The sequence below is a fragment of the Acidobacteriota bacterium genome (assembly GCA_009691245.1).
Classification (GTDB): domain Bacteria; phylum Acidobacteriota; class Terriglobia; order 2-12-FULL-54-10; family 2-12-FULL-54-10; genus SHUM01.
On record SHUM01000020.1, the window covers coordinates 1 to 54723 of the forward strand.

Annotated in this window: 47 protein-coding genes; 26 read left to right on the forward strand and 21 right to left on the reverse strand. The window is 60.0% G+C overall.

Annotated features, from left to right (window positions below):
* Nucleotides 1-61: 61 nt before the first annotated feature.
* Genes EXQ56_06610 through EXQ56_06620 form a run of 3 tightly spaced genes read right to left on the reverse strand, consistent with a single transcriptional unit; the run spans nucleotide 62 to nucleotide 3583 of the window.
* Nucleotides 62-826, reverse strand: coding sequence for a DUF1775 domain-containing protein (locus EXQ56_06610; GenBank protein ID MSO20125.1), 765 nt, complete (start codon nucleotides 824-826; stop codon nucleotides 62-64).
* A gap of 40 nt (nucleotides 827-866) precedes the next feature.
* A complete protein-coding gene (locus EXQ56_06615; protein MSO20126.1) occupies nucleotides 867-2627 on the reverse strand; it encodes a hypothetical protein in 1761 nt (586 codons plus the stop codon).
* A 53-nt stretch (nucleotides 2628-2680) separates the two neighbouring features.
* The gene (locus EXQ56_06620) at nucleotides 2681-3583 is read right to left on the reverse strand and encodes a hypothetical protein (protein MSO20127.1); all 903 of its coding nucleotides are present in this window, start codon (nucleotides 3581-3583) and stop codon (nucleotides 2681-2683) included.
* Between the two features lie 363 nt (nucleotides 3584-3946).
* On the opposite strand from EXQ56_06620, the gene EXQ56_06625 reads away from it, so the two are divergent.
* Nucleotides 3947-4231, forward strand: coding sequence for a hypothetical protein (locus EXQ56_06625; protein ID MSO20128.1), 285 nt, complete (start codon nucleotides 3947-3949; stop codon nucleotides 4229-4231).
* A 484-nt stretch (nucleotides 4232-4715) separates the two neighbouring features.
* Here EXQ56_06625 and EXQ56_06630 read toward each other — a convergent pair whose 3' ends face one another.
* The 3 genes from EXQ56_06630 to EXQ56_06640 form a co-directional block, all read right to left on the reverse strand.
* Nucleotides 4716-5612, reverse strand: a complete 897-nt coding sequence (locus EXQ56_06630) for an acyl-CoA desaturase (GenBank protein MSO20129.1) — start codon at nucleotides 5610-5612, stop codon at nucleotides 4716-4718.
* A 114-nt stretch (nucleotides 5613-5726) separates the two neighbouring features.
* On the reverse strand, nucleotides 5727-6839 hold the full coding sequence (locus tag EXQ56_06635; protein MSO20130.1) for a hydroxyneurosporene methyltransferase: 1113 nt from the start codon (nucleotides 6837-6839) through the stop codon (nucleotides 5727-5729).
* Nucleotides 6840-6951: 112 nt separating this feature from the next.
* Nucleotides 6952-7395, reverse strand: coding sequence for a Dabb family protein (locus tag EXQ56_06640; protein MSO20131.1), 444 nt, complete (start codon nucleotides 7393-7395; stop codon nucleotides 6952-6954).
* 185 nt (nucleotides 7396-7580) lie between these two features.
* Here EXQ56_06640 and EXQ56_06645 point away from each other — a divergent pair, with 185 nt between their 5' ends.
* Both EXQ56_06645 and EXQ56_06650 read left to right on the forward strand, forming a co-directional pair.
* Entirely contained in the window at nucleotides 7581-8936 is a 1356-nt protein-coding gene (locus tag EXQ56_06645) for a hypothetical protein (GenBank protein MSO20132.1), read from the forward strand.
* A 33-nt stretch (nucleotides 8937-8969) separates the two neighbouring features.
* On the forward strand, nucleotides 8970-9740 hold the full coding sequence (locus EXQ56_06650; GenBank protein ID MSO20133.1) for a hypothetical protein: 771 nt from the start codon (nucleotides 8970-8972) through the stop codon (nucleotides 9738-9740).
* A 179-nt stretch (nucleotides 9741-9919) separates the two neighbouring features.
* Here EXQ56_06650 and EXQ56_06655 read toward each other — a convergent pair whose 3' ends face one another.
* Nucleotides 9920-10270 carry a metal-binding protein SmbP gene (locus EXQ56_06655; protein ID MSO20134.1) on the reverse strand — a complete coding sequence of 117 codons (351 nt, stop codon included), beginning with the start codon at nucleotides 10268-10270 and terminating at the stop codon, nucleotides 9920-9922.
* Nucleotides 10271-10520: 250 nt separating this feature from the next.
* On the opposite strand from EXQ56_06655, the gene EXQ56_06660 reads away from it, so the two are divergent.
* Both EXQ56_06660 and EXQ56_06665 read left to right on the forward strand, forming a co-directional pair.
* The gene (locus tag EXQ56_06660; GenBank protein MSO20135.1) at nucleotides 10521-10787 is read left to right on the forward strand and encodes a redoxin domain-containing protein; all 267 of its coding nucleotides are present in this window, start codon (nucleotides 10521-10523) and stop codon (nucleotides 10785-10787) included.
* Nucleotides 10788-11099, forward strand: a complete 312-nt coding sequence (locus tag EXQ56_06665; protein MSO20136.1) for a redoxin domain-containing protein — start codon at nucleotides 10788-10790, stop codon at nucleotides 11097-11099.
* A gap of 112 nt (nucleotides 11100-11211) precedes the next feature.
* Here EXQ56_06665 and EXQ56_06670 read toward each other — a convergent pair whose 3' ends face one another.
* Nucleotides 11212-13167, reverse strand: coding sequence for a M61 family peptidase (locus tag EXQ56_06670; protein ID MSO20137.1), 1956 nt, complete (start codon nucleotides 13165-13167; stop codon nucleotides 11212-11214).
* A gap of 295 nt (nucleotides 13168-13462) precedes the next feature.
* On the opposite strand from EXQ56_06670, the gene EXQ56_06675 reads away from it, so the two are divergent.
* From EXQ56_06675 to EXQ56_06685, 3 genes are all read left to right on the forward strand, one after another.
* A complete protein-coding gene (locus EXQ56_06675) occupies nucleotides 13463-14860 on the forward strand; it encodes a sigma-54-dependent Fis family transcriptional regulator (protein MSO20138.1) in 1398 nt (465 codons plus the stop codon).
* A 57-nt stretch (nucleotides 14861-14917) separates the two neighbouring features.
* Nucleotides 14918-16510 (forward strand): HAMP domain-containing histidine kinase, encoded by a 1593-nt coding sequence (locus EXQ56_06680; protein ID MSO20139.1) that lies wholly within the window; start codon nucleotides 14918-14920, stop codon nucleotides 16508-16510.
* 126 nt (nucleotides 16511-16636) lie between these two features.
* Nucleotides 16637-17359 carry a hypothetical protein gene (locus tag EXQ56_06685; protein ID MSO20140.1) on the forward strand — a complete coding sequence of 241 codons (723 nt, stop codon included), beginning with the start codon at nucleotides 16637-16639 and terminating at the stop codon, nucleotides 17357-17359.
* A gap of 473 nt (nucleotides 17360-17832) precedes the next feature.
* Here the strand turns inward: EXQ56_06685 and EXQ56_06690 are convergent, their stop codons facing one another.
* From EXQ56_06690 to secA, 8 genes are all read right to left on the reverse strand, one after another.
* Nucleotides 17833-18798 (reverse strand): hypothetical protein, encoded by a 966-nt coding sequence (locus EXQ56_06690; GenBank protein MSO20141.1) that lies wholly within the window; start codon nucleotides 18796-18798, stop codon nucleotides 17833-17835.
* A 72-nt stretch (nucleotides 18799-18870) separates the two neighbouring features.
* On the reverse strand, nucleotides 18871-19623 hold the full coding sequence (locus tag EXQ56_06695) for an OmpA family protein (GenBank protein ID MSO20142.1): 753 nt from the start codon (nucleotides 19621-19623) through the stop codon (nucleotides 18871-18873).
* 302 nt (nucleotides 19624-19925) lie between these two features.
* Nucleotides 19926-20795 carry a CPBP family intramembrane metalloprotease gene (locus tag EXQ56_06700; protein ID MSO20143.1) on the reverse strand — a complete coding sequence of 290 codons (870 nt, stop codon included), beginning with the start codon at nucleotides 20793-20795 and terminating at the stop codon, nucleotides 19926-19928.
* A gap of 146 nt (nucleotides 20796-20941) precedes the next feature.
* Entirely contained in the window at nucleotides 20942-21382 is a 441-nt protein-coding gene (locus EXQ56_06705; protein ID MSO20144.1) for a hypothetical protein, read from the reverse strand.
* A 124-nt stretch (nucleotides 21383-21506) separates the two neighbouring features.
* Nucleotides 21507-22604 carry a GHMP kinase gene (locus EXQ56_06710; GenBank protein MSO20145.1) on the reverse strand — a complete coding sequence of 366 codons (1098 nt, stop codon included), beginning with the start codon at nucleotides 22602-22604 and terminating at the stop codon, nucleotides 21507-21509.
* Between the two features lie 840 nt (nucleotides 22605-23444).
* The gene (locus tag EXQ56_06715) at nucleotides 23445-23657 is read right to left on the reverse strand and encodes a type II toxin-antitoxin system HicA family toxin (GenBank protein ID MSO20146.1); all 213 of its coding nucleotides are present in this window, start codon (nucleotides 23655-23657) and stop codon (nucleotides 23445-23447) included.
* Nucleotides 23650-23895, reverse strand: coding sequence for a type II toxin-antitoxin system HicB family antitoxin (locus EXQ56_06720; GenBank protein ID MSO20147.1), 246 nt, complete (start codon nucleotides 23893-23895; stop codon nucleotides 23650-23652). The genes EXQ56_06715 and EXQ56_06720 overlap by 8 nt, the downstream gene beginning before the upstream one ends.
* A 66-nt stretch (nucleotides 23896-23961) precedes the next feature.
* Nucleotides 23962-27075, reverse strand: a complete 3114-nt coding sequence (secA, locus tag EXQ56_06725) for a preprotein translocase subunit SecA (protein MSO20148.1) — start codon at nucleotides 27073-27075, stop codon at nucleotides 23962-23964.
* Nucleotides 27076-27468: 393 nt separating this feature from the next.
* Between secA and EXQ56_06730 the strand changes: the two genes are divergently transcribed.
* The gene (locus EXQ56_06730; GenBank protein MSO20149.1) at nucleotides 27469-28155 is read left to right on the forward strand and encodes a transglutaminase family protein; all 687 of its coding nucleotides are present in this window, start codon (nucleotides 27469-27471) and stop codon (nucleotides 28153-28155) included.
* Between the two features lie 56 nt (nucleotides 28156-28211).
* On the opposite strand, the gene EXQ56_06735 is transcribed toward EXQ56_06730, so the two are convergent.
* Both EXQ56_06735 and EXQ56_06740 read right to left on the reverse strand, forming a co-directional pair.
* Complete coding sequence (locus tag EXQ56_06735) at nucleotides 28212-28787, reverse strand: hypothetical protein (protein MSO20150.1); 576 nt, start codon at nucleotides 28785-28787, stop codon at nucleotides 28212-28214.
* Between the two features lie 107 nt (nucleotides 28788-28894).
* On the reverse strand, nucleotides 28895-30397 hold the full coding sequence (locus EXQ56_06740; protein MSO20151.1) for an aldehyde dehydrogenase family protein: 1503 nt from the start codon (nucleotides 30395-30397) through the stop codon (nucleotides 28895-28897).
* A gap of 133 nt (nucleotides 30398-30530) precedes the next feature.
* On the opposite strand from EXQ56_06740, the gene EXQ56_06745 reads away from it, so the two are divergent.
* Entirely contained in the window at nucleotides 30531-31250 is a 720-nt protein-coding gene (locus tag EXQ56_06745; protein MSO20152.1) for a uracil-DNA glycosylase, read from the forward strand.
* 338 nt (nucleotides 31251-31588) lie between these two features.
* On the opposite strand, the gene EXQ56_06750 is transcribed toward EXQ56_06745, so the two are convergent.
* Nucleotides 31589-33781, reverse strand: coding sequence for a dehydrogenase (locus EXQ56_06750; GenBank protein ID MSO20153.1), 2193 nt, complete (start codon nucleotides 33779-33781; stop codon nucleotides 31589-31591).
* Between the two features lie 252 nt (nucleotides 33782-34033).
* Nucleotides 34034-34645 (reverse strand): hypothetical protein, encoded by a 612-nt coding sequence (locus EXQ56_06755; GenBank protein MSO20154.1) that lies wholly within the window; start codon nucleotides 34643-34645, stop codon nucleotides 34034-34036.
* A 386-nt stretch (nucleotides 34646-35031) separates the two neighbouring features.
* On the opposite strand from EXQ56_06755, the gene EXQ56_06760 reads away from it, so the two are divergent.
* From EXQ56_06760 to EXQ56_06770, 3 genes are all read left to right on the forward strand, one after another.
* Nucleotides 35032-35955: a radical SAM protein gene (locus EXQ56_06760; protein ID MSO20155.1), complete on the forward strand. Its 924-nt coding sequence runs from the start codon at nucleotides 35032-35034 to the stop codon at nucleotides 35953-35955.
* Between the two features lie 149 nt (nucleotides 35956-36104).
* On the forward strand, nucleotides 36105-36734 hold the full coding sequence (locus EXQ56_06765; protein MSO20156.1) for a hypothetical protein: 630 nt from the start codon (nucleotides 36105-36107) through the stop codon (nucleotides 36732-36734).
* Nucleotides 36735-37095: 361 nt separating this feature from the next.
* The gene (locus EXQ56_06770) at nucleotides 37096-39438 is read left to right on the forward strand and encodes a tetratricopeptide repeat protein (protein MSO20157.1); all 2343 of its coding nucleotides are present in this window, start codon (nucleotides 37096-37098) and stop codon (nucleotides 39436-39438) included.
* A 22-nt stretch (nucleotides 39439-39460) separates the two neighbouring features.
* On the opposite strand, the gene EXQ56_06775 is transcribed toward EXQ56_06770, so the two are convergent.
* Nucleotides 39461-39946 (reverse strand): flavin reductase, encoded by a 486-nt coding sequence (locus tag EXQ56_06775; protein MSO20158.1) that lies wholly within the window; start codon nucleotides 39944-39946, stop codon nucleotides 39461-39463.
* A 131-nt stretch (nucleotides 39947-40077) separates the two neighbouring features.
* Between EXQ56_06775 and EXQ56_06780 the strand changes: the two genes are divergently transcribed.
* The 13 genes from EXQ56_06780 (at nucleotide 40078) to EXQ56_06840 (ending at nucleotide 54623) form a co-directional block, all read left to right on the forward strand.
* The gene (locus EXQ56_06780; protein ID MSO20159.1) at nucleotides 40078-40542 is read left to right on the forward strand and encodes a D-tyrosyl-tRNA(Tyr) deacylase; all 465 of its coding nucleotides are present in this window, start codon (nucleotides 40078-40080) and stop codon (nucleotides 40540-40542) included.
* A 436-nt stretch (nucleotides 40543-40978) separates the two neighbouring features.
* Entirely contained in the window at nucleotides 40979-42052 is a 1074-nt protein-coding gene (locus tag EXQ56_06785; protein ID MSO20160.1) for a sodium:proton antiporter, read from the forward strand.
* Between the two features lie 210 nt (nucleotides 42053-42262).
* Complete coding sequence (thrS, locus tag EXQ56_06790; GenBank protein MSO20161.1) at nucleotides 42263-44323, forward strand: threonine--tRNA ligase; 2061 nt, start codon at nucleotides 42263-42265, stop codon at nucleotides 44321-44323.
* Nucleotides 44324-44482: 159 nt separating this feature from the next.
* Nucleotides 44483-44998, forward strand: a complete 516-nt coding sequence (locus EXQ56_06795) for a translation initiation factor IF-3 (GenBank protein ID MSO20162.1) — start codon at nucleotides 44483-44485, stop codon at nucleotides 44996-44998.
* 57 nt (nucleotides 44999-45055) lie between these two features.
* Nucleotides 45056-45253 (forward strand): 50S ribosomal protein L35, encoded by a 198-nt coding sequence (locus tag EXQ56_06800; protein ID MSO20163.1) that lies wholly within the window; start codon nucleotides 45056-45058, stop codon nucleotides 45251-45253.
* Between the two features lie 133 nt (nucleotides 45254-45386).
* A complete protein-coding gene (locus EXQ56_06805) occupies nucleotides 45387-45746 on the forward strand; it encodes a 50S ribosomal protein L20 (protein ID MSO20164.1) in 360 nt (119 codons plus the stop codon).
* A 457-nt stretch (nucleotides 45747-46203) separates the two neighbouring features.
* Complete coding sequence (locus tag EXQ56_06810) at nucleotides 46204-47322, forward strand: phenylalanine--tRNA ligase subunit alpha (GenBank protein ID MSO20165.1); 1119 nt, start codon at nucleotides 46204-46206, stop codon at nucleotides 47320-47322.
* A gap of 191 nt (nucleotides 47323-47513) precedes the next feature.
* Nucleotides 47514-49610, forward strand: coding sequence for a phenylalanine--tRNA ligase subunit beta (gene pheT, locus EXQ56_06815; protein MSO20166.1), 2097 nt, complete (start codon nucleotides 47514-47516; stop codon nucleotides 49608-49610).
* A gap of 73 nt (nucleotides 49611-49683) precedes the next feature.
* On the forward strand, nucleotides 49684-49992 hold the full coding sequence (locus tag EXQ56_06820; protein ID MSO20167.1) for a hypothetical protein: 309 nt from the start codon (nucleotides 49684-49686) through the stop codon (nucleotides 49990-49992).
* A 56-nt stretch (nucleotides 49993-50048) separates the two neighbouring features.
* Entirely contained in the window at nucleotides 50049-50360 is a 312-nt protein-coding gene (locus EXQ56_06825; protein ID MSO20168.1) for a cell division protein ZapA, read from the forward strand.
* A gap of 308 nt (nucleotides 50361-50668) precedes the next feature.
* The gene (locus EXQ56_06830) at nucleotides 50669-51448 is read left to right on the forward strand and encodes a TIGR00282 family metallophosphoesterase (protein MSO20169.1); all 780 of its coding nucleotides are present in this window, start codon (nucleotides 50669-50671) and stop codon (nucleotides 51446-51448) included.
* Between the two features lie 138 nt (nucleotides 51449-51586).
* On the forward strand, nucleotides 51587-53899 hold the full coding sequence (locus EXQ56_06835; protein ID MSO20170.1) for an ATP-dependent DNA helicase Rep: 2313 nt from the start codon (nucleotides 51587-51589) through the stop codon (nucleotides 53897-53899).
* A gap of 193 nt (nucleotides 53900-54092) precedes the next feature.
* Nucleotides 54093-54623, forward strand: a complete 531-nt coding sequence (locus EXQ56_06840; protein MSO20171.1) for a DUF2393 domain-containing protein — start codon at nucleotides 54093-54095, stop codon at nucleotides 54621-54623.
* The last annotated feature ends 100 nt before the right edge of the window (nucleotides 54624-54723 follow it).

The window sequence follows — 54723 nt, forward strand, 5'->3', positions numbered from 1 at the left end:
GCACGTGCAACGGTCAGGGAATCGGCGAACGTGCCCCCTCCCTGGCGGTCGGGCCTCTGATCTACGCGTGCTTCGCGCGGCCGCGCCCCATCATCCAGCCAATTGCCAGCAACAGGAAACCGCCTGCGACCAATGGCCATTGGCCTTCCAGCATGGAGCGGGTTGCGGGCGCCGTAAGGGAAAGCGCGGGCGCGGGCCGCTCGGCCCCCTCCACGAGTTCAGTCCAGGCGACTTCTTTGCCGTCCTCGTAGACCTGCGTGGCGGGAAAACGAAACGTTCCGAGTTGCTTAGGCATCTGAAAACTCAGCAGAAAATTCTTAAAGCCATCGGGAGGAATACTGCCGCCAGAGAACGTCACGCGCTTGATCCACTGTTTGCGCGCCTCGTCCATCACTTGCGCTTCCTGCATCTGTTCGGGCGTCTGCGCCTGGTCGCTCGGACCTCCAGCGCCGGGTTGGGGCTGACTAGGCTCACGCTCACTACGCTCGTTCATCTCCTGCTCGTAGACCTCGCCGGGTTTGTTCTGTTTCTCAAACTTTACTTCCCAGCCCGCCGGAAATTCCACGCGGCTGAGCCTCCCGCCGGCGTTGAGAAAGGCATCCGGCACTTCCAGAGTTACTGACACCGTTCCCACGTGGCGTTCCGAGGGCACGTTTAAGTTGACGGTCGCGTAACCGCCGGGCACCAGCGGCTGCGCGGGGCGCAGGGTAACATGCGCGCGCAAGGGCGCGTGCAGGGGCGAAAGCATTCCGGCAAGCACAGCCATGCGGAGCGGGACCAAACCGTGCCGCAGGCATCGCGACGAATTGCTTAAACTGATTCTCATGAGCTCTCCTTATCCCGGATCGTCCAACTCATTTGCATCTTCATATCTCGGCGTGAAACTCAGCGACAAACGCATCGCCTTCCGCGGGCGCGACCTCCACGCTGATGGACCAACGACCGGCCATCGAAATCACCACCTCCGCCTGATAGCTGCCATCGGGCTGCGGCACGGCGGGAGCGGAGGCAAGCCCCATGTCCATGTCCAATGATTTCAAGAAGACGGTGATGCGCCGGGCATCGCTGCGCACGGTTCCCGTGCCGTCATTGAGCGCAATCCGTGCCACGTTGCGGCCCAGTTTCGCCGGGTCCAGGCGCAGGCTAATAGTATAGCCCCCCGCCTGTTGACGCAGTTCCCGCGCGCCGCCCTGAGCCGACGCCGACGCGGGCGGCATATTGGTCAGCAGCGCGACCGCGCCTAAAATCACCAGTGAACCGGCAACCTCCGCCATCAGCAACGATTCAAAGCGCGGTATCCAGCGCAGCGCGGTCGCAGGGTTCTGCCTGAACCGGGCCAACTCCGGCAGAACCCGCTTCCAGTTCACCGAGGCAACTCCCAGTGTAATCAAAACCCAAACTAACTTGGTAGTCAGAACACGGCCATAGGCGGAATCGAGGAATGACGACCAGGCGGGAACGTGCAGCCATGTATTGTAGATGCCAGTCAGAAACAATGCGGCGACGAAGATCTGAGCGACCCGCGAAAATCGACTCGCAATCTGCTCCAGCCACAACGCGGCATTCGCCTGTTCAACGTCGGCTTGACTCACGGCGATCAGCATGTGCATCAGCCCGCCGACCCAGAGCGTCGATGCGCACAGGTGTATGCCGTGCATCGCTTGAGCCAGCAAAGTCATCTCACCAGCCGCCAGCGCGTGGCCGGTGGCGGCGATGGTGATGAATATGGCGGTGGACAGCACGCCGCCAAGGAGAGCGTTCCCTGCCCTGAATGCAGGAGTTGATGCGGAAGTTGATGCAGAAGTTTTTGTGGCCCATGCGGTGAACGCCAACAACAGCGCTGCCGCCGCAAAACGAATCGTCCACCAGAGTCCAAAGCTGGAACCCGTGAGCACCGCACTCAGCGGAGCCGCGGCCAGCGCGGAACGGATTGGCCCGCCGGTGAAGCTGGCCGTCTTAGCCGTGAGCGACGTCAATTCAATGAACAGGACTGCGGCGGCGGAGAATAGAATCACGCGACGAGAGCGCGTGGCGAACGCGTTCCGCCAAAGCGAAAACTCAGGCCGCTGGTGGGGAAGGAACACGAATATCCAGGCAAACAGTCCGCCCAGCCAGGCCGCCAGCGCAATCAGGTGCAACCCCTTCAACAATGGGAAGAGCCATGGTGGCACGCTCGGCGCGGTTACCGGAGTCCAATCAACAAGGTTCTGCTCGTTGGGCGGCTCGCTTTGCAAGCCAAATCCAAACTGGCCCTGCACCTGATGCCCATCGAGCGAATTGATTTTCCAATAGACCGCGTAGGGTCCCGCCGGCATGGGCGGAAGCGTGGCGCTCAATGTCTCTCCGCCATCCACGACGCGGATTTCACCCGTCTCCAGTTCCCCGCCCTGCGAGTTGACGACGCGCAGCGCGTGGAACACAGATTCAATTCGTTCATTGAACACGAGAATGATCTGCGCCGGCGGCTGGTTGAGCCGCGCTCCCGCGTCGGGCTGCATGTGCACCAGGGTGGCATGGGCTTTCAGGTTCTGTGGCATGAACGCAAGACCGCAGCAAAGCATCAGCGCAAGCGTGGCGCGGCACGCTCCGTGGGACGCTCGTGCGTTCGTGTTTGGTGATGGGATCATGCGCAGTTTTGCCGGGACCGAATTGTGTCATCCAACCAGCGTCGAAATTTTCATCAAAAATTCAAGCGCAACCCAAACTGGATCTGCCGCGGGTCAAACGCCGCTTGCGGGACACCAAACGTACTGCTCGGATTGGTTGGGAAGGCCCCGGCTCCGAAGTTGACGTTGGGGTTGAAATAGTTTGTGCGATTCAGCGAATTGAATGCCTCGGCCATGGCCTCCAGTCGCCAGCGTTCGGTAATCATAATCGAGCGACCGACGCGAAGGTCAAGCGTTGCCAGATTGAATCCGACACCCGTATTCCGCCCCACTCTCGCCGGTCGTGCCGCCGTCCCCTGAATGGTATTGACGCCGCCGATGACGATGTTGAACGGATAAGCGGAACTGTAAGTGAAAATGGAGCTCAGCTGAAATCCAGACATGACTTTTCCGAACAGATTGCCTGAATTAGATTGCGGCGCATGCAATTGACCGCCGAGAGTTAGCCGATGCCGCTGGTCGTTGTCGGACAATCCGCGGTCGTCGCGAATATTGAAGTTGTCCTGCGGCCCGCTGAAAAAGGCGTTGCCGGTGTTGTCGATGGCCTTCGACCAAGTATAGGAAACGCGCATCGCCGCCCAATTGAGCGATTGATTTTTAAGCGAAAGGCTTAGCCCGTTGTAATAGGAGTCGCCCTGCCCGCCGTACTGACTCATGTTCGCGAAACTGGAATTGGGGCGGCACAGATTCACCGGATCAACCGCGGCGGCGCAGGCCGAGGGATTCAAGTTGCGCTGCATGATGATGTTCAGGCCGCGCAGGTACTGATAGCCCAGCGCCAGTGAAGTCCCCCTGATCAGCTCGCGCTCCACCTGCAAGCTGGCCTGCACGGCGTGTTGACTCTCGATCCGTGGATCGATGGTGGCCAGCGCCAGCAGCACGCCGCTCGGCACCGTGGCCATCTTATTTGGAAACACGGGCGCGATCGGAATGTCGATAAACTTTACGCATAAAAAATCAGCCGACATTAAGGCCGGTATTGGTTAAGATATACGCCATTGCCATTCGGCTGTCAAGCGCGCCTAACGACAGGTGGGGGTCAGGTTGCGCTCTAAGGTAGGGACAGGTCTCCAGACCTGTCCTCCGGAGGCAGGAATGCCTGCCCCACTTAACACCATAGACAACTGCCTGCCCCGAGGCCGCCAGGATGGCGCGTTACATTAGGCGCATGGCATTTCCCTTTCCGGGGGTTCTCGCATACAATTCAATTCAGCGGCGTAGAGTGCGGTCGTAAGGTACGGGCGTATAAAAGCGCTGCAATTTCTAAACGAGGGGGCGACATGTACTTAAAGCTTAGTCTCGCGTTATGGTTTGCCGGCGCTGCGCTGATGAACATTCAGAGTGCAGCGGCACAGGAGGCTTCCGGAGCCAAGACGGAACGGATTGCCAGCGGCGATCTAAAGAAGAAACTGGACAGCGGCGAAAAGATGCTGCTGATTGATGTCCGGGAAGATTTTGAACTCAAGGCCGACGGCGCCATTGCGGGAGCCATCCATATCCCCGTGGCGGAGCTCGATGCCCGCATGAAGGATTTTCCGAAGGATGTGCAGATTGTATTTTACTGAGCGGGCGGTGGGCGCGCGGAGCGCGCTGCAACCAAGTTCCAGCAAGCCGGCTACAAGGCGGGACCGTTCTGTGGAATTAAGGATTGGAAGAGTGATGGATTGAAGGTAGTGGAAAAGGTCGAACGCCCAGCCCCCGGCACGATCAAACCGAAATAATCTGTCCCTTCACCATTCAGACCGTTTTGGCAGTTGTTGAACTTTTGGCAGTTGTGAACAACGGCCGCGAGATGAAGAATGATCCCCGCAGGGGATACACAGGATAGCCGGGGGCAACGCCCCCGGAAGCAAGACCTCCTGAATTGGGGGATCGACCCTGAAAGGGTCGTACCACTGGGCCTTCCGAGCGAGGATGCTCGGTGGGTGCGACCCCTGCGGGGTCGATGTTTATTGGGGATGGTTTCCGGGGGCGATGCCCCCGGCTATCCTCTGCATCCCCTGCGGGGATGTATGGATCGTGTGCTATAGCATCATCAATAAAAATGGTCTAACCCGCCGACGCCTCATGGCGCGCGCTGCGCATGTCGCGCACAATTCCCACCCAGCTCAAAACTTTCAGCACATAGAACGTGATATCGATCTCCCACCAATACAGTCCCTGGCGGCAGGCGTGCATGTAGTGGTGATGATTGTTGTGCCAGCCCTCGCCGAGCGTGACCAGCGACAGGAAAAAATTGTTGCGGCTATCGTCGCCGGTATCAAAGCGGCGCGAGCCCCAGATGTGCGCCAGCGAATTGATGGTGAACGTCCCGTGGTAGAGCAGCACGGTGGAGGGCAGAAATCCCCAGAAGAACAGCGGCCAGCCGCCGATCGTCAGCACCAGTCCGGCGAGGGCAATGGGAGGAATCCAGTTGTAGTTGTTGATAAAAACCAACTCTGGAAATTTGCGGTAGTCCTGAATCAGCTTGGGATCGTATTCATCGTAGTCGTGCGAAATGATCCAGCCGACATGCGAGCGCCAGAAACCGTGCCGGCGCGGCGAATGGATGTCCGTCTCCTGGTCGGAATGCTGATGATGATAGCGATGATGCGCCGCCCACCACAGCACGCCCTTCTGTCCGGAACTCTCTGCCAGAAACGCCATGCAGAACTGCCAGAAGCGATTCATGCGATAACTGCGATGGCTGAAGTAACGATGATAGCCAGCGGTAACGGCGAACATGCGGACGTAGTAGAGCGCGAAAATCCAGATCAGATAACTTGTCTGAAAGGGAAAGTAAAAAGCGCACAACGCCCCGACATGGAGCAGGAAGAATGGAATGGCGGATGTAGAACGAAAAAACTCTCTTACAGGTGACACCTTGATAGTTACCTCAGGGCTGCACTGAGCAGCCAACTTTAAAACTACTGCGCCCCACTGGGCATGTGGCTGGCAATGCCACATCGAAGACTGCCAACTCCAATGATAGGGCGTGGCCGCCGTCGCTGTCCAGCGAAGTATACTGCCTCGGCGCGGGTGTTACCGACTTCGGACGGGGCCGGCGGCCTTCTGGGAGCGCTAGTCCACGGCCAGGCGTGCTTCCACTATGCCCATTTCGACGGCTGGCAGGGCGCGGAAGCCCTGCAACTTCCACCCAGCCTGCCCCAGTAACTCCCCGTATTGCTTCACGCTGCGCTCCTGCCCATCGCCCCAGCACATCATATGAATGTCATAGAGTTTGGAAAAGTGCGCCACTTCCGGCCCGGGAATCACGTACTCAAATATCAGCAGCCGCGCGCTGGTCCGGCCGTATTCGAGCGCCGCGCGCCGGACGTTGCCCAGAATCTGTACACACTGCGCATCGTCCCAATCGTGCAAGATCAGCTTGAGCAGGTAGAGGTCCGCCGGCGGAACGCCCGCAAACATATCGCCGGCAATGAACGTGCAGCGCTGATTCAGGTCTACATCGCCCGGCTCGCGTGGCTCGGTTGGATTGGAAGGCCCCGCTTGCGCGATCACCGCAGGCCGCTCCAGGACGGTGCCGCGCAGATGCGGCTGCACCCGCAACTTTTCCCGCAACAGGCCGCGCAGCAGAGTCCCGCGCCCGCCGCCAATGTCGCAGATGGATTGGATCGAGGTGAAGTCGAAATCCCCAAGCGCGGCCACTGCCGCAGTGGTCTGCTGCGCGGAGTAGCTGGCCATGGCGGCATCGAACACGCGCGAGTAGGCGGGGTTGCCATCGGCGTATGCAAAGGCCGTGCCGCCGAACTCGCGCCGGAACGCGTTCTGCCAGCCCTCGCGCACCATCTCCGGCAGGTAGTTCCAGATCGCCGTATGCTCCGGGCTATCCTGCAAGAGCGCGACATCGCGCAGATTGGCAGGGTGCCCTTTACATAGCAGAAGCCCCTCAGCGTTCAGGAAAAACTCAGTTTCGTCTTTATCTTTTTTATCGGTGGGTTTATCTTTGGGCCGCTCTTCCAACAGGCCGATGCTGGCCAGCGCCCGCAGCAGGCGGTAGACCATGCGCGCATCAAGCTTTAGTTCACTGGCCAGTTCGGCGAAGGATTTCCCGCTGGCCTGAAGCGCGTCAAATAGGCCCAGCGCCACCCCGGCATAGAGGATGCGTGACTTCCAACGCCCGAAGATCAGCTCATTGACAATTTCTAAACTATTACTTGAAGTTACGCCCATTAGGCCATTGTCATAAGTTGGAGTTAGTTTTTAGTTCCAATAAAACTCTTGGCGGACCAATGACGTCGCGCCAGGGTCCTGGCGACTCCAGAGGTTTGCACGATGCCGGGCGCTACTCCACCAAAATATCGACGGTGGTGGTGCCTTCCACGCGGACTTTTTCGTAGGCCTTCACCCAAACTTCGTGCGCTGGGTGCGTGGCGTAAATGGTCAGCGCGGCTTCGTTATCGAACTCCATGGCCACGCCGTATTCTCGTTGCACCTCGCCCAGCTTCAGCGGACGCATCAGCTTGCCCACCCAAACTTTGCGCAGTCCCGGTATCTTGCCCACCAAATCTTTTGTTGCCTTCTCGAATGCGCTGAAGTCCGCCGGCGTCGCCGTGGGTATTGGTGTGTAGGAAAACACGTGCATCAGCGAACTCAACTTCTTCGCCGGGGCCGGGGCCGGGGCCGACTGCGCCCAGCCTGTATTCGCGCCCAACAGAATGATCCCGGCCAGCAACAGTGCCGCCGAAATCGATCCAATCAATTTAGTATTTCTGCGCATGATAATCATCTCCTGTTCACTTACTTTATGTATCGGCGCGCCGCCTATTCCGGCTCAACCACGCCCTTGCAACTGCAATATGGATGTTTCACATTCTACCCGATTTGCTGCCGTTGCCCTACCCTACTGCGCTATACTGTGCGCGATACCGGCAGTGCTTGCTGCATCCGAGGCACATCCTCCAGGAGAAAAACATGAGTCATCATCCTTACCAAAATAGCCGCAACGGTAAAGTTTTCACAGGACTGTTTGTGCTGCTCGCCGTGCTGGCTTCGCTGATTCTGGCCACCGGCGAGCAATCAGCAACCACGATGTGGCGCTCACAGATGGACGCCATGCGCCGCGCCACCGGCCAGCCGCAGTTGGTGGCGGTGGAGAAACTTTCCGCAACCAACACTGCTTCGCCGGAGGGCGAGATGTGCCAGTGGCTGCCCGCCAGCTCGTCCACTACGATGACGGCGCTGCAGGAGGCCGGGCACACCGTCAATCCCGCGGACACCGGCAACTCCGACCGCGAGCCGGTGCGCAAGATACGCGACACCTATCCCACCTACAGCGCCATCGCCGTGAACCTGAAGACCAACGAAGTCTTCCTGCAGGACGAGAACCTTTTCGGCATCAAAGTTTTTGACCGGACACTGAACACGCCGCCCACCGCCGCCTTCAGCGAGCCGAAGCGCTCCATCGCCGGCGGCGGCGTTACTAAGATGGAGTTCAACTGCGGCATTTATGTTGACCCGCAGACCGGAGACATTTACTCGGTTACCAACGACACCATCGACACCATGACCGTGTTTCCCTGGAACGCCAAGGGAGAGATGAAGCCGAAGCGCGAACTCTACACGCCGCACGGGACGTTCGGCATCTCGGTGGATGAAGACGCGCAAGAGATGTACATGACGGTGCAGCATGACAACTCCGTGGTGGCTTATCCCAAGCTGGCGCAGGGAGATGACAAACCGGCGCGCGAGATTGTGGGGCCGAAGACGCAGATGAATGACCCGCACGGGGTCGCCGTCGATTACAAGAACAAACAGTTGTTTGTCAGCAATCACGGCAACGGCATCGTTAAAGCAACGGAGTCGGGCAAGTTTTCGCCGCCGTCGATTACTTCCTACCCGCTCTACTCGAAAGGCGACACCGCGCCGCTGCGCGTGATTGAAGGGCCCAGGACACGCCTCAACTGGCCGGCCAACATGTGGGTGGACGGCACGCGCGGCGAGCTTTACGTGGCCAATGACGGCGACGATTCCATTCTGGTATTCAAGACCAGCGATCGCGGCGACGTCGCGCCCACGCGCATTATCAAGGGACCAAAGACGCACGTGAACAAGCCCACCGGCGTTTTTCTTGATGAGAAAAATAACGAGCTGTGGGTGGCCAACATGGGCAACCACGCCGCCGTGGTATTCAATCGCACGACCACCGGCGACGTCGCGCCGAAGCGCATGATCCGCAGCGCGCCGCTCGAGAAGAAGGCTCTCGCCATCGGCAATCCCGGCGCGGTGGCCTATGACTCGACCCGCGATGAGATACTCGTCCCCAACTGAGTGGCGCACGCGCAGATTGCGGCCTTCCCCAGGTTGGCGAAGGAAAATACTCAGCCCAATCGCATGATCTCCGGCCAGAATACTTTGCTGGCGCGCACCATGCACGACATCCGCTACGACGCGCTGCACGACGAATTCATCGTCAACAATCCGTTCGCCTACGCCGTGCTGGTGTTTCGCGGCGGGTCGAATGGCGAGGAGCCGCCGCTGCGCGTGATTCAAGGGACCAACACCAAGATCGGCGGCTCCAGCCGTCTGGAAGTCGATCCGGTCAACAATGAGATTTTGGTCCCGGAGGGCCGCGCCATTCTGGTGTTCGACCGGCTCGCCAACGGCAACGTCGCCCCGAAACGCCAACTGCTGAACGCGGGCAGCGGCGGCGGCATCGCCGTCGATCCTGTACATAACCTGCTGCTGCTCGGCTCCGGCGGCAACAACAAAAATCCGGGGCGCATGAGGATGTATAATCGCACCGCCAGCGGCGACGACAAGCATCTGCGCGAAATCTTTGGCCCCAAGAGCGGCATCATCCGCGCGCTGCAGATGCAGGTGTATCCGCCCACGGGATACATCGCCGTTACGCAGCCGGGCGAGAGCGGAACGTTCGAGCCGGGCGGGACGTTCGTGGGCTTCTGGCACATCAGCGACAATGGAGATGTCCCGCCGCGCTACAAACTCTCCGGACCCAAGAGCACGCTGATCAAGCCGCGCGGCGTGGCCATCATCCCCGAGCACAAGGAAGTGATCGTGGCCGACATGTCGCTCAATTCGGTGCTGGTGTATTACTTCCCGGAGATCTTTTAGGCGGCGACCCGCAGCCCCACTGACGAATTGGAATTTTTCAGGTTGCTTCTGTCACTTACTCAATAGAAAAAAGGCGAGCGCCGGAGTCGTCCCGCGCTCGCCTTTGATTTTTCGTACATGATCCCTGACGGGTGGTGCATCAACGACCGGCCATTGCGACCGGCCATTGCGACCGCGCATTATTTCATCATCGCAAGGTGCTTCACGGCTTCTTCAGCGCCTGCGGTGGCGACATCGGCGTGGCCCATCTTGCCGTGGGTGATGGCGTCAGTCAGACCCTTGATGGCCATGTCCAGGTGCGGACTCTTCACTTCCTTGGCGGCCATCTCGGCATGCTTCATGGCTTCCTCGGCGTGCGTAACCAGAATGGGAGCGTGGCCCATCTTGCCATGCTTCACGGCTTCAGCGGCGTGGGTAACGGTTTCCTTGACGTGCGCGTTGTCGGCCTGAGCAAACGCGGCCGGCGGGGCCAGCATTACAACGCCGGCGACAAAACCAAACAACATTGTTGCCAGAACTTTCTTCTTCATGAAATCCTCCTCGAAATTTGGACGTACGGAAATGGAACTGCTTGCGAACGTAAACGGATCGGCACAAAAATCTAATCTACAGAAACTTCAAGAACAATGAATCCGCGGTAGCTACTACCCGCCGGTTAATACCCCACTAGGCCTTCATTGTACCTCATGAACCGGGCGCCGTAAATGAACATCATAAAATAATCCCAACCGTGATATTCTATGGCCGACGGGTGCCGCATGGAATTTGCGGCGAACCAGCATGTTGGACCCAAATTTATGGCGGGAGGGAACTGTGGCACTTAAGCGAGTATGGATACACACGGCTCTGGCCCTGGCGTTGCTGCTGCCCATGGCGGCACAGGCGCAGGAGCCACCGGCCGAGATTATGAGCAAGTTCAAAGTAGGCGACGTGGCCCCCGACTTCACCCTGCCGGACCAGGCGGGCAAGCCGGTCAAGCTCAGCGATTTTCGCGGCAAGAAAAACGTAGTGCTGGCCTTCTATGTGCTGGCCTTCACCGGTGGCTGAATCCGCGAATTGACGGCGTATCAGGCTGATATCGCCCATTTCGAAAACACCGGCACACAGATCCTCGGCATCAGCGTGGACAGCTCCCCGGCCAACAAGCGTTTCGCCGAAGACCTGAAGCTGACCTTCCCGCTGCTCAGCGACTTCAAGCGCACCGTCAGCAAGCAGTACGGCATCCTCAATGAGGAACGCGAGATCGCCGTGCGAACCACCTACGTCCTCGACAAGCAGGGCGTGATCAAGAGCGTCGAGCAAGGGTCCGTGGCCATTGACCCGAGCGGCGCCAAGGCGATGTGCAGCCTGCTGAAGTAATCGTTGTATAACAGAGCCGCGACCGTCAGGGAGCGGGGGTTGGTTTCCGCGCGGGGGTTGGATTTCCTTCCTAGCGAAACCAACCCCCGTTCCCTCACGGTCGCGGCTCTGTTTAATTTCCGCGCGGGCGCGCAATCTCTTCCAGCAAGTCAGGCTGGCCTTCGACACGCTCCAGAAATGGATAGCGCTCTCCGCCGTGATACTCCACGTGAAGCGTGCTATGCCGTTCGTCGCGCTCGATGAGCAGATCAATGGTTGCCGCTGAATGCTGCGCCGCCCGGATCGCCTGCCGCAGCACTTCGGGAGAAAATTCGAGCGTGTTGATCGCGACCACTCGCATGCCCGCCAGCACTCCGGCACGCGCCGCGGGGCTGCCCTCAAGCACCTCTTGCACACGAATGCTCTTATCGTCATTCCGGTTCAATATCAGGCCGAGCGAGTGGCGGAAGTCACTGTAGCCGCTGGACAGCTCGTACGTCCGGAACCTCTCCTCCAGCGTGTCGCGGAAGGACAACTTCCACCCACTCTTCTCGATGCCGCCCAGCGGAGCCTTCGGGGCGCGCCGCTCCACGCGCTCGCGGAAGAACCACTCCCAGTCATAGCGGACCAGATCGCGCAACGTCTCGATCATCTCTTCATACTTATAGGTAGCCACCTTCGGCGTGCGGATGGACGCGGCGGGCTTGCCCAGGAAACGCCGGCAGAAATCGTCGAGCGAATAGTTCCCGTGGCTTTCGCTGCGCAGCGTCGCGTCCACCTCCAGCCAGATCAGCGAAGCTTCATCGTAGAAATCGATGCTGCGTCTGCGGTCGCTGCCCGCGGCGGGCGCTTCAAACTGAATCTGCGCGGACAGGGCGGTATCCTCCAGCGAACGCCACGCGCGACCTGACTGCGCCACCTGATTGCCCGCCGTGATAGCCAGGTGCTCACGCAACTCCTGCTCCGACCACAGGCCCGCGCGCACGGGAATGATGGCCTCCAGATAGTCGGTGAGCCCTTCGTATATCCACAACAACTCCGTGTCCTGCGGTTGCTGGAAATCCGCATTCACCATGCCCGCCGGACGCCGCGCCTTGCCGTTCCAGGAATGCACGAACTCATGCGCCAACATCCCGGCGGCGCCGCGCCGTCCACCGTCGGAGCGCAGCGCATCTTCGCCAAGCCGGTTGTCGCTGGATTCGTGATGCTCGAGGCCAAACAGCGCGATGTGGTCGCTCAGGGCCAGCAGGAAATCGTATTTGTCATAAGGATTGCCGGGTGGACTGCCGCCGAACAGCGCAAGGGCTTCCTCGATCACCCGCCGGTAAAGTTGCGGGACTTCCGAACTGGATTCGAGCGCGGCCTCGCTGTCGGCGGCGATGTGCAGGCGGTGCGGCACCGGCTGGTCGGTCAGTTGATAATTACGGAAGAAGCGGCCCATCAGCACCGGCGAGTCCACCAGCGTGGCTACGGAGACTGACTGAAACTCAATCGCCGATGGCGATGGTCCACTGACCGTCCCCTTTTGCTCCAAAGCCGTGCCGAACTGCCAGCCCTCGGGGATGATTAATCGCGGGCGGATCGATAATTGCGCCACCGGCCGGCCCGCGGGATAGAGCAGAACATAGTGCCAACTTAGAATGGCGAGATGGTCCGTGGAGGAGCGTCCGGCGGAAAATCCTTTTTCCTCGGAAGGCAGCAGAAAGTCCAGTGTAACGCTCAGCGACTTCGCGCCCGCTGGGACGACGGTGCGGAAAGCGTACAGATCGAGCGGATCGCGCTTCCAGTCCAGCTCGCGCCCCCCGGCCTTCATGCGCAGATTCACCACGTCGCGCACCGGACCCGTGGGGCCATGCTCGCCGGGAATCCATTTTGGGTAGTAGAGCGTGATGGGACCGGAGTCGGCGGGGATGGTCAACTCCGCATGCAGCACGCCGCGCGCAGCCTCGCGCGCATCCAGCGTGATCTCCAGCGACTGACCTCGCGCGGTCGCCGGCGCAATCGCCGCCGCAACCAGCGTGCAGAGCAGAAAGAATATTTGAGGACGCGACCGCCACGTTCGCGCAGCCCTCCACACCATCACCCGCATGAATCCTCTCTCATCTTAGGCGTCATCTCCGGCATCATTTCCGGCGTCCTATCCACACTGCTCCCGCAGGGCATCGTACCCGACGCGCCGCAATCACGCAAGCCGAACCGCGACCGGGAAGGAGCGGTTCCATGAAGTCTGATATGCCATCCAACCACCGCTCCCTCCCGGTCGCGGCTCTGTCACGCCATCCGATATAGAGTTGGTACAGGGCACGTCTCCAGGCAGCCGCGATGATTCAGCACGACTATAATAGTCATTGGATGGCAATCGCTGGTATCTTGATGGTTCACCCATGAAAACACAGACGCTAAATAATCTGAAGGTGTTGGTGGTGGATGATGAAGCCGCCATGCGCATGGTGCTGGAGATGCGCCTGAAAGATTGGGGCTGCACCGTTGCCACCTCCGAAGACGGCGGCGCGGGAGTCGCGGCTGCGAAGCAATTCCGTCCCGACGTGATTCTCACCGATGTTTCCATGCCCGTGATGAACGGCCTGGAGCTGCTGGCCGCTGTGCGCCACGAATCGAGCGGATTGAATCCTTTGCCGGCGGTGATCCTGCTGACCGCGCAGGGCACCATCGACATGGCGGTTGAGGCCATGAAGCATGGCGCGCAGGACTTCATCACCAAGCCGCTTAATTACACCAAACTGCGCGCCGTGCTGGAGGCTGCCGGCCAGGACATCGCGCTGAAAACGCAATCGCGCAAACTGGCGGCGAAAATCGAGCACCCGGCTTTCGGTCCGTTCATCGGCTCCAGCCCCAGGATGCAGGAGTTGTACGAACTGCTGCAAACCCTGGCGGCCAGCGACACGCCGGTCTTCATCACCGGCGAGAGCGGCACGGGCAAGGAACTGGCGGCCCGCGCCATCCACTCGCTCAGCGCGCTGGCAGGCGGACCATTCGTGGCCATCAACTCATCCGCCATCCCGGAAACGCTGATGGAGAGCGAGTTATTCGGCCACGAGAAGGGATCGTTCACGGGCGCAACGGGCACGCGTGCCGGGTGCTTCGAGATGGCCCACCGCGGTGTGCTGCTGCTCGATGAAATCACCGAGATGCCTGTCGCCCTGCAACCAAAGCTGCTGCGCGTATTGGAAGACCGGCGCGTGCGTCGCCTCGGTGGGTCGCAGGAATTTCAGTTTGACGTGCGCGTACTCGCCGCCACGAATCGCGAGCCCGGCGAGGCCATCCGCACCGGCATGTTGCGCGAGGACCTCTTCTATCGCCTGAATGTCTTCACTGTGCAGTTGCCCGCGCTGCGGGAGCATAAGGATGACATCCCGCAGTTGCTGCAACACTTTATTGGCGAGTTGAATGAGAAGCATAAAACATCGTTGACCACTCCGGTGGCGGCCGCGCGGCCCGAGGCGCTGGAATTGCTGTGCCAATACGACTGGCCGGGCAACGTGCGCGAGTTCCGCAACGTCGCCGAGCGCGCCGTGATTCTGGCCAAAGGCGAGTGGATCGAGGCGGCTCATCTGCCGCCTTACATCCGGGATGGCGGAGAGGGCGCCGCGGCTGTAAGCAGGCAGGCCGGCAACCCGGGGGCCACGGCCGCCGACGCCGAGCGCCAGTTGATATTAAAGACTCTGGAGCAAGCCGGGAACAACAAATCAGAGACCGCGCGGCGGCTGGGCCTTGATGTCAAAACGATACGCAATAAACTGAAGGCGTACGGACTGACCTAAGTCATCCCTAAGTCATATTAAGATGAGCGCTGCCGCCGAGACGGTGCTGAATATACAATGAAGATCTCCACAAAAATCACGACGGGCTTCGCTGGCTTGATCCTGCTCCTGGCGGCGATACTCGGCTACCGCATGATCCTGATGTCGCAGGTACAGTATGTCCTGCGCACGTTGGGAGCCACCAACTTTCGCGCCTCGTTGGTCTCTCTGCAGATGATCCAGGACTTGGCGCAGGTGGATGAGTTCACGCGCAAGACATACGTTACCGGCGGCGATCCGGACTACGTCGCTCAGGCGCGCCTGATGCGCGACTCATTCCGCCGGGGCATGGAGGAAATTCGCGGCATTGCGCTGACTCCAGTCGAAGAGGAACAGGTAAAATCGCTGGCCACGCTGTGGAGCCGCTTCGTGGCGCTGCCCGAGGTCCCTGTACAGGAGCAGGACTTTCAGCGGCAAATTGCGCTCATCGAAGATCTGCGGCTGCAAACACAAAATGTGATTCGCGTCACACGCGAAGCCATCTCCCTTCAGGTGGAAACGTCCGCGGAGGAGGCACGGCGCGCCGACCGCATCTCGCTGGGAACCGCGCTGCTGGCTCTGGCCATCGGCATCATCGGCGCGGTGTGGATTGTCCGCTCCATCGCGCGCCCGCTGCGCAAGCTGACGGCGGGCACGCGCGCCGTGGCCGCCGGAGAAGTCACGCACCAGATTCAACTCGAAAGCCGGGATGAACTGGCGCAATTGGCCGCCGACTTCAACGCCATGACCATCCGTCTGGGAGAGCTGGACCAGATGAAGCGCGACTTCGTCTCGCACGCCTCGCATGAACTGAAGACACCACTGGCCTCGATGCAGGAGACGGTCCGCCTGATGCTGGACGGCATACCCGGCGCGCTGAATGGACAGCAGCGCCGTCTGCTCGAACTGAATCTGCAGAGCAGCCAGCGACTCTCCGCCATGCTGCGCAACCTGCTGGACCTCTCGCGCATGGAGGCCGGCGTGATGGAGTACGCCTTCGAATGGAATGATCTGCGCGAACTGGCGCGCGCCGCGGCCAGCGAGTTGGAGGGTATGCTGCGCGAGAAGAGTCTGAAAATTGAATTGGATTTGCCGGAGAAATCCTGTGTCGCGCAGTGCGATGGCGGGCGAATCATGCAGGTGATCACCAACCTGCTCGGCAATGCCATCAAGTACTCGCCCGCTGGTGCGCCGGTCCGCATCGCGCTGCATCAGGTATTTGCGCTGCCCGAGGATATGCCCAATCTGTGGCGCGTGCGCATGCCGGAGCGGTCCAGTCAGAATCTCTACGCGGTACTCTCCATCGCGGACATCGGTCCGGGCGTCCCCGCCGATGAGCGCATAAAAATATTTGAAAAGTTTCACCAGGTACGCGAACCAAGCTCTGAAAATGGCGGGGCGGCATCTGCTGCCGGAACGATCAGCAGTCGCTTGCGCAGTTCGCTGGCCACCATGAATACCGGACTGGGCCTCACCATCAGCCGGACCATCGTGGAGGCCCATCGCGGGGCCATTTGGGTCACGGAAAACGACGCCGCTGCCAGCGGCTCGCGGGGAAGCATCTTTCACATGCTGCTGCCCGTGGACGCCAAAGCCCCCTTGATCGAGCCGGTGGACTCGGCGCCCATCTAACTATTCTTCCGGATCGCGGATGGCGACGGAGGCGGCAGGGCAGATCAGAACCGCGCGCGAAATCCACGACGGAATAGTGCTATTCTGAAATCCCCCGCCAATCCTGTCTCAAGGACGGTCTGAATCTTGCGCGCATTTGTTTCCCATCTACCAGCGACTGACGAACTCCAGTCACTGAATTCCATTCCCGCGCGCGCGAATTGCACCAAGGACTTTACCAGGCGCGGTGTGCCCGGCCTCCGCGGGAAGTCCCTGGCGATTGCTCTGATTGCTCTCGTCCTGATCGCCTCCGGATGTCGTCAGCGGAGTTCCGTAGGCTCCCTGCCTACCCCGCCGCCACCACCTTCTCCGCCACCACCTAATTTTCTGGCATTGGGAGACGCGGCCTATGCCGCGCGCGACTCTGCCGTTGCGGTCGGCAACTACCAGAAATTTCTAGTGGCTGGCACGTTGTCGTCCGAGCGCGACCGCGTCCTATTCCGAGTCGGATTGCTCCACCTGCTGCCGGCAAGCCCGCTGCACGATATCGCGCAAGCTAAAACCACTCTGCAACTATTGATGGAAGCCTACCCCACGAGCGATTACTCGGTGCAGGCCCGCTTGTATCTGGATTTGTATCAGGAAGTCGAACAGCAGACGAGCAGCATCGCGGAGTACCGCCACCGCATTGAAGAACTGGGTGCGGAGATGACCCGACTGAAAGCGGATGATGCGATGAAGGCGGAGGATTTGCAAAAGCTGAAAGCAGAGGCGGCACGGCGCGAGGAACGCATTCGCCAAATAACGACTGACCTGGATCGGCTGAAGGAAATTGATATGCTCCGCCGGCCCGCCGTTCCCCGCCGATAGCATCGTTGTGAATCGTTCTGGCTACGCCAGCGCCCCAGGCTCCGAGTCCTCGTTGCTTTCCAGCCTGTCAATCTCGCAGATCACATTCACTCGGCCCGGCTGTTCGCTAGCTTGAATGGCGACGATGTGCCCCAGGCAGCTTATGCCGCCAACGCCGGCCCCGGCGTATTCGTCCGGGATTTGCAGTTGCAAATGAACCGGGGAGCCCACCTGCGGGGCGCCAGCACCCGCTGACTGCGCTAAAGTAAATTCGCAAAGGACCGCATGGAGGGGCTGAGACATCGCCGGAACCTCCTCTTGTTACACATCCATCAGACAGAATGGGTGCCTGCCATAGCAACGGCACGGTAATGGAAACAGCAAATGACCGGAAGATAACTCCCGGTCATTGCCATTATTGCATCGGAGAGATGCTCATTTATCGTCCTCGCCACGCGCCTGCGCGGATATCCGGCGAGAATCAATCATCTTGTCTAGCTACCGGCCTGCGCATTCGCCGCCGGCTGTGCAGTGTTCAGATGCGCATCGCGCTTCAGCTTCGGAGCGGAAACGTAGCCCACGACGCGGTCTTTGTAGATTTGGTTGACCACGATTTCCGTCGCCATCCGCGATCCGGCCTGATAGAACTGCACGGGCTCGAAGACCGTCTTGTCTTTCTTCTCGATGTTGCGGTCGTCGGCGATCAAGCTGACCGTATACTTCTGGCGCTTTACATCCACTTTCTTAAGTTGTAAACCGAGGCCGCCCACGCGCTGTGTCTTGTCGGACTTGCGCAAATCGAATTCGAAGTAATCGCGGTCGCCGCGGGCACGCAGCTCGATGAGATCATCGTGATTGCGCGCGATCAAATCACTCTGCACTCCAAGGTCTCCCACCATGCGCTGTAGTTGCGATTTGGTGGAGGCCAGCTCGTCCTTGGTCAGCGATACGTCTTTTTTGACTCCGCTCACATCATTGTTGACGCTGCCAATGAAGCCGCGCGCCGCCACCTGATCCTCCTGCAGCTTGCCCAGCTCGCTGGAGAGAACTTCGGTGGATTCCTTCTGCTTCTTCTCAATCTGCGCAGCCATCTGTTTGGTCCGCTTGATTTCGCCCTGCGCGGAGCCAACCTCGCCCTTGGTGCTGGCGAGCTCATCTTCGAGCACCGTGAAGCGCTCCGTGGCGCCGCCCAGTTGCGTGTGCAGACGGTCAATCGAGTCCTGCTGACTGTCCAGCTTGGCCACCAGCGTCTGCTCGGACTTCTGCATCTGGCTGGTCAGCCACCAGGCATAAGCGCCTTCGCTCAACGCCACCGCAAACAGGATGCCCAGCAGCAAGCCCATGGTGCGCACCTTGCGCTCCCCCGGTGTGGCCGGCGGCGCCACGGCGCTCTGTTGCGGAGCGGCATCTGTTGCGGACTGCGCTGATTCCTGTAGATTTGCGTTCGGTGTGATGCTCATCTGAGTCTCCTTATCTCACCCAAAAGAAGTGGCCCAAAAATACTGGCCCTGGTTCGATCTGCTTCCGGTCGGTTAGCGATTCGCCGCGGAAGACGATAGCGTCTCCACCGCCGGAGCCATCAGCCGCACAACCACGGCGCGATTCGCCGCGCGCCCTTCCTTCGAATCGTTTTCCGTGAGCGGGTTGTCTTCTCCGAAGCTCATCTTGCTGACCTGGTGCATGGGCACACTGTGTCCTACCACCAGGAAACGCTCGATAGCGGCAACGCGCTTTTCTCCCAGTTGAATGTTGTAGGTTTCATCGCCCGTCGCGTCCGTGCGGCCTTCCAGCACCAACCTCGCGTCGGGATTCTGCTTGAGCTTCAGGGCCAGCTCGTTCAGACGCATGTCGTTGGTGGCGTCCAGCCGGGCGCTGCCCAGTTCAAACAGGATCGCGAGTTCCTCCTGTTGCTCCAGATGATTGCGCCGCGCGAATTTTTCGTCGAGCGAGGCAATCTCGCCGACAGCATGATCCGCCGTGACTTGTGCGGCCTGGCCGGTGCTGATCGCGGTAGCGGCTTTGGCGTCAGTGACCTTCAATCCGGTATCCAGCGTGTTGATCAGTTGGCCGTGCTCGCGCGTTACGCCGGAGAGTTCGGTAATCTGGCTGGCGTTGGCCTGGATGCCGGCTTCGAGTTGTCCGTCCTTCTCGTCCATCTTCACGGACAGCTCATTCGAGCGGGCATCGATCTGCTCACGCACATATTTCTTGGTGGAGCACGCGCCGGAAACCAACATTACCGCGCTCATCGCTCCCACCGCCAGCCAACTGCTGCTCATGTTCATTTTGCTAACCCTCCGCTTTCAGCTAACAATCTTTGGTTAAAAAACTCAGGCGGGTGGGGCAGTTCCCCCCGGAATCCCCACCCTCCCGAGCAGTGCGACTTCGTTTGCTGCCAACCAAGGCAATCAAAGTCTGTTACAGTCGCACTCACATGTAGTGCAAGCACTTAACCAAACTGGAACAGAATTTTTAATCTGTTTTATTTACAAATAGTTATAGGTAGTTAATTAAGAAACAAGTGAGGAATAAGGAAGGCTGAATCAGGGAAACATTCCCCATCATTGAGAACCCGACGGGGAAATATTCAGTACCGGTTCGGTGAGCTTGGGCAGCCCACTTTGCCCGGACACCGCCAGAGCATCGCCGCCATACCGATTAGGACGACCGTGGCGACCGCTCCGCCCTCGGGGCCGTATTCCCAGCCGTGCAGCCACGCGGTGGCTGGCGGGCCAGCGGCGCTCCAAGGCACATCGAACAGGTCCAGGCCGCTGACCGGAAATCCCGCCAGGCCCAAGCTCCAGTTCCACGCCACATGCCAGCCGATGGGATACCACAGCGATTGCGTCCGCAAATATCCGAGCGCAAGCACCACTCCCGCCAGCACCGTGTTGGTGGTGCTCAACAAGGACGCGGAAGGGTTGGTCCAATGCACGATTCCAAAGAATGTGGAAGAGACCAGCACGGCGCCGGTCGCACCGATTCCTTCCACCAGCCGCTGAAACGGATAACCGCGGAACAGCAATTCCTCGAAGCAAGCGGCCAGCACGAGCAGGAAAGTAGTGGTAAGGATGGCGAGCATGGGAGAAGAGTTCACGGACTTCACTGACGTAACTTGAACGTCCGCGATCCCCAGTAAGCTAACAGAGACCGCCGCGACCGTCGCCAGTCCCACCAGCTTGCCGCATCCCAGCAACTGCCACCATCCCTTGTCCAGCCCTAGGCCAACATCCGCAAACGGGCGGCAGTCAAAAATCTTGAGCATGGCCCAAGTTACGAATGCAGTGGAGGCAAGGTGGATCAGTGGAGCCAGCACCGGCTGGCCATGACGGCTATATTCGAGAAGCCACCAGCCCAATAAATTGACGATCACCACCCAGAATATGACAAATATCAGGAGGCGCCAGCCAGCGCGCAGGCGGCCGTCCGGCAACAGGAAGTAACCAGTGTGGTTCATTCGATTGGGGAAGGTCTCCAAGGATGTCAGGCCGAAGTCCGGCGGATATTGCCGGGCCAAGGAATCTGCTTTGTTTTAGCAGCGCGGACAAAAACAGATTCCTCGCTCCGCTCGGAATGACAGCGCAACAGGATGTTTCAGCGGCGTTACACGCGCAGGTGATCCGGGACCCAGGTCTTGATCATTTGCTTGATCACTTTGCGGTCTTCAATTCTTTCCGTCAGAACCCTGCGCGCCAGTTCGGGCAACTCCTCGTCGCTGGCAAAGCGCAGCGCGATCAGTTGGCCCGGCGTGAACTCCATCATCCGGGCGCGCAGGTCGGCGGGCAGCACTTCCTTCATGCGCAGGCGCATCTCCAGACGGATCACGCGGTCTTGCGCGGTCAGCGCGAAAACCCGCGCGCAGAAAAACAGGATGATGAAGCCAATGGCCAGCAGCACCCCCATCACCGTCCCGAAAGAAAACGAGCGCACTAGTTGCACGATGGACCAGATGAAATTAATGAACAGAATGGGAAAGAGAACCATGTGAAACGCGGGCACGAAGCGCGCGTGATTCTTGAAATTCTGCGTTGCTTGATCTGCCATCTGCGAATGCTCCTTAAGGTTAGGCTGCTTGCTGCCTTCTCAATCGCTGCCACTATACGTCCCCTGAAGGCTGAAATCAAGCATGGCGAGCGTTCGGGCGTTTTCCGTGGTGGCGTATCGGTCGCTACTTCTCCGTCCGCACCTGCAACCCACGCGGCGCCACGCGCGCCGGAAGAACCTGCGCCCGCGCAGCCGTCAACGCGGCCGCCACGCGGCCCTTCGCCTCCGGTTCCACCAGAAACGCCACGCATCCACCGCCGCCCGCGCCGCAAGCCTTCCCTGCCCACGCGCCGTTGTGTTTGGCGATGTCGATCAGCCGGTCGATCTGCTCGGTAGTGATGCCCGGCCAGGCCTTCTTGCGCGCCGCCCAGTCCGCCCCGGCCAGCCGCGCCACCGCGCGCCAGTCATGCTCGATCAACGCGGAACGCATCTCCGCCGCAATCGCCGCGATGCGCGCGAAGTGGCGGACTACATCGCGCCGCCCGTCAATGTGCGCCTTCTCCACTTCCCAGTTGTTGATCCCTGATTGCCGCGACTGCCCCGTGTAGCACAGCACGAAGCGGTTGTTCATTTCGTCCGGAGACACCGGCAGCTTCTCCGGCTCGATGCCGTGCGGCGTCAGATGAATCGCCTGCACGCCGCCGAACATCGCCGAGTAATAATCCTGCTCGCCCGCCGGCACGCCGAGCACCTGCGACTCTACGTTGCGCGCAATCTCAATGAGTTTTCCGGGCAGCTTGCCCGGCGCAAACTTCTTGCCCGTGAATCGCTGCGTAAACTTACTTAGCGCTCCGCAGATCGCGATGTTCAGCGCCGACGACCCGCCCAGCCCCGACCCGGTGGGCACGCCCGACTCCATCTCCAGCGTCAGCCCCGGCAAGTTTTCAGCGTGGGACGTGAACTCCCGAATCAGCAGCGCCGGCAGAGGCAGCCGGAGCTTCCCGCCGCGCGCGACTCGCTGCAATTCATCGAATGACGCAAACTCCTCGCCGCGCCGCAGATCGCGCGAAACAATTTCAATCCGCCCATCACGCCGTGCTGAAATGCGACAGCGCGCATAGCAATCAATCGCAAAATTAATCGTCTGGGAATTTTCGTGGAATAAGTAGAGCGGCCAGATGTCCAGGGTCCCGCCCGCCAAATCCACCCGCGCCGGCGCCTGTGATTGAACAATCATGTCAATAGCGACCGCGATCATGCTGCGTCTCTGCGTTCGTAGCATTGCCGCTGAGCACCTTTTGCGGCGTCTTGCTTCGAACTGGATTCAAGGGCTGCAGTAGAACGCCCTCCGCGACCAATTCAACGGTAAATTGCTTGCCCGTCTTCCATCGCTGCGCATCCCGTGTTCCCTTGGGTATTGTTACTCGCCCGTTGGTGGAAAGCTTTGCGGTCCTCATCGCTTGCCTCACTTTACTTTGAAATATAACAAAGCCACCATATTTTTCGCCGCGCATTCACCCAGACAGGGTCCGTCCACACAGCCGTGTCAAGTTGACTCAGATAATTATCAAAACAATTTTGTAAGGCTTCGGCGAAGAGTGTCCGATTTACAGTTTTCTTGTTAGGATCCCACACTTTGGAACCCTTTTTGTTTATCCTCCAACCATTCTTAGTCTGTGATTGGTGCAATAAACCATTCCTAATATTACGGTGAAACTCCCCTCCAGCCAATCCGTTAAACGACGTGCTATACCCGACGAAGAAATCCTCAAAGCTGCTGCTGCCACTCATAGGCTGGATACCGTTAAGCGAGGCCCACGGCGGAACACCGGGCGTGCCTGCAAGTTTTTGGAATTCCCTTCTGTCTGTGGTCGGTAGCCCAGTTTTGTAACACTGGATTGTTTCGACTAGCAACGAGCACAAGCTCATCATCGCAAACCCGTACCCTACGTGTCCTCCTTGTATTTTCCCGAGGTGGGTAATTGGGTCGAAGAATCTGTTCTTATGACGCACCCGGATGAATTTGACAAGGGACGTCCTTGCTCGTTTACTTCCATTGGAATTCAAAAGGTCTTCAACACGTCGGATGGAGTATTCAGGGGCAAGTTCCATGAGGGGACTCCTAAGCTTCATCCCAATCTTCTGAGGAGATACCCGCTTGACGGAGGATCTCCGCGACTAGTGCTTTGGAAATATCTCCCTGACGAGGATTCGGGATGCGGACTCGTTGCGTGCCTTTGACCATGAATGGGTGGCGGCGTCCCGCGTAAGGGCCGTCAAAACCCAGCCTCTGAAATTTCTGGACCAGTTTCCGCCACGATATGCTCTTAGGCACGATTAACCAATTTCACTTTTTCAACTTTCCACTTGAACCCAGGGATTGGCTCCCGGTCGCTGACCTTGAGCAGCAGCCAGCCCTCCAAGACTTCCTGTAGCTCACGGCGGCAGTCTTCCAGCTTCTTGGCATTGCCCCAAACGCCGCGCAGCCCGGGTATCTCCCCGAAGTAGGTTCCATCTTCGAGTTTCTTATACTTGGCGGTCTCCATTTTTTTTTGAACGTATTCCACCAGCATGGAGTGAATCTCCTTCCCGCGCTACGGAACCGCTCCATATCTGTCGCGGCTCGGATCAATACTAAACTACGCCGCCGCGCCGTGGCACTTTTTGTATTTTTTGCCGCTGCCGCAGGGGCAGGGGTCGTTGCGGCCCACTTTGTCGCCGCTGCGTTGCACGGTCTTCGACGGCGGCTCGGCCGCGCCGTCCTCGGCGCCTTGCAGAATTAAATCAGCCTGCGAGCGCTGCTGCTTGCGCTCGATATCCTTCACCTGCTGCTCTTCCTCCACCGGCTGCAGCAGGTAGAGGAAGCGCAGACCCTCTTCGTCGATGCGCGCGCGCAACTCGGTGAACATCTTGAACGACTCTTTCTTGTACTCGACCAGCGGGTCCTTCTGGCCGTAGCCGCGCAGGCCGATGCCGTCCTTCAGATCGTCCATGGCCAGCAGATGCGTCTTCCACTGCGCGTCCACCACCTGCAGCAGGATCACGCGCTCGGCGTGCCGCATCACCTGCGGAGTCAGCGCAGCCTCTTTCTCCTCATACTTCTTAACCAGCTTGGCGTAAATCGAATCCTTCAACGCCTCCACTCCGTGATCCATGTCCGCCGGCTCATGTTTCAGGTCCAGGCCGAACTGGCCGAAGATCACGTTGCGCAGCCCATCCATGTTCCACTGATCGAGATGCGCGTCCTTCGGGCAATGGTCATCCACAAGATCGGAGAGCACGTCTTCCGTGAGATCCATCACATACTCGCGGTGGTCTTCCTTATCGAGCAACTGCGCGCGCTGGCCGTAGATGGCCTCGCGCTGCTTGTTCATCACGTCATCGTATTCCAGCAGATGCTTGCGCGCCTCGAAGTTCTGTCCCTCGACGGCCTTCTGCGCGGCCTCGATGCGCCGGCTGATCAGCCCGGACTCAATCGGCACGCCCTCATCCATGCCCAGCCGCTTCATGATGTTGCTGATATTTTCGCTGGCAAAGATGCGCATCAGATTGTCTTCGAGCGACAAATAAAAGCGCGAACTGCCGGGATCGCCCTGGCGTCCGGCGCGTCCGCGCAGCTGATTATCGACGCGCCGCGACTCATGCCGCTCCGTGCCGATGATGTGCAGTCCACCCATCGCCACCACGTCGTCGTGCTCCTGCTTGACCTCGGGCGTAAAGCGCGCCACGGCCTCCTGCATCTGCTCAGGCGTGGCCGTCTCCGGCGGGATGTTCTGCTTGCGCAGCCAGTCGCGCGCCATGAACTCCGCGTTGCCACCCAGTAAAATATCCGTGCCGCGACCGGCCATGTTGGTGGAAATCGTCGCCGCGCCCTTGCGCCCAGCCTGCGCCACAATCTCCGCCTCGCGGGCGTGTTGCTTGGCGTTCAACACCGAGTGCCTGATTCCTTCCTTCTTCAGCATCTCGCTCAGCCGCTCGGATTTCTCCACCGATGTCGTTCCCACCAAGACGGGCTGGCCCTTCTCCTGCAACTCGCGTATCTCCTCGACCACCGCGTTGTACTTCTCGCGCTCCGTGCGATACACCATGTCTGGATTTTCCACGCGCCGCAACTCGCGGTTGGTGGGGATGACCACGACTTCCAAATTATAAATTTTCTCGAACTCCGCCGCTTCCGTCTCCGCCGTGCCGGTCATGCCGGAAAGCTTGTTGTACATGCGAAAATAATTCTGGAAGGTGATGGTGGCCAGCGTCTGCGTCTGCCGTTCGATCTTCGCGCCTTCCTTGGCCTCCACCGCCTCGTGCAAGCCATCCGACCAGCGGCGGCCCGGCATCAGTCGTCCGGTGAACTCATCCACGATGACCACGGCGTTGTCCAGCACCACGTACTCGTCGTCCTTCTCATAGAGCACGTAGGCCTTCAGCAGTTGCCGAATCGACTCGTTCTTGATCCAGCGCTGCTCGGCAAGCTTCGGCACGCGCTGCACCAGATCCGCCTTCTCGGCGTCATCAATGTCGGTGCGCGCTTCAATTTTCTTGATCTGATCGTCGATGTCCAGAATCTGGAAGGTGTCGAAAGTCTCCTGCATCTCGCGCAGCATTCGCGCCTTCTGCTCGTCGCTGAGGTTGCTGCGCTGCTCGATCTGCTGCGCTTGGAAGGCCATCTCGGAGCGCGACAGATCGTCGTTCAACGCCGCGGCCAGCACGGCACGGCCCGAATTATGCAGATCGACAATGTGATTTTTCTCGTTCACCGTAAAGTAGAGAGGCTCCAGCAGCTCGCGCTCGAAGTCGCCGCCCACGCGCTTCTCGAGACGCCCGACAATTTGCTTCGTCTCGTTGTTTTCGAGCAGCTCCATCATCGGCTTGAACTTCGGCACGCCGCGCTTGATCTGCACAATCTTCTGCGCAGCCAACTCCTGATCGTCCTCGTCGCCCTCGAACAGCTTCTTCGCTTCCTCGAGCCACCCGCTCACCAACGCAATTTGTTTATTGACCAGACGCTCCACCAGTGGCTTCAGCTCATTGTAAAATACGGGCTGCGTTACGTCGGAGAGTCCGCTGATGATCAGCGGCGTGCGCGCCTCGTCGATCAGGATCGAGTCCACTTCGTCGACGATGGCGAAGTTGTGCCGGCGCTGCACGCAGTCGTTCAGGTTGAACTTCATGTTGTCGCGCAGATAGTCGAAGCCAAACTCGTTGTTGGTGCCGTAGGTGATGTCGCAGGCGTAGGCCTCGCGGCGCTGCTGGTCGGAGAGGTCATGCACGATCACGCCGACGGTCAGGCCCAGCGCCTTGTAGAGACGCCCCATCCACTCCGAGTCGCGCCGCGCCAGATAGTCATTCACCGTTACCACGTGAACGCCCTTGCCGTCCAGCGCGTTCAGATACGCCGGCAGCGTGGCCACCAGCGTCTTGCCTTCGCCCGTCTTCATCTCCGCGATCTTGCCCTCGTGCAGCACCATGCCGCCGATCAACTGCACGTCGAAGTGGCGCATGTTCAGGAAGCGACGCCCGGCCTCGCGCGCCACCGCGAAGGCCTCGTAGAGCAGGTCATCAAGCGTCTCGCCTTTGCCGTTTTCACCCTTGGCCAGACGCGCGCGAAACTCCGCCGTCTTGCCGCGCAGTTGCTCATCAGAGAGCTGCTCCATCGCGGACGCCAGCGCATTCATCTGTGCGACGCGCGGAACCAGCAGCTTCATCTCGCGGTCGTGCTTGGTGCCAAAAACTTTGGCCAGAAGATTGCCAATCATGTTATGCGAAACCCGATTCCTTGCCCTTGACTTTGTCCTAGGTTGGGCAATGCTGAGAAGCTAAAGTTCAATTATAGAGGCCAGCGCCGCCCCCCGGCAAGACAGCGAACCTTTTCGCGGTCGTTCAATGTCTGATTCGCAAACCGTCAGGGCACGGTTTCAGAGGCTGCTGAAAAACTCTCGCTCGTCGTCATTCCGAAGTCCGGCGCCTTTTGCCGGGCTGAGGAACCTGCTTTGTTTTCAGGCGGGCGGAATAAAAGCAGGTTCCTCGCTCCGCTCGGAATGACGACGCGTGAGAGTTTTTCAGCAACCTGTTTAGTCGTGCCCTGACGCCAAGCTGACGCACCACCTGCGGAAGAAGCATATTGACACGCACTGAGCCGCCGTTGTGCAATGAGGCTGATGAATACAAAAACCAGCCTTCTCCCGCGCGACTGCGTGGACTCGGACCACCCCGCGATCCGCGCCCGCGCGGCTTCGCTCACCTCGGGGCTTGCTTCCGGCGCGCGCGATCATCGCTCCCACCAGCGCGAGAAGGCCACGCGCATCTTCAACTTCGTGCGCGACGAGATCGCCTACAACTTCGCGCCCGCCGTGCGCACGCGCGCCGACTTTCGCGCCTCGCACACGCTCGCGCTGGGCAATGGTTTTTGTATGCAGAAAGCCGCGCTCTACGCCGCGCTGTGCCGCGCCATCGGCATCCCCGCGCGCGTCGGTTTTCAGGACATCATCGACTACAAGATCACCGGGAAGTTTTACGAGATGATGGGCGGCAACGAACTGGACTTCCACGGCATGAACGCCGTCTACCTCGGCGGCCACTGGCTGAAGGCCGACTGCACGCTGGACCGCGCGCTGTGCGAACGCAAGAACTATCGCCTGATCGAGTTCGACGGCCGCCACGACGCGACGCTCCCGCCGACCGACCGCGCCGGCGCGCCGCACTTCACCATCAAGAAGCAACACCTCTTCTACAACGACACCCCACAGTTCGCCAGCAGGACCATGCTCAAGTGGACGCAACACCTCCCCTACCAGCAATGGACCAACCTGGTCCACCGCAAGCACGGGTCGATGTAGTGAGTCTTGGTTGCGCGACCTAATCACAACGCCGAGATTGGACACACTTTGTCCGGTCAGCAGCCGCGGGAGTAGAAGTCGGCGGTCCATTGGCCGCGGGCGTTGTAGGGCGGCACCCACCCTGCGATGAGTGACACGGGTTGCTCGGTCTCACACGGCGACTCACTGAAGACATTCACGCGGAACCAGAGCTGGCCGCTGACTTCGCGATACTCGAGGACATCGGCGGCGTGCTCGGGCCGCTTGATCTGGCGAAACGGAATCATCTTAGCAATGCCGCCGGGAGAATCCCACACGCGCCCGTCCCACGCTTCGGTGAGATACGCGAGACTCCCCTTCACCAAATCGGCATACGCGCGAAACGTCGCGCCCGCCGGCTCCGGAATCCATGCGTTGCCATCATTTAACGCCACGCGCGCCCAGCCCTGGCCACCCACCGCGCGCCGCTCCAGCACGACGAGCGAGTACTCCCCGTACCCATGCTCCTTCGTCACCAGTTGGCCACTCTGCGAATTGGCCACAACGCGCCGCGACTTCGCACCGCGCGCCGGAGCATCATAAACGGCGAGCGCAAACTCCTCCACCATCTTCCCCGCCTCCACATGCATCCGCAGCGCCGGCAACTCCAGCAAGCCAATCCGCCGGTCAGGCGATTGAGCAAATGAAAATTGACTGGCAGACACCAAGTAAAGGAAGTATGTCAGCCAGCGGATTAGAACGGTTTGTGGAATCACTATCATTACCCCAAATTCACGTTGATGCTTTTGAGTTTCGTGTAACTGAGTAAGTCCCCTAAAGTTTCTTCGCGGCCCATGCCGCTGTGTTTGACGCCGCCGAAGGGAACGCCGGCGAAGTGGCGGCTGGCGTCATTGATCCACACGAAGCCTGCCTCGATCTCCTGCGCCAGGCGGAAGGCTTTGGGGAAGTCGCTCGTCCAGATACTCGCCGTAAGGCCGAAATTCAGGCTGTTGGCGAGCTTAGGCAGATCAGCTTCATCCTTCCATGTGAGTACGGCCTGCACGGGGCCGAATATTTCCTCCTGCGCCAAGCGCATCGACTGAGTGACTCCGTCGAAGATGGTGGGTAGGACGAAGTAGCCGCTCTGTAACTCCGGCTGATTTGGCTTGCCGCCGCCCGCCACTAACCTAGCGCCTTCTTTCTTGCCTAACTCAATGTATGACATGACACGATTAAAATGTTTCTCAGTCACTAAGCAGCCCATGTCAGTGGACTCATTGGTGGGGATACCAATCCGCGCGGTTCCTACTTTCTCAAGTAACTTAGCGAGAAACTCGTCGTGGAGTGACTCATGCAGGAACAGCCGTGAGGTCGAGCCACAGGACTGGCCTTGCGACCAGCAGTAGTTCATGCCGTTGAACGCCCCGGCGACGGCCTTGTCGATGTCGGCGTCGGGAAAGACGATCATGGGGTTCTTGCCGCCCAGCTCGAGCGACACGGGCTTCAGTCCCTCCGCCGCTGCCTTCGCCACTTCGCGGCCGATCTCGACCGAGCCGGTGAAATGCACACGGCGCACCAGCGGATGGCGGACCAGCGGTGCGCCCACGTTGAGGCCGTCGCCATTGATGATATTAACCACGCCCGCCGGAAATATCTCGCGCACGTCGCGCGCCATCTCCAAAGCAGAAAGTGGCGTCTGCTCCGGCGGCTTCATCACCAGGGTGTTGCCGGCGATCAGCGGCGCGGCGATGCGCGCGGCGAACATGATGGGGTGATTAAACGGAATGATGCGCCCCACCACGCCATACGGTTCGCGAATGGTGAAGTTCAGAGTTGTGGCAGTCGCCGGGATGGTCTCGCCTTTGATCTCCGGCGCGAGGCCCGCATAGAAGTCATTCAGCGCGGCGGCGGATGCTACATCCTTGCGCATGGCCTGTAATGGACTGCCCAGGTCGAGTGAGTCAATCCAGGCGTAAGTCTCGGCGCGCTCGCGCAGCCGCGCGGCGAACTTGCGGACATACACAGCGCGCTCGACCGGAGTGAGTCGCCGCCACGCCGGATACGCCGCGTGCGCGGCCGCGACGGCGCGATCCACATCCGCCGCGGCGCAGTTGGGCACGTCGGCCAGTTTCTCTCCCGTGGCCGGATTGTGCGTGGCGACGGTCTCTCCCGACAGCGCACCAACCAGCTCGCCGCCGATCAAGCAGCGGTACTCATCGCGGATGACATCACGTCCACCCAGCTCGCGCCCGCCCTTCACAGCTTCTGAACTTGCCTGCGCCATCGAGCGCCTCCCGTTCTTATGCCATGCCAGTGCAAAATGATACTATAGCGGATTCTATTAAGTGGGGCAGGCATTCCTGCCTGCCTCGGCGGAACAGGTCTGGAGACCTGTCCCTACCTGGAACCCCGGAGCCATGGCTGACAGCCTGCTCAAGATCAAGCAAGAGATCATCCGCTGCACGCTCTGCCCGCGCCTGGTGGAGTACCGCGAGGCGGCGGCGCGCGAAAAGCGCCGCGCTTACATGGCTTGGGATTACTGGGGCAAGCCCGTTCCGGGTTTCGGCGACCAGCAGGCGCGTCTGCTGATTATCGGCTTGGCGCCCGCCGCGCATGGCGGCAATCGCACCGGGCGCGTCTTCACCGGCGATAGCTCCGGCGACTTTCTCTACGCGGCGCTGCACCAGAGCGGCTTCGCCAGCCAGTCGCACTCCATCTCGCGCGACGACGGGATGACCTTACGCGACGCCTACATCAACGCCACCGTGCGTTGCGCTCCGCCGGACAACAAGCCGCTGCCCGCCGAATCGCGCAACTGCCGCCCCTACCTGGAGCGCGAACTCGATGCGCTGGGCATGCCGGGCAGGGGGGACGCGCGCCTGCGTTGTGTCATCTGTCTCGGCAAGATCGCCTTCGACCGATTTCTGGCAATCCTCACTGAGCGCAAACTGGTCCGTCCTCGATTCGCCTATCGCTTCGCCCACGGCGCGGAATACACCATGGACGCCATTCTGCCCACACCGCTGACGCTGCTCACCAGCTACCACCCTAGTCCTCGCAACACGCAGACCGGGCGACTTACTCCCGCCATGTTCCTCTCCGTGTTCGAGCGGGCCAAAATGATTCTCCGCCATTGACTGGTAGTTCACCGAGCGGTGGAGCCAATGCCAAATCGTCGAAATGATCCAGATAAAGTTTGCATCTTTTTCATCGCGTGCGCATTGGGTCGCGCTGGCTAAAAATGCGAATGCGCAATCAGAATTTCCCTGCGTCGTTGGTAATAACTGTGAACGTTTGCGCTTTTGGCGGAGCGAATTCCGCCGACGATCTGCCGGGTCGGATGGGACACCATCCAAGGTGAATGGAAAGCGAAACTCTGGGACCGCTGGTACCAGACGAATATAAGGCGAAGGAAACGTGCGGAAGTTTCGCGGATGATTTCCGGGACCCGAGTTGTGTTTCCCGTGGGCGGACCCTAGCCGGCGGCCAGGTCGCGCAAGGCGGCTTCGATGTCGGAGGCTTGCGGGAGTATCTGCTTCTCGAGCGTGGGGTGATAGGCGACAAAGGTGTCGAGCGCGCCGACGCGTTTCACCGGCGCGTCGAGTTCGTGGAACATCTCCTCGCTGATGCGCGCGGCGATCTCCGAGGCGTAACCGAACGACAGATTGTCCTCCTGAGCAACGAGGGCGCGGCTGGTCTTGCGCACGGACGCGGCGACCGTGTCCCAATCGAATGGACTGAGGCAGCGCAGGTCCACCACCTCGACGCTCATGCCCTCCTCGGCCAGCTTCTGCGCGGCCTGCAGCGACTTCTGCACCAGCGCGCCGTAGGTGATCACAGTGGCGTCGCGTCCCTCGCGCACAATGTTGGCGCGGCCAAACGGGATCATGTAATCAGGGCCGGGGTACGGAGAACGGTTATAGGTCTGGCGATAGAGATGCTTATGCTCGAGGAACAACACGGGATCGTCGCAACGAATCGCGGTGCGCAGCAGGCCGTTGGCGTCCGCGGCGTTTGAAGGGAGCACGACGCGCAGTCCGGGGATGTGCGCGAAGATGCTCTCGCCGCACTGGCTGTGATAGATCGAGCCGCCGCTCAAGTAGCCGCCATAGGCCGCGCGAATCACCGCAGGCGCGCCGAAGTTGCCGTTGGAGCGCCAGCGCATCACGCTCATCTCATCGCGAATCTGCATCATGGCCGGCCAGATGTAGTCGAAGAACTGAATCTCCACCACCGGCTTCAGCCCGCGCAGTCCATAGCCGATGGCGCGGCCCACGATGTTGGCCTCGGCGATGGGCGCGTTGAAGACACGGCCTTTGCCAAACTCACGCTGCAGGCCATGCGTTACTTTGAAGACTCCGCCCTTGCCCTTCACCTCCGGCAGCGTCTGCTCGCTGCCGCAGTCGGCGATGTCCTGGCCGTAGAGGAGTACGCGGGGGTCGCGGCGCAGCTCGTCGCGCAGGCAGGCGTTCAATGACTCCACCATGGTCAGCGGCTCGCCGGAAAACTGCGCGGGGTGATCGAAGGCGCGCGAGGTGGGGTCCACGTGAATGGAAAAGACATGCCGCTCGATGTGGCTCGATTGTTTGTCGGTGTGATGGCCGGGAGCGACGAGAGCCTGCTCGGCAGCGTGCTCAATCTCGGTATCCACTTCCTGCTCCAGCGCGGCACGATCCTTGGCGCTTAAGAGGCCCTCGGTTTCCAGACGCGCGGCCAGCTTAGGCAGAGGGTCGCGGAGCGTCTCTTCGGCAATCTCCCTGGATGATTTGTAGAGGCGCTGATCATCGGAGAGCGAGTGCGAATGCAGGCGAAACAGATGGCCCTGCACGATGGCGGGTCCCTTGCGCTCACGACAATGTGCGACGGCGCGCTGTAGGGCTTCGAGACTCTCGACGAAGTCGGTGCCGTCGGTCTCCTCGCGGTACAGGTTGGGATATCCGGAGACCAGTTGCAGCGAGTTGCCGCCGGCGGTCTGCTCCTCCACGGGAGTGGAGATGGCGTAGCCGTTGTTTTCGATCAGATAGAGCACTGGCAGGCGATCATGGCAAGCGGTGTTGAGCGACTCAAAGAACTCGCCTTCGCTGGTGGAGCCATCGCCGCCCAGCACGCAAACCACTTCGTCAGCCTCGAAGCTGGAGGACAGTTTGGAAGTCAGTTTGGAAGACAACGAAGAGTCTTGCTGCAATTGAGGCGCGGACGGCGGCGGCGTGCCGGCTGACATTCGCTGATAGTAGATGCCGGCCTCGGCGCATCCAACCGCGTGCAGGAACTGGGTGCCCACGGCGCTGGAGCGCGAGACAACGTGCAGCGCGGGGCTGCCCCAGTGATTGGGCATCTGGCGTCCGCCGCTGAATGGCGCGGCCGATGAGCCTACCGCTTCAAGCAACAGATCGAGCGGCGTAAAGCCCAGAGCAACGGCCAGCGCCTGATCGCGATAGTAAGGGAAGAACCAGTCGTAGCCTGGCTTCAGGGCCATGGCGGCGGCGACTTGAAACGCCTCATGACCGGAGGCCGAGAGCTGAAAATACGTCCGGCCCTGGCGATGCAGAACAATCTGCTTTTCGTCGAGGCGCCGCGAGAGAACCATGGAACGATAGGCGTGCAGAAGGCGGCTGCGGTCCAGACCCGCAAGCTTCCGCGCCACCACGGTGGAGGTCGATGCTGCCATGCCAAAAGCTCCTGAACTGATGACCTGAATTGACGAAATGACGCAGACTGCAACCGCGATGCGCTACGCTAGGATGCGCCACTGCGCCGAACTACTATTCAACTTCCGGCTTGCAACTTCTGGCTTTCAACTGCTGGCGAACTTTCGGACCGGCTGAATCCCCATCCGCGTCGATGCCCGATCAACAACTTGCTTGCCAAGGTATGCCACTTTTTCTTGCGATGCGCAAGCGGAAATCGCCAGTGGCGCGGATCAATGCTTGTGCGTGGTGTGGTCGTGCGTGAATTTCTTGAATGGAAAAGTAAACAACTCCGGACGGGAATCCGCGGGCGCGCCGGGTAAGCGGATTAAGAGTGTCAACTGGAGTGGAAAGGCGACTTTCGCAGGTGAGGCAGCTTCCAGCGCGCGGCCGTCGGCAGAGGGCTTCATGGCCACCTCCGGCGCTGTTTCGTGCTCGCCCCAGATCACTTTGGCAGCCGCCCGCGCAACCTCCTGCTTACTCAGCGGCAGAGAATGTTCCTCAAAAAGAAAAACCTTGAAGGTGCCTGGGGACATCAGCACGCCCTCGATATGATGCTTCTCATCGAGAGCCATGAAAAAAGCGTCGCCATGCTTGGATTCGTGATCCTGATGCGCTGCGCCGGGAACCGCTCTGGGAACCTGTTGATGGCCTGCGGCGGAGTCCTGCATGGTAGCCGAACCTTCGCCTGCGGGCAGGTCCATTGAGCCCTGTCCTGGCGATAGAGAGTGGCCTTCCTTGGGCCTTGATTCCGCCACCGGAATCTGCTGCTGGCTGCACGCCGTCAAACCAAATCCGAGCAGGATCACCAGAATCAGTTTTCGGACACGATCAGTTATGTTCATCTTCCCCTACCGCTCTCCCTGTCTGCCACACTCTGTCTGCCGCACTCTCCGTGGAGAATTGCTCTGTTGAAGGAATCGTCAAACGGCATTCTAAATAGCCTACTATTTCGATTGTAGGGTGCGCGATACGGCCTCGCAATCAGAATCGCATAGCAGCAGGGCCTCCCTGCAGAGCGGGTAATCCGTGAACAACTCTTCCCCGATTTCCAGCCATCCTTACCCCTCTAAAAATCGTTGGAGCGGGTTCGTTAGGGCTTGACTTAAAGCGAATATAAAGCGAATATGTTGCGGTGCGGATACCCACATCAGCAGGACTCTTCCCGATTGATTTCAGCGCGGCGTCGCCGGGCGCCACCGTAGGCATCGCACGGATTGCCGCTAATTGACTGAAACTAAAGGACAAGCAATTAGCGGAATACTTCCTGCTGCCCGCGCGCTCCGTCTTGAATCCCTGCACCAGTCCGCGCCTGCCCTTCCGCTGGACGATCAACCCGTATCGCGGCTGTGAGTTCGGCTGCAAGTATTGCTACGCGCGCTACACCCACGAGTTCATGGGACTGGACGATCCGCTCGACTTCGAAGAGAAGATTTACAGCAAGCAGGACGCTGGAGAAATCCTGCGGCGCGAGCTCACGCGCGACCCCTCTGGCGAGATTGCCGTCGGCACGGCCACCGATCCCTACCAGCCAGCCGAGCGCCTGTATGGAACGACGCGCGCGATACTCGAAACGCTCAATGAGTTTCGCGGACTGCGTGTCTCCATCACCACCAAGTCGGACCTGGTCATGCGGGATATACCGCTGCTGCGGGAATTCGCTGGTGAGAATCACCTGCGCATTCATCTCACCATCACCACTCTGCGGGAAGACTTGGCGCGGCTTCTGGAGCCACGCGCACCGCGCCCGGAGCTGAGACTGAAGGCCGTCCGTGCGCTGGTGGACGCTGGGATTCACGTGTCCGTGTTCGCCATGCCGGTGCTGCCGGGAATCACGGATGGCCACGGTGAGCTTGAAATGCTAGCCGAGCGGGCCGCCGCCGCGGGAGCGTCGTATCTTGCCGTGAACGTACTCTTCCTGCAGCCGTCGGCCAAGGCAGCTTTCCTGCCATTTCTCAAAGAGCACTTCCCGCACCTGATGCTGCGCTACGAAAAGCTCTATTCATCCGGCCCCTATCTGCGCGGGGATTATGAACGACAGTTGCAGGAGCGCGTCGCGGCTCTGCGGACCAAACATGGGCTGAACAGTCCATCTCCAGGACCGCATCTGCCACCGTTCGGAATACGATCGCAGCTCCAACTGTTCTCCTGCTGATGACGGGTCGATCCACGCATGGCGGACGCGAGTGAAGCGGGAGTAGAATGGCATCAGCAGTAAGGAACGTCCTCCGTTGACGAGGTGCCCTGATGTCCCTAAGTGGGTCGCTGCGCTCTGGCCGTACCGGCCAGACAGGCCACGCAAAATTGATCCATAGACAACCCGGCATGATTTGGCATCTCTATCGCTGGCTGCGCGGCAGCGAGCAGATTCTGGTGCGCCCCGCCGACGAGTTTCCGTTGGTGCTGATCTCCTATGTGCGCAGCGACCGCAACGGGATGGAACCATTCAGGGAATCTCTTGAAAAAACCTGGCCGAGTCTGCCGCAGCGCTACCGCAATCGGTACTGCGATGTGCTGGAACGGGCGCCGTCATTCGTGGTGGTCCTGCTGCGGCGGAAGAACATCTGCACCTGTCTGGGGCACCATCATCCGCCGGGCACGGAGAGTAGCGTTACGCGCCGTCTGCGCGGGCTGAGCGGCGTGCGCACCGGAGAACTCGACCTGGCCTACGAGGCGATCCGCGAGTGGGAGCCGCAACCGCTCTCGCACCTGGCGCTGCCCATCGAGCCCGGCAACCCGGAGTTGGATCGCTTTCAATACCAACTGGCGATGTTGACGGTCTTCCTGCACGAGCTGCACCACATGGTCGCGCCGAGCGAATCCGAGTTCGCCGTGCGCAGCCGCAGCCAGAAATTCTACGACGACCTGCTGGCGCACTTCATCGCGGAACGCTTCGGAGTGGAGTATGGTTTGAGGGCCGCCAGCACGGATTGAGCGCGTGCCTGTGCCGCGTCACAGTGCCGCGCGCGTTAGCAAGCGGGCCGATGGAACCCAACGTCCCGCTTCACGGTATTTTTCCCCGCTCCCTCATTCAAAAAACGAAATCGCGTTGCTCAAGCGTGGGTTCTCCATCGGCCCGCTTGCTCACGCGCGCGGCACTGTAACGGCATTCACATTCCTCTTCCCAACCGCTCGCAATCCGTTTACAATCGGCGTGGCCAAGCAACTCAAATTGACCACTCGCCCTGACTGACTCGCTCATGCAACCTACTCCCGACAACGAACACGACGGCGCACACGACAAGCCACATCTGCCCAACCACGCGACTGACAGCGCGCCCGAGGGCGCTGAGGAGTGGCGACATCTGCGCGGCGCGGCGCGGTGCGGCACCAGACGGTCGGGATGCTCGAGGAAATCTTCGCCCTGCTGCGCATCCTGCTGCAGGACGCCGTGATCCTGGTCGCGGGCTTCGCCGTCGAGTTCGTCTTCGAGCGCTGGATGCACTCCGAGCAGCCCGCCTTCCGCGTCGCGCTCAACATCTCATCGGGCTTCTTCCTGCTGCTCTATGGCGTGATGGTCACCGTGCACTTCGTGCGCTACCTCCGCGAACAGGTCGGGACGATCTCTCCGGGCGCGCCGGGCCACGCGGGCACGACTGGCTCGACCAGCGCTCATGGCGCCACTGGCTCTGCTGGCTCCCCCGGCACTCTAAGCTCCATCGAGCCGGCGGCGCAGGCGGCGCTACGCCAGCGTTACGTCGCCGTCGGCATCGGCGCGGCGGCGGCGGCGGCGCTGGCGCTGGCTATCGCCGTCGGCGGAGGGCTGTACTGGAACTATTGGCGCAGGCCGGCGCTCACCGAGAAGGACTCCATCCTCATCACCGACTTCGTCAATACCACGGGCGATGCGGTTTTCGACGGCGCGCTGAAGCAGGGGCTGGCGACCAATCTGGAGCAGTCGCCCTTCCTGAACATCGTTCCGGAGGAAACCGCGCGGCAGACCATGCTGTTGATGAACCGCCAGCCGGACGAGCCGATCACCAGGACGCTGGCGCGGGACATCTGCCAGCGCAAGGGCATCAAGGCGATCCTGTCCGGCTCGATTGCGCCGATGGGCAACAACTACGTCATCGGCCTGGAGGCCTTGAACTGCCAGACCGGCGAGCCGCTGGCCCGCGAACAGGTGGAAGCGCAAGGCAAGGAGCAGATACTTTCCGCGCTGGGCACTGCGGCGTCTTCGTTGCGCGGCAAGCTGGGCGAGACGCTCACCTCGATCGAAAAATTCAACGCCCCGCTGGCCGAGGCAACGACCTCTTCTCTCGACGCATTGAAAGCTTACAGCGCCGGAGTGGCGCAGGTTTGGCAGGGGGCGGAAGTCCAGTCCATTCCTTTTTTTGAGCGGGCCATTGAACTGGATCCCAATTTTGCGCTCGCCTACTGGAGACTGGCAGTGATCTATTCAAACGCCGGAGAGCGCGAACGCGCCACGGAGTACAACAAGAAGGCCTTTGATCTGCGCGACCGGGTGAGCGAGCTGGAACGATATCAGATCATAGATTTCAAACTGTTCGTTGCAGTGGAGCTCCAAGAGGCCTTGAAAAACCAAGAACAATGGAAGCAGGCCTATCCCCGTGAATGGGGTGCCCACAATCAATTGGGAAATTCCTACAGAGCTTTGGGACAGTTTGAGAAGGCCGCGGAGGAGTATCGGGAGGCGATCCGGCTCAACCCGGATGCTTCTGTTCCCCATGGCAACCTTGCAGGGATGTATCAAAGTCTCGGCCGGTATGACGAAGCCAAGCAGACGATCGAACAAGCGAAGGTGCGGAACCTGGACAACGTGGCCTTTTACAATTCGCTTTACCGGTTGGCATTTGTGCAGGGCGATGCGGCGGCCATGCAGCGGCAGGTTGAGGGAATCAAGGGCCAGCCGCGAGAGTATACGATGCTGTCCACCCAGGCGGGAGCCGCGACTGTTTTGGGGATCCGGAAACAGGCGCGGGAGCTTTATAGCCGCTCCATCGAGCTGGCGCAAGCCAGAAACTTCAAGGAAGACGCGGCTCTGTCTGCCGCCCGCGTGGCCCTGGCCGACGCTCACTTTGGCAATTACGGGGCGACCCGCACCGAGGTGGAGCGTGCCCTGAGCATCATGCGCAGCGCAGGCGCCTTGTGCAATGGGGCCATCGCCATGGGCATAGCCGGGACGACCGCCGGAGCAACCGCACCCGCGCAAACGCTGATTGCAGAGATGGCCAGCCGGTTTCCCCAAGATACCTATATCAATGCCATTTGCATTCCGGCGGCTCGTGCCGCCCTGGAACTGCAGCGCGGGAATGCTGCCCAGGCGATCCAGATGCTGGAGGCGGCCATCCCTTACGAACTTGGAACACTGGTGGGCGCTGCTCCCTATGCGGCGATTTACGTGCGCGGGCTGGCGTACCTGAAATTGCCGGACGGAAACAAGGCGGCGGCGGAGTTCCAGAAAATTCTGGACCACCGCGGCGTGGCCCCCACCTCGGAGCGCTACGCGCTGGCGCATCTGGGCTTGGCGCGGGCCTGGGCGCTGGCCCCCGGCTCAAACGACAATGCGGCCAAGGCGCGGCGCGCCTATCAGGACTTCCTCGCGCTATGGAAAGACGCCGACCCCGACATTCCCATCCTGATCGAAGCCAAAAAAGAATACGCCAAGCTGAAGTGATGGTGTGCGTGCCTGTGCCGCGTCACAGTGCCGCGCTGATACGGCGGTAGCCGCTGCGGAAATAGAGCAAGGGTTGGCCTTCGCTGCCGGCTTCGGCGGAGAGGACTTCGCCAATCAGAATCGAGTGATCCCCCTCCACGTGCGCAGAGGTTTTGCGGCACTCCAGCGTTCCGATGCAACCGGCCAGAATGGGCGCGCCGCTGGCGCCAGCCATTACAGCCACACCTTCAAAGCGATCCGGAACCTTCGACGAAAACTGGCGGGAGATGTTCTCCTGATCCTCGCCCAGTATATTCACAGCAAAGTGAGTCGCCGCGCTCATCGCTGCTCCCGCCTCGCCACCGTTGCCTACGCAGACCAGCACCAGCGGTGGGTTGAGGCTCACCGAGGAAAATGCATTCACGGTGAAGCCGAACCGCTTGCCGTCCGGCAGCGTGGCAGTAATCACGGTAACGCCGGTGGCGAAATGTCCCAGCACTTTGCGAAAATCAGCGTTGGCAACCGTCATGTGTAGTTCCTCCCTGGCAACTCTACTGGAATCTCTGCGTACGCGATTGCGCCTCGCTATCGATTCTCAGGACCGGGTAGAATAGCGAAGTCGCGGCCATTTTGCAAAATATACAGCGCGGCGGGAGTTGCATGCGAGCGGTTATACAGCGCGTTAGCAGAGCCAGTGTGCGTGTCAAGGAGACCACCGGCGGCGGAAGCACGGTCGGCGAGATCGGCGCCGGGCTGCTGGTGTTGCTGAGCGTGGGAAAAAATGATGCGGCAGACACCGTCGTTTACATGGCCGACAAGGTTGCCACCTTGCGCATCTTCGAGGATGCCGATGGCAAGATGAATCGCTCCGTGATCGACATCGGCGGCGGAGTGCTGGCCGTGTCGCAGTTCACGCTGCACGGTGACGTGCGCAAGGGCCGCCGCCCCAGCTTCCTCGATGCCGCGCCGCCGGAGATCGCCGAGCCGCTCTATCAGCAATTCATCGCGGAGTTGCGCGGCATGGGCGTTCCTGTCGCTTGCGGAGTCTTCCGCGCTACCATGGAAGTCGAGTTAGTCAACGACGGTCCAGTTACCATCCTGCTCGATAGTCTTCGCCAATTTTGAACCATGAACGATTCTCCGGGGGACGATACACCGGGACGAGACTCTGCGTCAAGGAAAACTATCCGGAATTATCACTTGATAAAGATTAAATTAGGGGTGGATAGTTAACTGGCAATTGCTCCTTTATGACCATCAAGTTATTTAGAATCATGATCTAGTAAGCGCAGTAAGAGCTGCAACTAAGGAGAGTCGGGAAATGCATCCTTCACCAGTTAATGCCTCGATTGAACACACCCTGCTCATCGTCCTTGTACAGCTAGTGGTCATTATTGCGGTTGCGCGGCTGGCAGGAACGCTATTCCGATACGTTGGCCAGCCCAGCGTCTGCTGGGAGATCGCGGCGGGCTTGATTCTCTGACCCTCCGTGCTGGGCAGGTTTTTCCCCGCGCTTGCTACTCAAATATTCGACCCTAGCGTGGGCCAGATATTCGCCATTATGAGCCAACTGGGGCTGGTGCTATTAATGTTCCTGATCGGCCTGGAGTTTGACTTCAGCCATCTGAACGACAACCGGCGCGCCGCGCTGTCGATCTCCGGGGCGGGCATCATCCTGCCCTTTGGCCTAGGTCTCGCGCTGGGATTTTACATGCACCCGGCGCTGGGATTAGAGGGAAGCACGCTGAACTTTGCGCTGTTCATGGCAGCGGCCATGTCCATCACGGCCATCCCCATCCTGGGCCGCATCATGATCGAGTTGAATCTGCAACGCACGCGCCTCGGCGCGCTGACCATCTCGGCGGCGGCGCTGGACGACGCCTCGGGCTGGATCATTCTGGCGCTGGTTACGGCCATCGTGCGCTCGACGCTCGACCCGGTGAGGATGACCTTCATGGTGGGCGGCGTGATCGTCTACGGCCTGGTCATGTTCCTCGCTGTGCGGCCCCTTGTGTGCAAATGGGCGCGCGAGGAGGTCCGCAAGCATGACGGCGCGCTGACGCTGAACGTGCTGGCCATCCTGCTGATCATGGTATTCGTCTCCGCCGTCATCACCAACAAGATCGGCATCTTCTCCATCTTCGGCGGCTTCGCCATGGGCGCTATTTTATTTGACGGGCGCGAGGTGCTCGAAGCCATTCTGGCGCGCCTGCACGACTTCGTCGCGGTATTCTTCCTGCCCATCTTCTTCACCTACACCGGCCTGCGCACCGACATCGGCAGCATGACCGGATGGACGCTGTGGGGATTCTGCGGGCTGGTGCTGGCCGCGGCGGTAGTCGGCAAGTTCGGCGGCTGCACGCTCGCCGCGCGCTGGAGCGGCATGAAGTGGCGCGAGTCCACCATCATCGGCGTGATGATGAACACTCGCGCGCTGATGGAACTGATCGTGATCAACATCGGCTACGACCTCGGCATCATTCCCAAGGAAGTCTTCTTCATGCTGGTCTTCATGGCCGTGGTGACAACTTATATGACCACGCCGCTGCTGACCCGCCTGCTGCGCGGCAGCGAAGCCGAGGCGGATTATCTGCGCTCCAAGTTCGCCATAACCCGCAGCGGCTTCGCCTCTTAAATCTGCACCTCCGTGTACCTCTGCGTCCTCTGTGGTTAAGATTTTTCTTCACCACAGAGGACGCAGAGGTACACAGAGGAACGCACCAATAAACAAAATGGACACCACCCCGATGGGCTGACCGCTTGATTCATTTTCGATAACCTGCAAAAATCAATAATCCCCATCGTGGTTTCAGGGTGTTGAGGGGCGGACGAGTGAGGTAAGACTGTGCCTGTAGTTACGTTGCCGGATGGCTCAACAAAAATTTATGACCAGCCGGTGCCGGCCGGCAAAGTGGCGGCGGACATCGGACCGGGGCTGGCCAAGAGCAGCGTGGGCGTGAAGCTCAACGGCGTGTTGCGCGACTTGGCGACGGTGATTGACCGCGACTGCACGGCCAGCTTTATTACCGAGAAGTCGCGCACCGGCGAGGTTTCCGCCGACGCGCTATTCCTGCTGCGGCACTCCGCCGCGCACGTGATGGCCGAGGCCATTCAGCAACTGCATCCCAAGGCTGAACTGGTTTACGGTCCGCCCACCGACGACGGCTATTTCTACGACATTCATTTCCCCGACGGCTCGTCGCTCTCATCGAAAGATTTCGAGGACATCGAGAAGCGCATGGGCGAGATCGTCGCCGCCGACCGGCCCATGACGCGCTACGAAGTGGCGGAGACGGATGCGTTGGCGCGCCTGCAATCGGAGGGCAACAAATACAAAGTGGACAACGCCGCGCGCGCCTTGGCCAGCGTTGGCGAGGGTCAGGCCAAGCCGCCGCTTTCGTTTTACTCGACCGGCGAGCCTGGGAAAAATTGGGAAGACTTGTGCGCCGGGCCGCACCTGCCATCAACGGGCCGCATTCGCGCCTTCAAGGTAATGTCGCTGGCATCGAGCTTCTGGCATGGCGATGAAACCTCCGACCGTCTGACGCGCGTCTACGGCACGGCGTTTTACAGCAAAGCGGAACTGGACGCGCACTTGACGCGACTGGACGCCGCGCGGGAGCGCGACCACCGCGTGATCGGCAAGAAGCTGGGCTTGTTCGTGCTCGACGAGATGGTCGGACCCGGCCTGATACTGTGGACACCGGCAGGCGCGGTCATCCGCCAGGAACTACAGACGTTCATCACCGAGGAGCTGCGCAAGCATGGTTATTCGCAGGTCTTCACGCCGCATATCGGCAAGCTCGATCTTTATCGCACCAGCGGCCACTATCCTTATTATGCCGACTCGCAGTATCCGCCATTTGTCGAGCGCGAGACGCTCGCCGCGCTGGCGAAGGAAAACACCTCGTGCGGCGAGTTGGTCAGTCGGCTCGAGAAGGGCGAGATCGACGGCTATCTCCTGAAGCCGATGAACTGCCCGCACCACATCCGCATCTTCGCCAGCCAGCGCTACTCCTACCGCGACCTGCCCATCCGTCTCGCCGAGTTCGGCACGGTCTATCGCTGGGAGCAGTCGGGCGAGTTGAACGGCATGGTGCGCGTGCGCGGATTCACGCAGGACGACGCGCATCTGTTCTGCACCGAAGACCAGTTGCAGGCCGAGCTGAACGGCTGCCTCGCGTTGGTGAAGATTATTTTCAACACGCTGGGCATGAAAGACTATCGCGTGCGCGTGGGCCTGCGTGATCCCGATTCGTCGAAGTATGTCGGCAGTCCGGCGAACTGGGACAAAGCCGAAGAGGCCTGCCGGCAGGCCGCGGCGACGCTGGGAATTCCACTCAGCGCGGAGCCGGGCGAAGCGGCGTTCTACGGCCCCAAGATTGACTTCGTCGTCAAGGATGTCATCGGGCGCGAGTGGCAACTGGGCACCGTGCAGGTGGACTACAATCTGCCGGAGCGTTTCAACCTCGGCTACGTCGGCAGCGACAATCAACTACACCGCCCGGTAATGATTCACCGCGCGCCGTTCGGCTCGATGGAGCGGTTCTGCGGCGTGCTGATCGAGCATTTCGGCGGGGCTTTTCCTGTCTGGCTGTCGCCAGTACAAGTCAAGCTGCTGCCCATCAGCCAGAAGCATCATGAGTATGCGGCGAAGGTGGCGGCGCGCCTTCGCGCGGAGCGGCTCCGTGTCGACGTGGACGACCGCAACGAGAAAATCGGACTAAAGATTCGCGAGGCCCAGTTGAGCAAAGCGCCCTACATGGTGGTGGTGGGCGACAAGGAATCCGCAGATGGAACGGTGAGCCTGCGCACCCGCCAAAAGGGCGACGAAGGGTCGCTGAGTCTCGACGATTTCCTCAAGCGCGCGCTCCATGCCGTGGGTTCCAGAACTGCGGAAGAGTAACCCGCTTGCAATCTATGCTATAATGCCCCTTTCCCATTCGATGGTTTCGGCGCACCTTGTCGGCCCTCGGATTTGTTCTGTCTATTGAATGCATGTGGCCGAGCTGTTGTTAAGGCTGTTGCTAAGAATGAAGTTAAGCAGCTCGCTCAGGAGGAACGTATCGCGGCTCCAAGTATCAGGGTGAATGAACGCATTCGCGCGCGCGAGATTCGCGTCATTGACGATGCAGGAACTCAATTGGGCGTAATGGCGCCGTTTGAGGCCATCAAGATCGCCCGCACGCAGAGTTTGGATTTGGTGGAGATTTCGCCCACCGCCGTGCCGCCAGTCTGCAAGATCATGGACTACGGCAAGTATATTTATCAGCAAAACAAACGCGCGCACGAAGCCCGCAAGAATCAGAAAGTGATCGTCGTCAAGGAAGTTAAGTTTTCGCCCAACACGGACGACCATGACTACGAGTTCAAGAGGAACCACATCATACGGTTCCTCAAAGAGGGCGACAAGGTGAAGGCCGTGGTGTTCTATCGAGGCCGCGAAATATCGCACTCCGAGATCGGTCACCGGATGATGAAGAAGTTGATTGAAGAAGTTGGCGATGCGGGAATCGTGGAGTACCAGCCGCGCATGGAAGGCCGGTCGCTCATCGCCATCTTCGCGCCGAAAAAATCATAGCGTAGTTTCCGCCAGCAACGGCATCATGCCGGGCTGGTGATTTTATGGAGGATTTCAGTGCCAAAGCTTAAGACACACCGCGGAGCGGCCAAGCGCTTCAAGATTACCGCATCAGGCAAGTTCAAACGCGGCCACGCCTTCGCGCGCCACATTCTTACGTCCAAAGACCGCAAGCGCAAACGTAAGCTGGGCAAGAATGCCATCACGGACAAGACCGATCATGCCCGGATCGCGATGATGCTTCCATACGCTTAGGGAATTGTTGGGAAAGTCTTCCCGGTTGTCATTCTGTTTTCCCGGTTGTCATTCCGAGCGCTGCGAGGAATCTGCTTTTCAGACGCGAAACGCCTGCGGGACCAATGAGATTTAGAAAGGGAGATTTACTACCGTGCCGAGAGTAAAAAGAGGTACCAAACGAATTGCGCGCCGCAAGAAGATCCTGGGCCGCGCCAAGGGATATTTCCTAACCAAAAGCAAGCTGCACCGCTCGGCGAAGGAAGCAGTGGACCGCGCGCTGTCATTTGCCTTCCGCGACCGCCGCGCCAAGAAGCGCACCTTCCGCAGCCTGTGGATCGTCCGCATCGGCGCCGCCACCAAGGCCCACGCCCTGTCCTACAACAAGTTCATTCACGGGCTGAAGCTGGCCGGCATCGAACTGGACCGCAAGATTCTCGCCGACATCGCCGTGAAGGACGCGGCGGGGTTCACCAATCTGGTCGCGCAGGCCAAGCAAGCGCTCGCCGCCTAGGTGCCTTGGTAGCCACGGTGAGCGATGTTCTCGCCGTGGGCTCTTGCTTGTAGCGTTTTGTCATGCGGCTGGAGATCATCTCCCGCCGCATTTTCATTCCCGGCCATAATAGCCATCACTAGACTATTTTCATGGTTGGTGTAAACCGGCGAGCCCAGCGCGAATGATCCCCGCAGGGGATACACAGGATAGCCGGGGGCAACGCCCCCGGTTGCGGAAACCTCCAATTCGTGGTTCGACCCTGAAGGGGTCGTACTTGGGCTGGCGGCGGAGATGATGCAGGAAGGGTGCGACCCCTACAGGGTCGATGTTTATTGGGAATCGTTACCGGGGGCGTTGCCCCCGGCTATCCTGTTCATCCCCTCCGGGGATTTCGCTACGGGATGCGCTACCGCATCTGTAAGAATGGTCTAATTCGGTGACTCCAATCGACACATCGAGGCTTGACCTGACGGAATTGGCGGCTCGCTCGCTCGACGAGTTAGGCATCACGGATGCCGCCGCGCTCGAAGCCGTGTTTGCACGGCTTGATGCGGGGTGGGCGAGCGAAGTCGCCGGGCTGCAAAGCGCCGCCGCGACTGCGGACGCAGTCGAAGCGCTGCGCGTGCGCTGGCTTGGCCGCAATCAAGGCATCATTCGTTCCATCACCAACGGCTGGCTGCGCCACGCGCCCGGCGAATTGAAGCGCACCGTCGGCCAACGCACCAATGCGTTGCGCCAAGCCGCCGAGCAGCAGATTGACACGATCCCGGTGAGCGCCCTCCCGGCGACAGTCGCCGAAAAACGGCAGCAGACAAGCGCATCCATCGCGGTCGCGCAAGCTGACTCTCTCGACATCACGCTGCCCGGCACGATGCGCCCGGTCGGCGTGCGCCATCCGGTGCGCCAGGTCATCAACGACATGGTGGAGATATTCACTTCACTCGGCTACTCGGTCGAGGACGGCCCGGAGATTGAAACCACATACTTCAATTTTGACGCGCTGAACATCCCCGAGCATCATCCCTCGCGCGACGATCAGGATACTTTCTACATCACGCCGGAGACGGTGCTGCGCACGCACACTTCGCCGGTGCAGATTCGCACCATGGAGCGGCAGTCGCCGCCGCTGCGCATCATCGTGCCCGGTCGCGTGTATCGCCGCGACGCGCCCGACGCCACGCACTCGCCCATGTTTCATCAGGTGGAAGGGCTGGCTGTGGACACTCACATCACCTTCGCCGATCTAAAGGGTACGCTCGATTACTTCATGAAGTCGTTCTTCGGCCATTCGGTGCAGACGCGCTTCCGCCCCAGCTTCTTCCCGTTCACCGAGCCGAGCGCGGAGGTGGACATCTCCTGCCTGTTTTGCGCGCAGGCCGGGTGCCGCGTGTGCAAGGGGTCGGGCTGGATCGAGCTGCTGGGCTGCGGCATGGTGGACCCCGCGCTCTTTAATTTTGTGCAGTATGATGCGTCGCGCTACTCGGGCTTTGCCTTCGGCATGGGCGTCGAACGGCTGGCCATGCTCAAGTACGGCGTGCAGGACATTCAGCAGTTCTATCACGGCGACATTCGTTTCCTGCACCAGTTCCGGTAATTGTACCGTGCTGGAAGCAATGCACCACAACAGGTCGTCATCCAGAGCGCAGCGAGGGACATGCTTTTGATTTACACCACAGGCGCTACGAAAAGCAGGTCCCTCGCTGCGCTCTGGATGACGACAGATTTAGGGAGAGCGACCGGATCGTGAAACGCGTTAGGCAATCGCTTCTAGCAAATTAGATCATCATGAAAATCATTCTTTCCTGGCTAAAAGAATTCGTCGCACTGGATGCCGCGCCGCGCCAAATCGCGGCTGACCTGACCATGCTGGGGTTCGCCGTGGATGGGTTGACGCACGAACAGGGCGAGACCATCTTTGAACTCGACATCACCACCAACCGCCCCGACGCATTGAACCATTACGGCATCGCGCGCGAGTTGGCGGCGCGTTATGGAGTATCACTGGAGCCGGCGTTTGGATATGTCCCGCCGTCCGCCCTGCCGCACGAAACCAAGCCTCGCGCGCGCGGCAGCCGCAAGGACGGCGTGGTGGAGATCAAAGCCACAGACCTGTGTCCGCGCTACTCCGCGCGCATCCTGCGCGGCGTGGAAGTGAAGCCATCGCCGGACTGGCTGCGCCAGCGGCTGGAACTTTGCGGCGTGCGCGCCATCAACAATATCGCCGATGCCACCAACTACATACTGCTGGCTTACGGCCACCCTCTGCACGCATTTGATCTGGATCGGCTGCAGGGCGGGCGCATCGTCGTGCGCAACGCGCGCGACGGCGAGAAGCTGAAAACGCTCGATGGCATCGAGCGAGCGCTGACGCCTCCCGATCTGGTGATCGCCGACGCGAAGAACGCCGTGGCGCTGGCGGGAATCATGGGCGGCGAGTCGAGCGAGATCACTGTTGCGACGCGCAACGTGCTGATCGAGGCCGCATGGTTTGATCCGTCCACCGTCCGGCGCAGCGCGAAAGCAATGGGGATGCGCACGGAAGCCTCGCACCGCTTCGAGCGCGGCGCGGACATTGCGGCCACGCTGCCTGCCGCGAGCAAGTGCGCCGAGCTGATCCAGTCGCTCGCCGGCGGTGTGCTCGATCCAGTTTCGCTCGATGCCTATCCGAAGCCCACGGCGCGGCCCATCGTGATACTGCGGCGCGCGGAGATCGCGCGGCATCTCGGCATGGACGTGCCTTCCGCCGACGTCATGCGGATACTTTCGCGTTTGGGATTTTCGCCGCGCGAAAATGGCCGCATCGGCCATACCGCATGGACCTGCATAGTCCCCTCGCATCGCGCCGACATCTCGCGTGAAATCGATTTCGTGGAGGAGATCGCGCGGCATTACGGTTTTGACAAATTTCCCGTGCGCCTCCCTGCCTCCTCTGCTCATGCGTCACACCGCACACTTCATGCCCGCAAGGAGGAGCGCGTCGTCGAGCGCGTGCTGACGCTCGGTTACGACGAAACCATTTCGGCGGTGATGGTGAGTCGAGCCGCGCTGCGCTATGGAGCGGCAACTCCCGTCGCGCTTTCCAACCCGCTTAGCGAGGAATCCGCCGTGCTGCGCACGAGCATGATTCCAGGCCTGCTGGAGGCCATCGAATGGAATATGAATCGCGGACAGCGCCATGTGCGCTTGTTTGAAATAGGCAAGACATACGCGCGAACATCAGATGGTTGCGCCGAATCCGCAATGCTGTGCCTGGCGGCGACTGGCGGACGCGAGCCCGACCAGGTTGGCGCCGCGGGGAGAAGCTTTGATTTCTTCGATATGAAGGGCGACGTCGCGCAGCTCGCCGAGTTGTTTGCATTAAGAGAAATCCGTATCGACGCCCGGGAGCTTCCTGATTATTATCGCGCCGGGCATGCAGCCCGCCTGACAACTCAAATGACAGCGGGCGGGAAGTTGGTTGCGCGATTCGGCCAGCTTTCCTCCGCCGAGATGGAACTGCGAAAGTTTCGCCAGCCGGTCTTTCTGGCCGAAGTGAGCCTGGACCCGCTCTATGCTCATGCCTTGCAACCGCCGCAGGTAAAGCCCATTTCGCGCTTTCCAGAAGTCGAGCGCGACTTTTCGCTCACGCTCTCCGATGAAACCACCTACGAAGCCGTTCACGCCGCCGTGCTGGCGGCGGGAATCACGGGAGTGGAGAGCATTCGCGCCGTCGAGACCTTTCGGGGCGGCAGTCTTCCGGCGGGAAATTACAGCCTGCTATTGCGCGTAACGCTGCAGAGTGCCCAGGGAACTTTCACGGAGGCGGAATTGGCAGACGCCAGCGCAAAGATTGTGGCGGCGCTGGAAGCCAGAACCGGCGCGCGCATTCGATCCGCTGTGTAGCGCAACTTGCTTCCATCCCATTTCCACGCGCTTCCGCATTGGTCTAAAATGTAAGTGGGAGATAATTAAATCCATGGCCAAAGAAACTACTCAACCCGCCGAACCCAAATTGGAATTGGGCGAGTCCGACGCGGGGATTGAATCACTCGAGAATCTCGAAACGAGAATTCTGCTGACCCTCTCGCAACTGAAATCGTTGCGCGCGGAAAAATCAGATTTGCAGCGCCGAGTAGCCGACCGGGACACACAATTGAAAGACCTTCGAGGACGGTTGGCGCGAATGGAGAGCGAGCGTGAGACGGTGAAGACCCGGGTGCAGCGTCTGATCGCGGAAGTGGATTCGGCGTCTCCGGAGAGCGGCATCGAGAGCAGCGAGCCGTAACGCACCATCGCCGCGGCGGCGTCCATCAAGAGGTAACGATTGCCAAGGAGGTTCGCATGGCCGGCAAAATGCAAAACGTCCCAGTAGAGATTTACGACCAGCCCTACAATCTGAGAACGAATTCAGGCGAGCAATACACGCAGGAACTGGCGCGGGCCGTGGACGCCACGATGCGCGCCATCGGCGAGCAGACCCGATCGTACGATTCGGTCAAGCTGGCGGTGCTGGCCGCGCTGCACTTTGCTGATGAATGCCAGCGGTTTAAGAACCGGTATAGCCATCTGCAGCAGACCGTCACGGAGAAAGCCATTCGCTTCACCGAAGTACTGGACAAGGGCCTGGAAGATTCCCCGCCGGCCAGTCGGTAGCCATACAATCTCGCAGCCTTGATCCAGAACGCATTAAGTGTTGGAGTATAATATCGGTTGAGCAGTACTGCGAAGCATGTGAGGGTGATGTTATTTTTTGAGCTAATGTACATGACCAGGAGGTCCGGTTGACGTTCCCGTGCGCATACTCTTTCCGGTTACGCCGGAGTTCGGAGCAGCCTTACGGAACGCACTGGATCACCCCCGTATCTAAACGGGTTAAAAAAATAGCTCGCACACGGCCCAGTGGTCTGCTCATTTTTCTTTTTTGATTCTCCGGAAATTCATCCCTTCAGAAATGATCCAGCGTGAACATACTTTTTATTGGCGACATCTTTGGCAAGCCCGGGCGCGCGATTGTGGCTGACCATCTGGCCGACATGATCCAACAGCACAAGCTGGAATTGGTGGTGGCCAATGGCGAGAATGCCGCGGCGGGCTTCGGCATAACGCCCAAGCTTGCGGAAGAGATCCTCGCGCTCGGCGTGGACGTCATCACCACAGGCAATCACGTGTGGGATCGCCGCGAGATCATGGAGTACATCCCCTCGCAGCCCCGCCTGATTCGCCCCGCCAATTATCCCAGTGGGCCGGGACAGGGAATATTTCAGGGCACGACGAAAAGTGGAGTCGAGTACGCGGTGATGAATCTTCAGGGCCGCGTCTTCATGGCAACGCACAACTGTCCCTTTCAGACCGCCGACAAATTGCTCGCGGCTCTTTCGCCGACATGCAAGATTCGACTGGTGGACATCCACGCCGAGGCCACCTCGGAGAAGCAGGCGATGGGATGGCATCTGGATGGCCGCGTTACCATGGTGGCCGGAACGCACACGCACATTCCCACCGCCGACGAGCGCGTGCTGACGCAGGGCACCGCCTACATCACCGACGTCGGCATGACCGGTCCGTACGATTCCGTGATCGGCGTGGTGAAGGAACAGATCGTGCAACGCTTCCTCACGCAGATGCCCATGCGCTTTGAGGCCGCCGACGGCGACACGCGACTGTGCGCCGTGCTGATCGACGCCGACCCCTCGACGGGCCTGGCTCACTCCATCCAGCGCATCATGCTGCGCGCAGATTGAGAAAATCGTACTCACTCCATCCACGCTGTTTATATCCGAAAATATTTCGACGGTGTGAAAGCGCGGATGTCAGGCGCATTCTCTCCCTTGCTGGTAAAATAATCATTCACGCCGGGCAGAGGAATCCGGCCATACATCATGGGATTAATCGATCAACTGAACGAGCAGCAGCGCGAAGCGGTAACCCAGGCCGATGGTCCGATACTCATTCTGGCCGGAGCGGGCAGCGGCAAGACGCGCGTGATCACTTACCGCATCGTCCACCTGATCCAGCAACTCGGCGTGCGCCCGGACAGCATTCTCGCCGTCACCTTCACCAACAAGGCGTCGGAGGAGATGCGCGCGCGCGTTACATCTTTAATCGGCGGTGGCGGGTCCTATCATTCTCGTCCCTGGCTTTCCACCTTCCACTCTTTCTGCGTGCGCATTCTGCGCGAAGATAGTGAGCGCATCGGGCTGGCCCGCCAGTTTGTGATTTACGATGCAGCCGACCAGATGGCCGTGGTGAAAGCATCGATAAAAAATCTGGGCCTCACCGAGCGCGATTTGCAGGCCCGCGCCGTGCTGAGCCGCATCAGTTACGCGAAAAATCACGGGCTTAGTTCAGAGGCAGCGTTCGACTCTGCCACGGATCCGCAGGCGGAACGCATGGCCGTGGTCTACGACGCTTACACCAAGGCACTGCGCCAGGCGAGCGCTGTCGATTTCGATGACCTGCTGCTGCTGGGTGCGCGGCTACTGCGCGACGACGCGGAGACCGCGGCGAAGTACAATCAGAAATTTCAATACGTCCTGGTGGATGAGTATCAGGACACCAATCGCCCGCAATATGAATTGGTCCGGCTGCTGACACAAACGCACCAGAACCTTTGCGTGGTTGGCGATGAAGATCAGTCGATCTATTCCTGGCGCGGCGCGGACATTCGCAACATCGTGGAGTTTGAGAAAGATTATCCAAATGCGCGTGTAATACGTCTGGAGGAAAACTACCGTTCCACGCAGAACATTTTGGACGCCGCTTCCGCCGTGGTCTCCAACAACCTCTATCGCAAGGGCAAGACACTGTGGACCTCGCGGCAGGGCGGAGCAAAGATTGGAATCTACGAGGGGCCGGACGGCGAGAACGAAAGTTTGTTTGTCGCCGACTGGATCTCTCGCCGCAAGCGCGATGAGCCTGATTTGCGTTTCGCCATTCTCTATCGCACCAACGCTCAGTCGCGTTTATACGAAGAGTCGCTGCGCCGCTATGGGATCAAGTACACGGTGGTCGGCGGAATCAGCTTTTATGAGCGCGCCGAGGTGAAAGACCTGCTCGCGTATCTGAAGGCCGCCGCCAACCTGCACGACTCAGTCAGCCTGCTGCGCATCATCAACACGCCCACGCGCGGGATCGGGGCCACCACTGTCCGCAAGATTGAAGAACTGGCGTTGGAGGCAGAACTGCCGTTTTGGGAGACGATGGAGCAGGTTATCCGGCAACAGTTGCTGCCCGCGCGCGCGCTGGCGGCCTTACAGGAGTTCCGCAATGTCATGGAAGATTTGCACCGGAAAGTTTCCAGCGCCGATGTTCCCGCTGTATTAGGTGAGATTATCGACCGCACCAAGTACATAGAGGTTCTGGAACAGGAAGGCACGCCGGATGCCTTTAGCCGTATCGAGAACATTCAGGAATTATTGAACGCCGCTGCCGACAGCCGGGAGCGTGGAGAAAATCTGGCGGGCTTCCTGGATCACGCCGCGCTGATCAGCGATACGGACAGCTTCGACGAGGAAGCGCAGATTGTGCTGATGACTCTGCACAGCGCCAAGGGCCTCGAATTCCCCGTCGTATTCCTCGGTGGAATGGAGGAGGGCATCCTGCCGCACAGCCGTTCGCTGATGGATGCGCAGTCCCTGGAAGAAGAGCGACGGCTCTGCTATGTCGGCATGACCCGCGCGCAGGACGCGCTGATCCTCACCCGCGCCGAGTCGCGGCGGCGCTACGGAAGCCAGATGCCGGAGCCATCCATCCCCTCGCGCTTCCTGAGCGAGATACCCGAGGAGTTGGTGGAAGACCTGTCGCGTCGGCCCGCGCCGCAGACGCGCGGCGTGGGATCTCGCGAGCGATTCTACGAGTATGATCAGGGCGAGCAGTCGCGATATTCCAGAGTGCCCGCGGCGAAAGCAGCGCCCACCGCCACGCCGACGGTTAGCAGCAGCAATGTGCGGCGTTACTTTGGCATCGACGAAACGGCTATCGGCGGCAACGGGCACGACGACTCATCGGATGATGCAGCAGCCGGAGCGCCATCACTGCTGAAAGCGGGCAGTCGCGTGCGTCATGCCAAGTACGGCTATGGAACGGTGTTGCGCCGCGAGGGGGCAGGCGATCAAACCAAACTGACTGTCAGTTTCCCCGGCGTTGGGCTGAAAAAATTAATGGAGAAATTCGCCGACCTGGAGCGATTATGATTTCTCTAATGTTGTGTCCCGAAACTACGTGAAGTATTTTTCAGGTGTCATTCTGAGCGAAGCGAAGAACCTGCTTTTCCGCAACTCGCGCAAACGCGGTAAAGGAAAGCAGGTCCTTCGCTTCGCTCAGGATGACACGTGGTGGAAATTTTACTAGGCCCTGAAGGGATACCGCACTAACAGGAATAAATAGATGACCGATCAAACGCCAGTCCAGCAGACAGACCCGGCACCCGCCCAGCCGCCTGCTCTACAGCTGCCTGTTCTGAAACCTAAAGAGCCGAAGGAATTCCCTGTCGCCTTGGCCGCAGGCGCGGCATTTCTGGCGGTCATGCTAGGCGTCGTTGCCTTCATGGCCACGCGGCCCGGCCCGCCTCCTCCGCCGCCGCCCACGCAGGCGGCCTACGACTATCTCGGCAAGATGGCGATCACCGACATTCAACTGAGCGCGGCAGAAAACATGCTGGGGCACGAGATGGTCTATGTTGATGCCAAGGTTCAGAACAATGGCGACAAGACTGTTACGACGTTGCGACTGCGCTTATATTTTTACGATTACGCGAGCAAGCTCTTGCTGCGCGAAGAACAAGATGTAATACAGACCACTTCCCCGCCCCTGCTTCCCGGCGAGACGCGCGACTTTCAGTTGCGCTTCGACACGCTGCCGCCCACATGGAATAAGCAGCCGCCACAATTCCAACTCGTATCACTGCAATTGCAGTAAAGAATTATCTCGGACTCGCATCAGAGCCCCGACCGCGAGGGAGTGGGCACGATCGGCAATTTCAGCGACCGTCGAGCGTGCCCACTCCCTCGCGGTCGGG

What these genes read in the sequence shown, in the direction of transcription:
- EXQ56_06610 (MSO20125.1), bottom strand. Translation starts at nt 826, where the DNA reads ATGAGAATCAGTTTAAGCAATTCGTCGCGATGCCTGCGGCACGGTTTG.
- EXQ56_06615 (MSO20126.1), bottom strand. Translation starts at nt 2,627, where the DNA reads ATGATCCCATCACCAAACACGAACGCACGAGCGTCCCACGGAGCGTGC.
- EXQ56_06625 (MSO20128.1), top strand. Translation starts at nt 3,947, where the DNA reads ATGTACTTAAAGCTTAGTCTCGCGTTATGGTTTGCCGGCGCTGCGCTG.
- EXQ56_06630 (MSO20129.1), bottom strand. Translation starts at nt 5,612, where the DNA reads ATGTGGCATTGCCAGCCACATGCCCAGTGGGGCGCAGTAGTTTTAAAG.
- EXQ56_06635 (MSO20130.1), bottom strand. Translation starts at nt 6,839, where the DNA reads ATGGGCGTAACTTCAAGTAATAGTTTAGAAATTGTCAATGAGCTGATC.
- EXQ56_06640 (MSO20131.1), bottom strand. Translation starts at nt 7,395, where the DNA reads ATGATTATCATGCGCAGAAATACTAAATTGATTGGATCGATTTCGGCG.
- EXQ56_06645 (MSO20132.1), top strand. Translation starts at nt 7,581, where the DNA reads ATGAGTCATCATCCTTACCAAAATAGCCGCAACGGTAAAGTTTTCACA.
- EXQ56_06655 (MSO20134.1), bottom strand. Translation starts at nt 10,270, where the DNA reads ATGAAGAAGAAAGTTCTGGCAACAATGTTGTTTGGTTTTGTCGCCGGC.
- EXQ56_06660 (MSO20135.1), top strand. Translation starts at nt 10,521, where the DNA reads ATGTTGGACCCAAATTTATGGCGGGAGGGAACTGTGGCACTTAAGCGA.
- EXQ56_06670 (MSO20137.1), bottom strand. Translation starts at nt 13,167, where the DNA reads ATGCGGGTGATGGTGTGGAGGGCTGCGCGAACGTGGCGGTCGCGTCCT.
- EXQ56_06675 (MSO20138.1), top strand. Translation starts at nt 13,463, where the DNA reads ATGAAAACACAGACGCTAAATAATCTGAAGGTGTTGGTGGTGGATGAT.
- EXQ56_06680 (MSO20139.1), top strand. Translation starts at nt 14,918, where the DNA reads ATGAAGATCTCCACAAAAATCACGACGGGCTTCGCTGGCTTGATCCTG.
- EXQ56_06690 (MSO20141.1), bottom strand. Translation starts at nt 18,798, where the DNA reads ATGAGCATCACACCGAACGCAAATCTACAGGAATCAGCGCAGTCCGCA.
- EXQ56_06695 (MSO20142.1), bottom strand. Translation starts at nt 19,623, where the DNA reads ATGAACATGAGCAGCAGTTGGCTGGCGGTGGGAGCGATGAGCGCGGTA.
- EXQ56_06700 (MSO20143.1), bottom strand. Translation starts at nt 20,795, where the DNA reads ATGAACCACACTGGTTACTTCCTGTTGCCGGACGGCCGCCTGCGCGCT.
- EXQ56_06705 (MSO20144.1), bottom strand. Translation starts at nt 21,382, where the DNA reads ATGGCAGATCAAGCAACGCAGAATTTCAAGAATCACGCGCGCTTCGTG.
- EXQ56_06710 (MSO20145.1), bottom strand. Translation starts at nt 22,604, where the DNA reads ATGCTACGAACGCAGAGACGCAGCATGATCGCGGTCGCTATTGACATG.
- EXQ56_06720 (MSO20147.1), bottom strand. Translation starts at nt 23,895, where the DNA reads ATGCTGGTGGAATACGTTCAAAAAAAAATGGAGACCGCCAAGTATAAG.
- secA (MSO20148.1), bottom strand. Translation starts at nt 27,075, where the DNA reads ATGATTGGCAATCTTCTGGCCAAAGTTTTTGGCACCAAGCACGACCGC.
- EXQ56_06730 (MSO20149.1), top strand. Translation starts at nt 27,469, where the DNA reads ATGAGGCTGATGAATACAAAAACCAGCCTTCTCCCGCGCGACTGCGTG.
- EXQ56_06740 (MSO20151.1), bottom strand. Translation starts at nt 30,397, where the DNA reads ATGGCGCAGGCAAGTTCAGAAGCTGTGAAGGGCGGGCGCGAGCTGGGT.
- EXQ56_06745 (MSO20152.1), top strand. Translation starts at nt 30,531, where the DNA reads ATGGCTGACAGCCTGCTCAAGATCAAGCAAGAGATCATCCGCTGCACG.
- EXQ56_06750 (MSO20153.1), bottom strand. Translation starts at nt 33,781, where the DNA reads ATGGCAGCATCGACCTCCACCGTGGTGGCGCGGAAGCTTGCGGGTCTG.
- EXQ56_06755 (MSO20154.1), bottom strand. Translation starts at nt 34,645, where the DNA reads ATGAACATAACTGATCGTGTCCGAAAACTGATTCTGGTGATCCTGCTC.
- EXQ56_06775 (MSO20158.1), bottom strand. Translation starts at nt 39,946, where the DNA reads ATGACGGTTGCCAACGCTGATTTTCGCAAAGTGCTGGGACATTTCGCC.
- EXQ56_06780 (MSO20159.1), top strand. Translation starts at nt 40,078, where the DNA reads ATGCGAGCGGTTATACAGCGCGTTAGCAGAGCCAGTGTGCGTGTCAAG.
- EXQ56_06785 (MSO20160.1), top strand. Translation starts at nt 40,979, where the DNA reads ATGAGCCAACTGGGGCTGGTGCTATTAATGTTCCTGATCGGCCTGGAG.
- pheT (MSO20166.1), top strand. Translation starts at nt 47,514, where the DNA reads ATGAAAATCATTCTTTCCTGGCTAAAAGAATTCGTCGCACTGGATGCC.
- EXQ56_06820 (MSO20167.1), top strand. Translation starts at nt 49,684, where the DNA reads ATGGCCAAAGAAACTACTCAACCCGCCGAACCCAAATTGGAATTGGGC.
- EXQ56_06825 (MSO20168.1), top strand. Translation starts at nt 50,049, where the DNA reads ATGGCCGGCAAAATGCAAAACGTCCCAGTAGAGATTTACGACCAGCCC.
- EXQ56_06835 (MSO20170.1), top strand. Translation starts at nt 51,587, where the DNA reads ATGGGATTAATCGATCAACTGAACGAGCAGCAGCGCGAAGCGGTAACC.
- EXQ56_06840 (MSO20171.1), top strand. Translation starts at nt 54,093, where the DNA reads ATGACCGATCAAACGCCAGTCCAGCAGACAGACCCGGCACCCGCCCAG.